The sequence below is a fragment of the Gimesia sp. genome (assembly GCF_048262075.1).
Classification (GTDB): domain Bacteria; phylum Planctomycetota; class Planctomycetia; order Planctomycetales; family Planctomycetaceae; genus Gimesia.
Genome location: NZ_JBLXFK010000013.1, coordinates 173,014 through 213,448, shown reverse-complemented (window position 1 = coordinate 213,448; position 40,435 = coordinate 173,014). Strand labels below are relative to the sequence as shown.

31 protein-coding genes (1 of these 31 cut by a window edge) are annotated in these 40,435 nt (G+C 52.5%); 17 read left to right on the top strand and 14 right to left on the bottom strand.

Going from position 1 to position 40,435, the window contains the following annotated elements; translation table 11 throughout:
• The first annotated feature begins 317 nt into the window (after positions 1 to 317).
• Positions 318 to 704: a hypothetical protein gene (locus ACN0YH_RS22345; RefSeq protein ID WP_417381814.1), complete on the top strand. Its 387-nt coding sequence runs from the start codon at positions 318 to 320 to the stop codon at positions 702 to 704.
• 99 nt (positions 705 to 803) lie between these two features.
• Here ACN0YH_RS22345 and ACN0YH_RS22340 read toward each other — a convergent pair whose 3' ends face one another.
• Positions 804 to 1,958: an alpha/beta hydrolase family protein gene (locus ACN0YH_RS22340; RefSeq protein ID WP_417381813.1), complete on the bottom strand. Its 1,155-nt coding sequence runs from the start codon at positions 1,956 to 1,958 to the stop codon at positions 804 to 806.
• Between the two features lie 303 nt (positions 1,959 to 2,261).
• On the opposite strand from ACN0YH_RS22340, the gene ACN0YH_RS22335 reads away from it, so the two are divergent.
• Both ACN0YH_RS22335 and ACN0YH_RS22330 read left to right on the top strand, forming a co-directional pair.
• On the top strand, positions 2,262 to 2,681 hold the full coding sequence (locus ACN0YH_RS22335; protein ID WP_417381812.1) for a hypothetical protein: 420 nt from the start codon (positions 2,262 to 2,264) through the stop codon (positions 2,679 to 2,681).
• Positions 2,682 to 2,862: 181 nt separating this feature from the next.
• On the top strand, positions 2,863 to 3,306 hold the full coding sequence (locus tag ACN0YH_RS22330) for a Fur family transcriptional regulator (protein WP_002646808.1): 444 nt from the start codon (positions 2,863 to 2,865) through the stop codon (positions 3,304 to 3,306).
• Positions 3,307 to 3,328: 22 nt separating this feature from the next.
• Here the strand turns inward: ACN0YH_RS22330 and ACN0YH_RS22325 are convergent, their stop codons facing one another.
• Positions 3,329 to 4,459, bottom strand: coding sequence for a ZIP family metal transporter (locus ACN0YH_RS22325; RefSeq protein ID WP_417381811.1), 1,131 nt, complete (start codon positions 4,457 to 4,459; stop codon positions 3,329 to 3,331).
• A 575-nt stretch (positions 4,460 to 5,034) separates the two neighbouring features.
• On the opposite strand from ACN0YH_RS22325, the gene ACN0YH_RS22320 reads away from it, so the two are divergent.
• From ACN0YH_RS22320 to ACN0YH_RS22310, 3 genes are all read left to right on the top strand, one after another.
• The gene (locus tag ACN0YH_RS22320) at positions 5,035 to 6,612 is read left to right on the top strand and encodes an OprO/OprP family phosphate-selective porin (protein WP_417381810.1); all 1,578 of its coding nucleotides are present in this window, start codon (positions 5,035 to 5,037) and stop codon (positions 6,610 to 6,612) included.
• Between the two features lie 64 nt (positions 6,613 to 6,676).
• Entirely contained in the window at positions 6,677 to 7,141 is a 465-nt protein-coding gene (locus ACN0YH_RS22315; RefSeq protein ID WP_417381809.1) for a hypothetical protein, read from the top strand.
• 259 nt (positions 7,142 to 7,400) lie between these two features.
• Positions 7,401 to 8,867, top strand: coding sequence for a type I 3-dehydroquinate dehydratase (locus tag ACN0YH_RS22310; RefSeq protein WP_417381808.1), 1,467 nt, complete (start codon positions 7,401 to 7,403; stop codon positions 8,865 to 8,867).
• A 10-nt stretch (positions 8,868 to 8,877) separates the two neighbouring features.
• Here ACN0YH_RS22310 and ACN0YH_RS22305 read toward each other — a convergent pair whose 3' ends face one another.
• Positions 8,878 to 11,079 (bottom strand): heavy metal translocating P-type ATPase, encoded by a 2,202-nt coding sequence (locus ACN0YH_RS22305; protein ID WP_417381807.1) that lies wholly within the window; start codon positions 11,077 to 11,079, stop codon positions 8,878 to 8,880.
• A gap of 242 nt (positions 11,080 to 11,321) precedes the next feature.
• Here ACN0YH_RS22305 and ACN0YH_RS22300 point away from each other — a divergent pair, with 242 nt between their 5' ends.
• The 8 genes from ACN0YH_RS22300 (at position 11,322) to ACN0YH_RS22265 (ending at position 22,723) form a co-directional block, all read left to right on the top strand.
• Entirely contained in the window at positions 11,322 to 12,419 is a 1,098-nt protein-coding gene (locus tag ACN0YH_RS22300; RefSeq protein WP_417381806.1) for a M24 family metallopeptidase, read from the top strand.
• A gap of 400 nt (positions 12,420 to 12,819) precedes the next feature.
• On the top strand, positions 12,820 to 13,317 hold the full coding sequence (accB, locus tag ACN0YH_RS22295; RefSeq protein ID WP_417381805.1) for an acetyl-CoA carboxylase biotin carboxyl carrier protein: 498 nt from the start codon (positions 12,820 to 12,822) through the stop codon (positions 13,315 to 13,317).
• 92 nt (positions 13,318 to 13,409) lie between these two features.
• On the top strand, positions 13,410 to 14,747 hold the full coding sequence (gene accC, locus ACN0YH_RS22290; RefSeq protein WP_417381804.1) for an acetyl-CoA carboxylase biotin carboxylase subunit: 1,338 nt from the start codon (positions 13,410 to 13,412) through the stop codon (positions 14,745 to 14,747).
• A 218-nt stretch (positions 14,748 to 14,965) separates the two neighbouring features.
• Positions 14,966 to 16,000, top strand: coding sequence for a 6-phosphofructokinase (locus ACN0YH_RS22285; protein WP_417381803.1), 1,035 nt, complete (start codon positions 14,966 to 14,968; stop codon positions 15,998 to 16,000).
• Positions 16,001 to 16,328: 328 nt separating this feature from the next.
• On the top strand, positions 16,329 to 17,945 hold the full coding sequence (locus tag ACN0YH_RS22280) for a family 16 glycoside hydrolase (protein ID WP_417381802.1): 1,617 nt from the start codon (positions 16,329 to 16,331) through the stop codon (positions 17,943 to 17,945).
• Positions 17,946 to 18,022: 77 nt separating this feature from the next.
• Positions 18,023 to 21,088, top strand: a complete 3,066-nt coding sequence (locus tag ACN0YH_RS22275) for a PVC-type heme-binding CxxCH protein (RefSeq protein WP_417381801.1) — start codon at positions 18,023 to 18,025, stop codon at positions 21,086 to 21,088.
• A 26-nt stretch (positions 21,089 to 21,114) separates the two neighbouring features.
• Entirely contained in the window at positions 21,115 to 22,170 is a 1,056-nt protein-coding gene (locus ACN0YH_RS22270) for a C45 family autoproteolytic acyltransferase/hydolase (RefSeq protein ID WP_417381800.1), read from the top strand.
• A 22-nt stretch (positions 22,171 to 22,192) separates the two neighbouring features.
• On the top strand, positions 22,193 to 22,723 hold the full coding sequence (locus ACN0YH_RS22265) for a hypothetical protein (protein WP_417381799.1): 531 nt from the start codon (positions 22,193 to 22,195) through the stop codon (positions 22,721 to 22,723).
• A gap of 85 nt (positions 22,724 to 22,808) precedes the next feature.
• On the opposite strand, the gene ACN0YH_RS22260 is transcribed toward ACN0YH_RS22265, so the two are convergent.
• From ACN0YH_RS22260 to ACN0YH_RS22235, 6 genes are all read right to left on the bottom strand, one after another.
• Positions 22,809 to 24,353: an FAD-binding oxidoreductase gene (locus ACN0YH_RS22260; RefSeq protein ID WP_417381798.1), complete on the bottom strand. Its 1,545-nt coding sequence runs from the start codon at positions 24,351 to 24,353 to the stop codon at positions 22,809 to 22,811.
• A gap of 121 nt (positions 24,354 to 24,474) precedes the next feature.
• The gene (locus ACN0YH_RS22255; protein ID WP_417381797.1) at positions 24,475 to 26,493 is read right to left on the bottom strand and encodes an ATP-binding protein; all 2,019 of its coding nucleotides are present in this window, start codon (positions 26,491 to 26,493) and stop codon (positions 24,475 to 24,477) included.
• Entirely contained in the window at positions 26,493 to 27,179 is a 687-nt protein-coding gene (locus tag ACN0YH_RS22250) for a hypothetical protein (RefSeq protein ID WP_417381796.1), read from the bottom strand. Before ACN0YH_RS22250 ends, ACN0YH_RS22255 begins: the two co-directional genes overlap by 1 nt.
• 374 nt (positions 27,180 to 27,553) lie before the next feature.
• A complete protein-coding gene (locus tag ACN0YH_RS22245) occupies positions 27,554 to 28,351 on the bottom strand; it encodes a transglutaminase domain-containing protein (protein WP_417381795.1) in 798 nt (265 codons plus the stop codon).
• Between the two features lie 254 nt (positions 28,352 to 28,605).
• On the bottom strand, positions 28,606 to 28,968 hold the full coding sequence (locus ACN0YH_RS22240; RefSeq protein ID WP_417381794.1) for a hypothetical protein: 363 nt from the start codon (positions 28,966 to 28,968) through the stop codon (positions 28,606 to 28,608).
• Positions 28,969 to 28,992: 24 nt separating this feature from the next.
• Positions 28,993 to 29,766: a kappa-carrageenase gene (locus tag ACN0YH_RS22235; protein ID WP_417381793.1), complete on the bottom strand. Its 774-nt coding sequence runs from the start codon at positions 29,764 to 29,766 to the stop codon at positions 28,993 to 28,995.
• Between the two features lie 386 nt (positions 29,767 to 30,152).
• Here ACN0YH_RS22235 and sbnA point away from each other — a divergent pair, with 386 nt between their 5' ends.
• Genes sbnA through ACN0YH_RS22220 form a run of 3 tightly spaced genes read left to right on the top strand, consistent with a single transcriptional unit; the run spans position 30,153 to position 34,485 of the window.
• The gene (gene sbnA / locus ACN0YH_RS22230; RefSeq protein ID WP_417381792.1) at positions 30,153 to 31,253 is read left to right on the top strand and encodes a 2,3-diaminopropionate biosynthesis protein SbnA; all 1,101 of its coding nucleotides are present in this window, start codon (positions 30,153 to 30,155) and stop codon (positions 31,251 to 31,253) included.
• Entirely contained in the window at positions 31,250 to 32,989 is a 1,740-nt protein-coding gene (locus ACN0YH_RS22225) for an FAD/NAD(P)-binding protein (protein WP_417381791.1), read from the top strand. The genes sbnA and ACN0YH_RS22225 overlap by 4 nt, the downstream gene beginning before the upstream one ends.
• Complete coding sequence (locus ACN0YH_RS22220) at positions 32,986 to 34,485, top strand: Y4yA family PLP-dependent enzyme (protein ID WP_417381790.1); 1,500 nt, start codon at positions 32,986 to 32,988, stop codon at positions 34,483 to 34,485. The genes ACN0YH_RS22225 and ACN0YH_RS22220 overlap by 4 nt, the downstream gene beginning before the upstream one ends.
• Before the next feature lie 54 nt (positions 34,486 to 34,539).
• Here ACN0YH_RS22220 and ACN0YH_RS22215 read toward each other — a convergent pair whose 3' ends face one another.
• The 5 genes from ACN0YH_RS22215 to ACN0YH_RS22195 form a co-directional block, all read right to left on the bottom strand.
• On the bottom strand, positions 34,540 to 35,508 hold the full coding sequence (locus ACN0YH_RS22215; protein WP_417381789.1) for a hypothetical protein: 969 nt from the start codon (positions 35,506 to 35,508) through the stop codon (positions 34,540 to 34,542).
• A gap of 66 nt (positions 35,509 to 35,574) precedes the next feature.
• Positions 35,575 to 36,627 carry a 6-bladed beta-propeller gene (locus ACN0YH_RS22210; RefSeq protein WP_417381788.1) on the bottom strand — a complete coding sequence of 351 codons (1,053 nt, stop codon included), beginning with the start codon at positions 36,625 to 36,627 and terminating at the stop codon, positions 35,575 to 35,577.
• 34 nt (positions 36,628 to 36,661) lie between these two features.
• Entirely contained in the window at positions 36,662 to 38,137 is a 1,476-nt protein-coding gene (locus ACN0YH_RS22205; protein WP_417381815.1) for a sulfatase, read from the bottom strand.
• 57 nt (positions 38,138 to 38,194) lie between these two features.
• A complete protein-coding gene (locus tag ACN0YH_RS22200; RefSeq protein WP_417381787.1) occupies positions 38,195 to 39,634 on the bottom strand; it encodes a sulfatase-like hydrolase/transferase in 1,440 nt (479 codons plus the stop codon).
• A protein-coding gene (locus ACN0YH_RS22195) for a sulfatase (RefSeq protein WP_417381786.1) crosses the window boundary here: on the bottom strand, positions 39,631 to 40,435 show its 3' portion. Its footprint extends 578 nt past the window's final position; 805 of the gene's 1,383 nt are visible here — the last part of the coding sequence; its start codon lies beyond the right edge, outside the window; its stop codon occupies positions 39,631 to 39,633. Before ACN0YH_RS22195 ends, ACN0YH_RS22200 begins: the two co-directional genes overlap by 4 nt.

The window sequence follows — 40,435 nt, the reverse complement described above, 5'->3', positions numbered from 1 at the left end:
AACCTGTCTGTCCGGTTCAATGCTGCTCGTACCCGAGATACTAGGAACCTTAAATTTAAGGTTCCTGACACCTTTTTAACTGGCTACAGTGAATAGTGATACCACCTTTTAATCTTTCAGTGGTTCGGGATTTTCATCTGCGGGAGTGGGGGCACCTCTTTTATAATGCTTTGTGAAACGGGTAGGGGACCTTGGCGTCAGCACTGTCGGGCAAGCCAACTGAGGCACCCGGTGGTTGATATTGCTACCACGAAAAGCACGAAATGACACGAAACGGGAGGAGTAATGCGCGGGGTTTTGGAAGCGGGTTTCATTTCATGTTCGAGGGAAATCTTAGAGAAGAGCGTGGGGAGGTCAAGGGAGATGAACGATCTAATGTGGCGATATTTGTCGATACGGGCACGATATTTGGCGGTGCTGAGGTGGTGCCGGGACGAAAGCCAACGAAGTGCGGCGACCCGCAGGCATACATCACGAACGGGTGTGGTTTCAGGCAGTGCAAATCTGGAAAAAACAGGCTGTTTTATGGTGAAGACCAGGAACAACTGTCGCGTGTTTCAGTGCACTGTAAACTGGGCACGCGCGCGACACAGTTTAGCGTTTATCGCTGGTGGCGCGCAGCGGTCAAGTTCATTTTATGCAGTGGGAGTGCGGGAATGTGCAGCAGCAGGTGTGGGAAGTTCAGTCCTGCAGGCGAATGCTGACGCTGGTGGAAGCGGGCACGTCGACTGGTCAATGATCGCAGGCAAGATCAGCGGCGGTTCCTGCAGATCCGAATATTTCAAAAGATGTGGAACAGGCTGTTACTCGCCGAAGTGTTGTTTGAGGAAGTCGAGGCTTTTGTTGTTGGACCAGCGGTGGCCGCCCTGAAAGAAGTCGGCGTCGATGTTTTCTTCTGCGTCCAGAACCTGGTAGACCTGCTGCAGTTTTTCGTATCCCTCGCGGGCGGCGTCGATCGGGAAGATTTTGTCTTCGATGCCGTTGATGAGCAGGACCGGGCGGGGGGCGTGCAGGGCGACGACGTCGGACATTTCGCCGAAACGCATCATCTCGGGCATGCACTGGCAGAGGCAGTGTGGCATTGCATAATAGGAGGCACGGTAGGTTGAGAAGGCACCGGCGATCATGGTGAGTTTGACGCGGTCATCGAGGACGGGGAGGTACATGGCGGTCGCGCCGCCGCCTGACAGACCGGCGGCTGCGATGCGGTTCGGGTCGACCTGGTCCTGGGTCTGCAGGAAGTCGATGACGCGCATGGCGTCCCAGCTGCGCTGGCCTTGGGGGGTGCTGCCGATGAGGAGCGCGTTCATCGTCATCTGCAGACAACTGCGTTTGGTGTGTGAGACGCCACGATCCTGGTCGCCGGCGGTTTCGTTCCAGCCTCGCATGACAATAGCGGCGGTGATGTAGCCATGCTTTGCGAAGTAGACGGCGTAGTCGAGTTCGCTCTGGCGGGTCTTCTCTTTGTCGGCCTTGGTTTTGCCTTCATCGATATAGGGAACGATGCCGCTGTGTCCATGCATGCAGACAATGGCGGGGACTTTTTTCTTTATGTTGTGAGGGACGAAATAATAGACGGGGGCCCAATAGGCGGCTTCGGTGCGGATAAAGACTTTGTGGCGGGTGAAGGTGTCGAACTCTTTCTTTTCCGCCCACTTGACTTCCAGGGGGACCGGTTCAGGCATTTTGCCCAGGATGCGGGTGACGGTGGGGTGAAACTTTTTCCGCCAGGCCTGGTGTTCGGATTTGTTGGTGGCGTGCCACGCCTGCAGCGGTTCCATCGCGTCGGCCAGTTGCTGATAGCTCTCGGTGACAGTGAACGGTTTTTCTGCGGGATCGCGTTCTGCTGCGGTCGCCGGGGTGATGAAGAGGCAGAAGAGTAGTGTGGCGATCAGGCTCCTGGTGTAAGTCTTTCGTCTGGCAGTACTGCAATCTGTAATGAAAGATAGTTGGTGCATCTTGAGTTACCATTTATAAGAACAGGGGTATTTCCGGTGATTGGGGAATCGCACTGACAGTTTCCTGCTCGCTGCGCTCACCCCGAATTGCATTCGGGGCTATCCGATGCTCTGAGACTCTATTACAGGGGAAACCCGAAGGAAGATCAAGGGGGAGAATGTGAGCGGGACTGATCTGGGGTTTTTATGAACCACGAAAAACACGAAAGTTATGTGTACGCAGTTGATGTCAGGGAATATGATGGAGGGAGTTGGTATTCTCTGTTTTAAATATTGATCCTGCGTGAAGAACCGGTAGCTGAAATGATCTCATCCGACAAAAGATCAAGGTTCAGGAAAAAGATACTCATTCTCGGTAATACCATCGCGATTCTGTTGATTTTGGGAATCCTCTATGTCCTCTGTATCCATGGTTTCCTGTTTGCGAATGCGGCCAATACGCAGTTGCTGGCGATCTATGAAGTCGCTGAAGTGGACGGCTCTTTGAGTGAACTGGATGAGAAAGTTGCGACGTTGTCTCAATCGTGGATTACGGCTTCTCCTTCTCAGGATTCAAGAATTTTTTCGGCCCCATTGCAATTTGGCGCTTCAGAATGGATCCTGAGAATCAAGGCTGAAGACGGTCTGATTACGTGTGTCAGAATTCATACGTCGGACTCGATTCGCTTTCATCCGCAGTCAGCACCTCCTGACAAGGGAAGCTGTTCATTAGAGTCGTACTGAAGTCTCTGTCCGGTATGCACCATATTGGGACTGTGTCGCTTTGTCGGAGTGGCGAGGGAAACGGGCGGCAATTCACAATTAATCACCGGTATCTCGTAATTCTTGTATATAATCGTTAATATGAGCTTTCGTCACTGAATAATAACTCACCGGCGCTGTGGGGTGCCTTGGATATAACGACATGAAAAATCTGTCCCAAGCAGAAGAGATTGATGAAATCCGTACGCTGGTTCGCAAGAGCGGCTTACGGAGTACGGCTGCCCGGATTACGGTGATCCAGTTTTTGCGGCAGGCGACGTCACCTCTGACCCATGCTGAGATTGCCGAAGAGCTGACGCCGATGGGCTTCGATAAAGCCACTGTGTACCGCAATCTGATCGATCTGGCGGAAGCGGGACTGGTCAAGCGAACCGAACTGGGGGATCACGCCTGGCGGTTTGAACTGCGGAATCCTGATGAGCCTGAAGACGCCGAGCATCCGCATTTTGTCTGTACCGAATGTGGCAGTGTTTCCTGCCTGCATGATGTCGAATTCAAGACACCAAAAAACAAGCAGTGGGCAGCAGTAGGCAAGGTGACCGAAATTCTACTCAAAGGGATCTGCAGCGAATGCGACGAAGAATAAGTCGCTTCGGTTGTCGCTTCACTCAGTGAGAATGTGAATGACCATGTTCCGTTTCGGTGGCTTCGGGTCCGTGTGAATGGCCGCCATGCTGGTGTGCGTGTTCCGGCTCGAGGAAGCCGATGCCGTACGCGAGCGCGATGCCCAGCAGCAGGACAAAGGAGAGCCGGAAGCGGTTATGTGAATGGAACTCCATTTCGGGCAGTAGGTCTCCCAGCGAGATGCAGAGGAAGACGCCTGCGGAAAAAGCGAGGGCACAGCCGATAATGATGTGCTGATTCTCAGAAAACTGCTGGACTCCCAGAAAAAACAGGAGGGCTCCCAGGGGGCACATCAGGGCAAAGCCGATATTCACCGCGTTCCGCCAGCCTGCAGACCAGCCACTGGCTGCCATCAGTGAAGTAATGGAAACGGCGTCTAGCGGTTTGTGTAAGGCAATCGCCAGAAAGGTTCCCAGCCCGAACAGGGAGAGGAAGACTTCGTGATGCTGTTCAGCGACGATGCTGGCACCGAGAGCCAGTCCGTCAATCAGGGTATGCAGGGCCAGTCCAAACGCGATGCCGACCCAGCTCAGATGATGCGAATGAGAATGGGAATGCACGGGGGCATGCGCATGATGGTGATCACAATCATGATCGTGGTCATGTGTGTGTCCCTCTTCTTCATCCAATTCCACGGTTCCATGCTGATGGAAATGAAAGGTACGCAGCAGAAAGAACAGGGTGACGATTCCGGCCATCATCCACCAGACGGCCCGGTCGATCGATCCCATTTCAGCCACGGCATGCGGCAGCAGATGAAAGACGCCGATCCCCAGCATGAGTCCGCCAACAAAACTGATCAGAGTTTCCATGCGGGTGTGTGTTAAACGGACCAGGGAAGGCAACCAGCCCCCCAGCAACGAAGAACCAACAATCACTGCACAGTACACGCCCAGCAGGGTATAGGACCAGGTATTGTCAGCCGGTTTGGTTGCTTCTGTTTCTGCGACAGCGGTTTTCTGATTTTCGTTCTCGGTGTGGACATGCTCATGTTCCGCCGCCATGGTGGGGCGCGTGAGAAAGAAGCCGGGGGCGACCAGAAAGACGAGAAGCGGAATCGTTAATAACAGGAGCGTGATTCTCACGTCGTTTTTAAAAGGAGAAAGCGGTTTCATCGAGTTAAAAAGCCACCTGTGATTGTCACTGTAAGCAGAAGAGGGTGCCGGGATGCTCACTACATCGGCACTCCTCGATTGTAATAGCAAACTAATTGCGATTGAATTTAGCTTTTAGTTGTGATCAGTACAAGACTCACCGGAATTCTTATGACGGAAGATTCTGAACTTTTGCACTCCGTTCTGTTGGAAGTTCATTTATGAATTCAACTTACGAACAAATGGTTCAGTTTATTTTAACAAACTGGATGGAGGCCTGATGCTTGAGATTATTCCGGGCAGAGTCGACTTTCAGAATGGTCAATTCTAAAGGGAATCCTGCATGAGATTCAAATAAGTTCAGGTTTATCCATGATTTACCGTGTTAAGCTGTTCCGGTTGGGTGTTCTGTCTGGCGTGTGCTTGATGTGAGTTTGAATGTGAAGGCCCTTCATCGTTTCTTAATATTATCTTTAAATTTGAACCGCCGATAAGCTTGTTAAGGATCAGATTGTTTCTGCAGGGTTGCAGCAACAGCGATAAAACCTCAAATACAGCCCGAAACGGATTCCGGGCCATTCACATCAGGGATGAAGATGCGCACATTCATAAAAATGGCAGGAATCCTCCTGCTGCTGGGGGCTATGTTCCATTCGTCAAGTGTATTGGCGGAAGATACGAAAATCAGTTCCGAACAACTTGATCGACTTTTGAATCGCCTGGAACAGGCTGAAAAACGGATTCAGGAACTGGAACAGACGAAGCCAGTGACTCCGCCTCCGGCACCAGTTCCTTCACTGCCGCCACAACTCGAACGTGCAGCAGGTGGACTGGATGACTCTGATGAGATGCTGATCAACAACTATAATGATGACTCAGACTCACCCGCCTTTGAGACACGCTTGTCGACTCTGGAAGAAGATTGGAAAAAATTCTCCGAGTCCGAGCAGGAAAAAAAGGCAAAAGATGCTTCCAAAGCAACGACATTGAAGGTCTTCGGGCGTATCCATCTGGACGGTTGGAACTTCTCCGACAGCACACCTGGGATTGACTCATTTAATGACCCGACTGATCCTACGGATCCGCAAAACCGTGTTGGCTTCCGTCGTGTTCGTATTGGGGTCTCTGGTGATATCAAAGATAACATGCTCTACAAATTTGAGTATGACTTTGCTGATCCTGGCGATCCGGCTTTCAAAGACGTTTACATGGGTTGGAAAGATCTGCCTGTCTTTCAGACGCTGTTGATTGGTAATCAGAAGCGTCCCCTGGGTATGGACCACCTTAACAGTAGTCGTTACAACTGGTTCATGGAACGTCCGCTGGTGATTGAAGCCTTCAACCAGGATGCACGTCGTCTGGGGATCTGTGCTTACGGCGTTTCGGAAGATGAGACCTGGAACTGGCGTTACGGTATCTTTAACCTGGAAGACGTTTCAAAAGATGGGGCGTACGTAGGTGATGCGGGACAGTATTCCATCAACGGTCGTTTTGCCGGGACTCCGTGGTACGATGAAACCTCAGACGGCCGCGGCTACCTGCACCTGGCGATTGCCGACATGTGGGCGAAGCCGGATGGAAGCCCGAGTGCCACCGCAACCAATGTCAACGAAGCCCGTTTCCGGACCCGTCCTGAAGCCCGTACCGGCAGCCGCTGGATTGATACAGGAGGGATTGCCGGAGCAGACTGGTTCAATACACTGGGCTTCGAAGCGATGTTGAACGTCGGATCTTTCGGGGTCGTCAGTGAATACCAGGTAACTCAAGTGGGCCGTGGTGCCTCGGGGTCGGACCTGACTTTCCAAGGTGCCTATGTTGAAGCCGGTTACTTCCTGACCGGGGAATATCAGCCGATCGACCGCAAGAGTGGTACGATTGGACGCGTCAAACCACTGGAAAACTTCTTCCTGGTAAAGACGTGTGACGGCGAAACCGGCGGTGGCTGGGGAGCCTGGCAGGTGGTTGCCCGTTATTCCTACCTGGACCTGTCTGACGGAAATATCACCGGTGGTGATGAGACAAACTTCACCTTTGGTATGAACTGGTGGTGGAACTCTCACTCGCGTGTGCAGTTTAACTACATTCATGCCCAGATTGATGACCGTGGACCCATCAATGGTTATACCGGAGGTCGATCCGACATCTTTGGTGCCCGGTTTATGGTGGACTTCTAAGCCAGATTCAATTTGAGCGACTATCAATATACTGAAAATCAAAAAATCTCAGGAAGTGAGAAATATGAAATATTTAGCTATCGTCCTGCTGGCTGTCACGGTCAGTTTCAGTGGAAGTACACAAAGTTCAGCCGAGACAGGAACTCCCTGCTGTGACAAGGCAAACGGAGCCTGTGGGAGTTGCAACAGCTGTAACAGTTGTTCTCATGGTTGTAAAACCTGTCGTCTGTATGTCGAGACGTTGAAACAGAAAAAGCACTGTTACTTTTTCGAATGTAAGGATATCTGTATCCCGCCGGTCCGTTTTCCCTGGCAGAAATGCTGCGAACTGAAGTGTGGGAAGATCAAGACAGTACGTGTGCTGAAGAAGCACAACTACACGTGCGAAAAATGTGGATACAAGTGGACCGTTGAAGATCTTTGCGGCAGCTGTAACAGCGGTGCCTGTGAGAGCATGCCTCCTGCACCAGCCAAGTCAGCCCAGGCGCAACCACCACTGGCACCTGCGACTTCAGTCAGAAAAAGGTAAACCTGATGCGGTCTGGTCTTTCGTAAACCTGATCGCGGACTTATTTCTGATTTCTCTTATTGAACACCCCCTCTGTTTAGCCAGAAGGGGTGTTTTTTTACAGCGGTGTGGTGCAGAAAAAAATCAAACGTAGTGTTTCACACTTTCAATGCAGACAGGATCTGGCATAATTAATGGATTCTGAATTACAACGTCTTGCTCAGGTTACACCGTTCGGACCGTAATCGCTCAACTCAGTTCTCATTGATTGTGTGACATCATGATTTGTATTTCTGTGACCCCGGAATCCCGAAGTTTTGCCAAGGTGGATATTCTGAATGCCGCCGCCCAGTCTGACCTGGTGGAACTCTGTCTGGATCGCTTGATTAAAACTCCCGATATTGGCGACCTGATTTCGGGCTTTGATACGCCGATCCTGGTTTCCTGTCGACGGCCGGAAGACGGGGGGCAGTTTAAGGGGACGGAAGCAGAACGGATCCAACTGCTCAAGCAGGCGATTATCGCCGAACCTGCTTATATTGAACTGGATCTGGAAACGGCCGGGCACATTCCCCGCTTCGGCAAAACCAAACGGGTCATCAGTTATACCAGCCTGAAAAAACCACTGTCGCATGTCGATGATATCTTTGACGAAATGGCGGAAGCGAAAGCCGACGTGATTAAATTCACGTGGCCGACTCCGACTCTGCAGACCGCGTGGCCTCTGCTGGCAGCGATCAGTCAGAAGCGGGACATCCCGGTTGTTGGTCTGGGGCTGGGGGCGGCCGGCATTACATTTTCCCTGCTGGGTGTGAAGTATGGCAGTCCCTGGATTTATGCGGCTCTGGAGAAGGGGATGGAAGCGTTTGAAGGACAGCCGACGGTAGCGGAACTGAACGAGGTCTTTCATTATCCGAAGATTTCCGCAAAAACCCGTATTATCGGCGTGGCGGGACTGGGGGTCGCAGAGCGGCGGACGATTGAAGTCTTCAATAAAGCTTCTGAGCAATTGGGTCTGGATTACGTCTGTCTGCCTCTGGTCATCAATGATTTCAAACAGGTGCACAAGATGCTGGGGATTCTGAAGATCCGTTCGCTGGTGGTGAGCCCGCGCATGGGCGAGTTCATCCTGCCGCTGGCGGAGCATCTGGAAGAGTCTTCTGAAAAGACCGGCTACGGTGATCTGCAGTTAAATCAACCCGATGGCTGGCACGCGTATGATACGGTCAGACGAAGTGCGATTAAGAGCCTCGAAGCGACGCTGGAGAAGAAATCGCCGGGATCCAGTTCGGCATTCCAGCGGAAAAATATTCTGGTTCTGGGGCAGAGCGGACTGACGAAAGCGGTGGTTCACAGCCTGGCTCAGCAGGGGGCTGTTGTGAGTGTCACTTCACAAAATGACAAAGCTGCCCAGGGAATTGCCCGTACTTTTGATGTGCGCTATGTGCCCTTTGCGAACCTGTATGATACGCTGGTTGACGTGGTGGTGCAGACTGACCCCGAATTGAAACTGGGACACAGTAAAGAGCAACTGAATCCATCCTATTTGCGGGAGAGCATGGCAGTTATGGATATCAGTCAGTTACCGGAGTCAACCGAACTGATGCGGGAGGCCGAGAACAGAGGCTGCGAAATCGTGTGTGTTGATGATGTGTATCGCAGGCAACTCAGCCAGATTTTCAAAGCGATCACTGCTGCAGAGATACCGGATGACGTGTTTGAGACTCGTAGTGAGTACACGCGTTAAAGTGCGAACTTCAGTTTTTCTCCGGCACACTGATTGCGGGGGACTGCAGCAGTCGCAGGCCGTTGAAAATGACCAGCAGTGAAGCACCCATGTCGGCAGCGATCGCAGCCCAGAGGGAGGCGTGGTTCATCAGCATCAGCAGCATGAACAGGACCTTGATGCTCAGAGCGAAGATGATGTTCTGGCGAATGATTTTCAAGGTGCGGCGTGAGTGATTAATCAGCCAGGGAATCTTGGTGAGGTCATCGGTCATCAAGGCGATGTCTGCTGATTCAATGGCGACATCACTGCCCGCAGCTCCCATGGCAATGCCCAGGTTGGCGCGACTCATGGCAGGGGCATCGTTCACGCCATCACCGACCATCGCCACGAATTCGTATTCTTCCACCAGCGCTTCGATGACTGCGACTTTATCCTCCGGCAATAATTCGGAATGCACCTGATCCATGCCTACCTCATCAGCGACCGCTTGCGCCGTGCCGGCATTATCGCCGGTGAGCATCACCAGCTGTTTGATACCCGCCTGATGCAGGTCTCTGACGACGGCTGCTGAAGTTGCGCGGACCTGATCGGCGAGCGCGATAAAGCCACAGACGTGGGATTCATTTCCGATCACCACGACGGTCTGGCCAGCGTTAGAGAGTGCTTCCAGCTGCTGATGGACTTCGGCCGTTTCTTCCTTACGTTCTTCCAGGTAGCGATGCGAGCCCAGCCAGAATTCTCTGCCGTTAATCGTTGCGGTCGCGCCTTTGCCCTGGATGATCTGGTAATCTTCTGCCGCCTGATAGGAAACCTGCTGTTGTTCTGCTGCATCCAGAATGGCGACCGCCAGGGGATGGTTACTGTGCGCTTCCAGGGCGGCTGCCCGTTCGAGTAACTCGGATTCGGTGTGTCCGTTCAGCGGGACGATTTTTGTCACGACTGGTCTGCCTCGTGTGAGTGTGCCGGTCTTATCCAGTGCCAGTGCATTCAGGTGGGAAGGAGTTTCGACAAAGACACCCCCCTTGATCAGCACGCCATTTCGCGCAGCCGCTGCCAGTGCTGCAACGATGCTGACGGGCGTGGAAATCACTAGCGCACACGGACAGGCGATAACCAGCAGTACCAGGGCCCGATAGACGGCATTGTCCCAGCTGACCTGGAACAGCAGGGGCAAAGTGACCAGGATGAGCAATGCAAGTGCCATGACAATGGGGGTATAGACTTTGGCAAACTTTTCGACCCAGAGTTCGGATGGGGCCCGCTTCGACTGGGCTTCTCCGACCATGCGAATGATCTGTGCCAGAATCGTATTTTCTGCCCGCTTCGTACTCTTCGCTTCCAGCAGGCCATCACCGTTAATCGTGCCGGCGTAAATTTCATCTGTTTCCCGTTTGCCAACCGGAATGGATTCCCCGGTGATGGGAGCCTGGTTGACTTCACTGATCCCTTTGATGACCTCTCCATCGAGGGGTATTTTTTCGCCGGGACGAATCATAAATGTGGTGCCGACTTCGACGGATTCGGCGTCCACGGTAATTTCATTGCCGTCAGCATCCCGAACGCGGGCGATGGGCGTGGATAAATCCATCAGTGCGGCGACAGCGCGGCGGGCCCGTCCCACACTCCAGGCTTCCAGCAGTTGTGAGAACGCAAACAGAAATGCGACGGCTGCCGCTTCGAACCATTCATCAATGCAGAGTGCACCGATGACGGCTGTAAACATCAGCAGGTTCATGTCGGGGCGCAAACGCTTGAGGGAAAACCAGGCTTTGGGTAACACAAACCAGATGCCGGTAATGATAGCGGCCAGGTATTGCAGGCGGACCGGTAGCGGCATCATGCCATGCGCCGCCTGTTCCGCGCCCAGGGCGGCACCGAAGCTGCCGGTCAAAAAAACGTGTGTCAGAAATGCGGTTCCCATGAATGTACCGCTGAGAGTGGTCAGTATGGTTCTGCCCTGACGGGACCAGAGGGTGCCTTTCTCCGACTGTTTTGCATTCTCATTCCAGAGCTCAGCGCTCATGCCAGTCTGGCTGATGGTTTGCATGATCGATTCTGCAGAGACGTCTTTCGGTTGCGAACGGACCGTCATTCTTCTGTTGAGCACATCAAAGAACAGGTGTTCTTCACCGCCGACCAGGGGAGAAAGTTCCCGTTTGAGTATGGTCACTTCTTCGACACAATCCATATCCTGAATTTTAAAAATCAGATCGTCGGTTTGTTCATTCATACAGAATCGATATTCAGAAAAGATTAAGTGTGGAAACAGATGAAAATTCAAAGCTCCGGTCTGTAAAATCATAGCACTTCAAATCGGGAAACTGAAACTTCGGTTTTTTTTCTTCGCAAAATTCTGCTAAAAGAGATAAGATCCGCCATGACCGTTTTAACCGGTAAACTGTGAGTCGCTGCAACCATACGGTCAGTTGTTTCCGGCAAGTAACTGACTGACACCATCTATAAAGGACCATCATGAGTAAAGATTATCTGGCTGCCCGCAGAAAGAAACTGATTTCACTGCTGAAACGCAGGGGAGCCGAGGCAATGCTGATTACCAGTGAAACGAACGTCACTTATCTGACCGGATTCAGCGGGGATTCGAGTTTTCTGCTGATCGGAAAAGGACAGACGGTGTTGATCAGTGACGGGCGCTACACGACCCAGCTGGAAGAAGAATGTCCGGATCTGGACGTCTACATTCGCAAAGCGACCGAGTCGATGATTACGGCAGTAGAGCATGTACTCAAGAAATCGCATCTGCCTAAACTGGGATTTGAAAGCCATATTGTGACCTGTGAACTGCTGGATGCGATGAGTGGCATTACCCCTGCTGCCCAGTGGATACCGCTGGCGGCGCTGGTGGAGGAGCTGCGGATGATCAAAGACGCCTCGGAAATCCAGGAGATCCGCGAAGCTGTTCAGCAGGCTCAGCGCGGTTATGATGTGTTTCGAGCGATGCTGACGCCTGAGATGACGGAACTGCAGGGAGCGCACGAACTGGAACACGCGATGCGACGATTTGGGGCCCGGCAGGCGGCCTTCGACCCGATTGTCGCTGTGGGAGAGCGGGCAGCTTTACCGCATGCGATGCCCACCGAAAAACTGCTTGCAGATTCTGCATTTTTGCTGGTGGACTGGGGAGCGATGACTCAGAAAGGCTACCGGAGTGATCTTACCCGGATGATTGTTCACGGTCGCCCACCGGCCAAGCTGGAAAAGGTATATCAAACTGTTCTGAAGGCACAGCTGGCGGCAATTAAAGCGATTCGCCCCGGGGTTCTGTGTCAGGATGTGGATCGGGTCGCTCGGGCTGTGATTGAAAAAGCCGGTTATGGCAAGCAGTTTACACATAGCCTCGGTCATGGGATCGGTCTGGATATCCATGAAGGACCTCGACTGGGAGGAAATGTAGCGACTGAACTCAAGCCGGGAATGATTGTGACTGTGGAACCGGGTATTTATTTGCCTGGCTGGGGAGGTGTGCGAATTGAAGATGATGTGCTGGTCACGCGGAATGGACATGAGGTTATGACCAGTGTTCCCAAGGAGTATGAATCGGCCCGGCTATGAGTTTCGACCTCAGAGTTGGTGATCGTATGTGTTGTGTACGCAGTCAGGTTCTAATTTGGATCAGGGGGTCGTCTTAATGATCGTTAAAGGCCTTATAACAGGAACTTACGGTGCAGAGGCTCAGACAGGGAAAGGTGCTGTGTTGTGCCCGAATTTATTAGAGAAACTCCCCTGTTTCACTTGGTTTTCTGATGTGATTTGGCTTAGAATCTGATTCTTAACATGTCAGGCGGGGTAGAGCGTGCGCGCAAGACGTAAGCGTTTGGTCCCTTTCCCAATATTGTCAGCTAAATAGAGTGAAAATCTGGAACGTGTTGCTGAGGGACGTTTATGTCAATCGGTCCTTATCTACAGCAGGCAATGCGAGTGCAGCTTGAGAATACGAAATTAAGGTAGGTCAATGGCAAAAAACGAGGTGCCGAAAGGCGAGCCCTTCGATTTGGAAAAACTTCAGACTCTGTTTGAAATGATGGAAAAGCACGGACTGACCGAGGTCAATCTGAAGCGCGGCGAGGAAACCTGGAAGTTGCGTCGTGGACCACAGGAGACGGTTTCGATGGTTCCGGCTTCAATGCCGCATGCAGTTCCTGCTCCCGTGGCAGCGCCTGCTCCAGCACCAGCGCCTCCGGCAGTGGAAGCGGCCCCTGCTGCTGACGCTGGCCCGGTGATCAAAAGTCCGACCGTGGGAACATTCTATGCTTCTCCAAGTCCTGATGATCCCCCGTTTGTCAGTGTCGGTTCCAAGGTTGGTTCTGACACCATAGTCTGTATCGTCGAAGCGATGAAAGTCTTCAATCAGATTCCCGCTGAGATGAATGGAACGATTACGGAGGTTCTGGTGAAAGATGGCGAAGCGGTCGAATTCGGCCAGCCTCTGTACCGAATCTCCCAGGGCTGAAGCCTGTTGTCGTAGAACGTTCGCGATGAGGCAGGAAATGCAGTTGCGATCAGAAACTCAGTTGTAGGGTCCTTTTACCAAGTCAAAGACACATGTTTCAAAGAATACTGGTTGCAAACCGAGGTGAGATCGCATTGCGGGTGATTCGTGCCTGCCGTGAAATGGGAATCGAAACCGTTGCGGTTTTCAGTGAAGCCGATCGAGGCGCGCATTATCTTTCACTTGCCGACGAGGCAATCTGTATTGGGCCGCCGGCTGCGACGGACAGCTACCTGATGATTAATCGAATTATCAGTGCTGCAGAAATCGGTAACGTGCAGGCCATTCACCCCGGTTATGGGTTTCTGGCTGAAAACGCACACTTTGCAGAAGTCTGCCGCAGTTGCAATATCGAGTTCATCGGGCCTCCCCATGAAGCGATGGCCCAGCTTGGTGATAAAGTTTCAGCCCGTGAAATTGCCAAGGCTGCTAACGTGCACGTTTCGCCGGGGACCGAAGGTCTGGTGACGAACGAGGCAGAGGCGATCAAGGTTGCCAAAGAGATTGGTTACCCCGTGCTGATCAAAGCGACCGCCGGTGGTGGCGGTAAAGGGATGCGGGTCGCCCGCAACGATATCTCTTTGAAAGCGGGCCTCAAGGCTGCTGCTGCGGAAGCGGAAGCCGCCTTCAAAAATTCCGGTGTCTACATTGAAAAATACATTGAAAATCCCCGGCACGTCGAAGTGCAGATTATGGCTGATAATCATGGCAATGTAGTTCACCTCTGGGAGCGTGACTGCAGTCTGCAACGGCGTCATCAGAAGCTGGTTGAAGAGAGCCCGGCTCCCAACCTGCCTCACTCGGTTCGCGAAGATATCTGTAAAGCCGCCTGTCGGCTTGTTTCCACAGCCGGCTATACCAACGCCGGTACGGTCGAATTTCTTGTCGGGCCTGACAACCAGTTCTACTTTATTGAAGTCAATGCGCGAATTCAGGTCGAACATCCGGTCAGCGAACTGGTGACCGGCATCGATTTAATCAAACAGCAGATTCGTATTGCTGCCGGCGAGAAGCTGGATCTGAAGCAGAAAAATATCCCCTGCCAGGGATCTGCCATCGAACTTCGTATCAACGCGGAAGATCCCGAAAATGATTTTCGCGGTTCACCCGGCAAAATTACAAAATTGCGGGTTCCTGCCGGGCCGGGAGTCCGCTTTGACTCGCATATTTACGAGGGGTACACCGTGGGCCCTTATTACGATTCTCTGATTGGCAAACTCATTGTACATCGGCCGACCCGTGAAGAGTCGCTCGCCTGTATGAGGCGTTGCCTGGATGAGTTCGTGATCGAAGGGATCAAAACTACGATTCCCCTGGCGAAGAAGATCTTTAATCACTCGGCGTTCATTGAGGGTAAGGTCGATACTACGTTTATCGAACGAACCTGGTAGATCGTTCCCAGAGATTAGTACGACGTACTTTCGGTCGTTTTGTATTGTAACAGACCTGCGGCATACACTTCGCTCATCCGCCAGGGGTCTTGTGTCGGCAAAACTTACCGGTCCCGGAAGCGAAGTTTCGCTCACTTCCTATTGTAAACTGATCATTTTTGAGTCTCTCAACCCAAGTCAGAGACATTCCTTTTTTTAAAACAGGTACAGGTAACATAATGAGAGTTGGTATTTTAACAGGTGGTGGAGATTGTCCTGGTTTGAATCCAGTGATTCGAGGTGCCGTACGTGTCATCTGCAATGCGGGCGGCGAAGTGTATGGACTGCTGGAAGGCTGGCGCGGTGCGATTGAAGGCAACTACATCGAACTGACTTCAGAAAACACAGACGATATCATCTTCAAAGGGGGTACCATTCTGGGGTCTTCCCGTACCAACCCTTATAAGAACGAAGCAGAAGATGTGCCCAAGGTACTGGCGACTCTGGAAAAACTGGGGTTGGACTGCCTGATCGCCATCGGCGGCGATGATACTCTGGGCGTCGCCAGCAAACTCTGGAACGATCACAAAGCACCCGTGATCGGCTGCCCTAAAACGATTGATAATGACTTGAGCTCTACCGATGTGACGTTCGGTTTCGATACATCTATTAACATCGTGATGGAAGCCGTTGACCGTCTGCGTACCACTGCCGAATCACATCGTCGTATCATGGTTGTCGAAACCATGGGGCGTCATGCGGGTTGGATCGCGTTGTTCTCCGGTCTGGCGACCGCCGCCGATTACACGCTGGTCCCCGAATTGCCGATCGAAATGGATCGCATGATTGACGTGCTGAAAAAGCGTCGTGCTAACGGCAAATTGTATGGCATTGTGATTGTCAGTGAAGGGGCTCAGTTCAGCGAAGAGTCCGGCTTGACAACTCAAGACGGCGAAGTCGATGACTTCGGTCACGTTAAGCTCGGGGGCATCGGGGAAACCGTGGCCCGCATGATTGAAGAACGGACCGGTTTCGAAACTCGTCACGTGACCCTCGGTCACCTGCAGCGTGGTGGTTCACCGAGTGCTGCAGACCGTGTACTGGGCACACGCTGTGGCGTGCATGCCGGCTGGCTTGCTCTGAAACATCACTTCGGTTACATGGTCGCGCTGCGGGGAACTCAGATTGTTCCCGTCGCTCTGGCAGATGCTGTCGGCGAAATGCGAGCCCTCGAAAAGAACTTCCTGGAAGAAGCAGAAGTCTTCCTGCAATAAGCGGATTGTTCACAATCAAACACATGAGACCAGGCGCTGGCAACAGCGCCTTTTTTTATGCGCAAGCCGACTCAAAACCAGATCCTTGCTGCATAACCATTCAGATGCATAGGTAACACGCGCGTAATGATAATTACTTAACAATCCTGTCTATTTGGTAATCTCGGCTTTCACGCTGGATTATCATGCGTGCGTCTGTTTAAGATAGTAGGACTGACTCAAACCAGCTCTTTTTAACTGTAGCCTGGATTCCATCAGAATCTGCTATTACCTGCCAGAGCGAATCACAACGGTTCTCAACGATTTGATATTCTTCCCGGAGGGACTAATGACACTACAGCGCTTCACTCGCATTTCCACCTCACTATTTTTGACTCTGTTCTGTGTCGCTCTGTTCTGCAATCCTCGTTCAGCTGATGCGGGTGATAAAGGTTTCAAATCGATCTTTAATGGTAAGACGCTCGACAACTGGGACGGAGATCCCCGTTTCTGGTCTGTGGAAGATGGCGCGATCACCGGTCGCACGACCAAAGACAACCCGACCAAAGGCAACACATTCATTATCTGGCGTGGCGGTACTCCCGCTGATTTTGTATTGAAGCTGCAGTACAAAATCATCGGCCATAACTCCGGCGTTCAATATCGCAGCTTTTCATTACCCAATGCGGCAGACAAGTGGCGCGTGGGTGGTTACCAGGCTGATATGGAAGCCGGCGATAAATACTCTGGAATTCTATATGAAGAACGGAAACGGGGCATTCTGGCTTTACGCGGACAGAAAACAGTGATTGAAAAAGGTAAAAAACCAGATGTGGTCGGTTACCTCGGCGACACCAACGAAATCCAGAAGAAGATCAAAAAAGAAGACTGGAATAATTATGAGATCATTGCCCGCGGGAATCATTTGATCCACAAAATCAATGGTGTGGTGACTGCCGATGTAACGGACAACGACCCCGAACAGCGTCGCGCTGATGGAATCATTGCATTGCAATTGCACCAGGGACCTCCGATGGTGGTGCAGTTTCGCGATATTGAACTGAAAGAACTGCCGGCTGGCGACCAGACTTCTTCCACGGGCGGCGCTAAAAAAAAAGTAGTGCTGATCGCCGGTAAGAAGAGTCACGGCTACGGTGCCCACGAGCATCGTGCTGGCTGTATGCTGCTGGCCGAAGCGTTGAACAGCAGTGGTCTGAATATTGAAACCACCGTTGTAACGGAAGGCTGGCCTGAAGATGCCAGCGTGCTGGACGATGCCGACTCGATCGTAATCTATTGCGATGGCGGCGGACGTCATCCTTACAACGATCATCTGGATGAACTCAGCAAGCTGGCAGAGCAGGGCGTAGGCATGGTGAATCTGCATTATGGTGTGGAAGTACCCAAGGGCGCATCGGGCGATGCCTTTCTTCGCTGGATTGGTGGATACTTTGAAGAGTGGTGGTCAGTCAATCCTCACTGGACCGCCGACTATAAAAATCTGCCCGAGCATCCGATCTCGCAGGGCGTGAAACCATTCAGTATTAATGATGAGTGGTACTATCACATGCGATTCCAACCTGAAATGAAAAATGTGCAACCGATCCTGACAGCGGTTCCTCCCAGGGAAACATTGAAACGTCCCGATGGTGCTCATAGTGGTAATCCCGATGTGCGGAAAACGATGGGGCAGCCTCAACATATGGCGTGGGCTTACGAACGTCCTGATGGTGGTCGTGGTTTTGGTTTTACCGGCGGTCACTATCACTGGAACTGGGGTCACAACGATTTTCGGAAACTCGTATTGAATGCGATTGCCTGGACAGCCCATGCTGAAGTGCCTTCGCAGGGAGTGGAATCGGCGTCGGTGACTGTTGAACAGCTGGAAGCCAATCAGGATTACGAACAGCCGGATAACTTTAATCCCGCCCGGATTAAAGCATTGCTGAAAGAGTGGAATCAATAAACAGACTTCGATTAAAATTGACTGATTGACACAAGACCCGGGACAGCAACTTGAATCCAAAAAAGGAAACTGACTCCATGAAGTACCGTTGGCTTGCCATCATTCCGGCCCTGCTGATTACCAGTGCTGCTACCTCGAATGTATCCGCTCAGACCGAACATGATTCGAAACAGGCCGTGCCCAACCTGACGGTTGCTCCCGGGTTGAAAGCGACGCTGTTTTCTTCCGAACCACAAATCAGCAGCCCGTCCAGTATGGACGTGGATTCAGAGGGACGTGTCTGGATCTGTGAAGTCGTCAACTATCGCGCCAACCTGCGTGATATTCCTACTCGTAAAGAGGGAGACCGGATTCTGATTCTGGAAGATACGAACGGTGACGGCAAAGCCGACAAGACAACCGTATTTTACCAGGGCAATGATGTGAACGGATCGCAGGGGATCTGTGTACTGGGCAATAAAGTCATTGTCGCTGCTTCCCCCAACGTGTTCCTCTTTACCGATGAGAACAACGATGGCAAAGCTGACAAGAAAGAACTGCTGTTCAAAATCGCTGGAGGCGAGCACGATCACTCTGCCCACACTTCCATTTTCGGACCGGACGGCAAACTCTACTGGAACTTCGGTAACAGCGGCAAACAGGTCTTCGACGCGGAGGGCAAACCGATTCTCGAAAGCAACGGAAAACCTGTGCTGGATAACGGCAAACCTTACTGGGGCGGGATGGTATTTCGCTGTAACCTGGATGGCAGCGACTTTGAAGTTCTCGGACATAATTTCCGGAATAATTATGAAATCACGGTCGATTCGTTCGGTACCCTCTGGCAATCGGACAATGATGATGACGGCAACCGCGGCGTGCGTATTAACTATGTCATGGAATTCGGGAACTATGGTTACCTGGATCAACTGACGGGTGCTCGCTGGAAAACGCCGCGGACAGGCATGCATGAAGAAATCCCGCTGCGCCACTGGCATTTACGCGATCCGGGAGTGATTCCCAACCTGCTGCAGACCGGAGCCGGCTCACCGACGGGCATTTGTGTTTACGAAGGATCTCTGCTACCCAAAAAATACCAGGGTGAAGTCATTCACTCCGACGCTGGCCCGAATGTGGTTCGTGCTTATCCCGTGAAAAAAGATGGTGCCGGCTATGAAGCTGAAATCGCGAATATCATTACCAGCGAACAGGACAAGTGGTTCCGTCCCTCCGACGTCTGTATTGCCCCTGATGGCTCGCTGTTCGTTGCCGACTGGTATGATCCGGGCGTCGGCGGTCACCGGATTGGGGATCAGGAGCGGGGCCGCATTTTCCGGATTGCTCCCGCAGATGCAAAATATGTATTTGACAAACTGGATCTCAGTACGACTGAAGGTGCGATTGCAGGGATCAAAAATCCGAACCTGGCGCGACGTTACCTGGCCTGGAACAAACTGCATGACTTGCAGGAACAGGCATTGCCACAGCTGGAAGAACTCTATCAGTCTGACAACCAGAGGAACCGCGCTCGCGCCCTCTGGCTGTTGGCTGGCATCAAAGGCAAAACCGGCGAGTATGTTTCCCGGGCGATTCAGGACAAGAATTCCGATATCCGCATTACCGGCCTGCGTGCGGCCCGTCGCTACAAACAGGATGTAATTCCGTATGTCAGCGAACTGGTGAAGGATCCTTCGCCTCAGGTACGTCGTGAATGTGCGATTGCCTTGCATCACAACAAGTCACCCGAAGCCCCCGCGCTGTGGGTCACGCTGGCAGATCAGTATGACGGAAAAGATCGCTGGTACCTGGAAGCATTGGGGATTGGCATGGATGAACAGGAACAGAAATTCCTGACCGCCTGGCTTAAACAGGCTGGCGACCACTGGAATTCTCCTGTCGGTCGTGACCTGATCTGGCGTTCCAAAATTCCCATGGCGGTTCCTTACCTGGTCAAGATCATTGAAGATCCGAACACAGAACTGGACACTCTGCCGCGCTACTTCCGCGCATTGGATTTCATTCCGGGCAAGGAGAAAAACACAGCCATCGCAGAACTGGCTTTACTGAAGGAACCGAACAATAAAAAACGTGAGACCTATATCATCGCGGAAGCAATATCCCGCATGCCTGCCAACACGGTTATGCAGGATTCAAAATACAAGCAGGCGCTCGCCCAGGTCATTGACAGCAGCCGGGGAACCCCGGAGTTCATCAAGCTGGTCGAAAAATTCAAAGCTACTGACTACTATCCCGAACTGGTCTCAATTGCCAGTCACGCGGGCAAATCCCAGACAGCCGTCGATGCGGTCCGTGCCGCATTGAGTCTGAAGCAGTATGCGTTGATTCGAAAGTCGCTGAACAACAAAGCCGATACGGAAAAAGAACAGAATCAGAAACTCGATCTGATCTGGGCACTGGGAACTGCAGGGCACAACGGTGCGAATGGGATCCTGCTGAAAATCATCACCGACAAAGAGGATCTGCTGGTAGATCGACGCGAAGCGGTTCGCGCGATTGCGAAATCACGTTCGGGCGCGCATGCGCTGCTGGATCTGGCTGAGAAAAAGGACTTCGATCCCCAGTTAAAACAGACGGTTGCCGCGGCGATGTCAGCCACGATCATGAAGGATGTCAAAGAGCGGGCGGCCAAGCTGTACCCGGCTCCCCCGACGAAAGACAACAAACCTCTGCCGCCCATCAATGTGCTGGCAAGTATGAAAGGGGATACGTTGGATGGTCGCGTGATGTTCAACACCAAGGGGACCTGTGCCAAGTGCCACGTGGTGAATGGCATGGGAAAAGAGGTGGGGCCGAACTTGTCTGAGATTGGCAAGAAACTGAGCCGCGAAGCGCTGTTCGAATCAATCCTGTTTCCCAGCGCGGGCATCAGCCACAACTACGAATCGTACACGGTAATCCTTGTCTCCGGAAACGTGGTCAACGGTCTGCTGGTCAACAAAACCGACGACGCGATCACGATCAGAGATGCAGAAGCCATTTCACGGACGTTCAAAATGGATGACGTCGATGAAATCATTCAGCAGAAGATTTCCCTGATGCCCGCCGACCTGCAGAAGGTGCTCACCCAGGAAGAACTCGTCAACATTGTCGAGTATCTGACGACACTCAAAAAAGCTGCAAAAAATGAGAAAGCCAGCCGGTAGGTTGAAGAAAAACACGTAGTGTAACTATGCCTGAATCTGCCCGTTATCGTGAGATTGATGTCGCTGGTTCGCCGCTGGAAATGGGGCGGCAGATCGGGGAGGCGGCGCGGGAGGAGATTGCCGGGTTCTGTGAGCTGGCTCTGGATCGGTTGCGGGAGATGCTGGATGTCAGTAGCGAGCAGGCACACGCTCATGCAGAGCACTGCCTGCCTTATGCCGAGCAATACAGTGCCGATTCGGTTGCAGAGCTGCATGGCATCGCAGAAGCGGCAGACATCCCCTTCTGGAAAATCATGCTGCTGCAGATTCGCAATCAGTTTACTCCCGATGCGGATGCCGGCTGCACATCGCTCAGTCTGCCGGCGACTTCCACGCGGGGGCCGATTGTTGCACAGAACTGGGACAATGATCCGGCCCTTGATCCGTTTACAATCGTGCTCACACGCCGACCCGTGGGAAAGCCGGCGCTGATGACGGTGACGCAGGCGGGGTTGATTTCATACGTCGGTTTCAATGATGCAGGCATCGGGGCCTGTCTGAACAGTCTGCCGGCTCCCAGCCGTCCGACTGGAGTGCCTCACTATTTCACATTGCGCGAGCTGTATGAGTCAACCAGTCTGGAGGCGGCGGTCCAGGCAATTCTCAGGGCGGAGCGGGCGATCCCGGCGAATATCATGCTGATGACCCCGGAAGGTCCCGCGGACCTGGAAGTGACTCTGGAAACCATACAGGTTTTGAGACCCACGGAAACAAGCTGGATCACGCATACCAATCATTGCCTGCATCCAGAACTGTGTGCATATAACGAACAGTTCCCCGAGCTGATCGGCTCGCATCCGCGCAAGGCACGCATCGATTCACTGTTGCAGGCGTATGGTGATGAAATCAGCGTCGACGACATTAAAGCGGCGCTCACCGATCACGAAGGATATCCGCGGTCGTTGTGTCGGCATGTGAATGCTGACGTGGACACCGGTTACTGGCAAACCGTCTTCTCCGTGATCATCGAACCGGAGCAGCGGCGAATGCTGGTTTCGCGGGGGACGCCCTGCAGTGCCGGTTATGAGTTGTACCAGCTTTGAAGTTTGAGAGTTCTTATCCAATATGAATCAAAACGCCGTCCTCAAGCGTGGCATCGAATTTCATACCCAGGGGCAGCTGGACCAGGCGCTCGCCGACTATAGCCAGGTGATCGACAGTGCCGCGGCTGAAGATGACGAACTGATGTGCCTGGCTTTGTATTACCGTGGGTCTGTCTATCAGCGACTCGGTGAGCATCAGCGGTTGACTGACGATATGAACCGGATCATTGAGAGTCGGGGTGAGGCTTCCGCTGAACTGGTGGCCCACGCGTATTCGATGCGGGGAGACTGTTATGTGGCTCAGGGATCGCTGGAGGCAGCAATCTCGGATTATACCGCGATTATCGAATCACTGGAGGGACTGCCGACGGGCATGGTACTCAGTGCAGTCTTGTGTCGTGGGGAGACCTGTTTTGCACAGGCAGACTACGCCCGCGCTGCGGAGGACCTCAAGCGGGTGCTTTCCAGTCAATGGCTGGAAGCGACAGGGGAGCAAAATGCACAGGAGTTACTGGCGGAGTGTGAAAGGCGGCTTCGTGAATCGTCGGGTTGAAACAGACGATTTTCTCCGTGAGCTGCGGATTGAATCAGAACGAATATCGGTCTCCTGAGAATTCTTTTAGCCTGCCAATCGAAGCTTACTCCTTGTTCAAAACTGCAGGAGATCCATATTTACGATAGAACTGATTCTGAAACAGTTCCTGAGGGTCATAAGTTCTCTTGAGTGCAAAGAACTGTTTCGCTTGCGGGTAGGCTCTATGAAACTGCTGTGGCGTCGCGTGCAGGCGGTAGGGCAGGTAATACCGTCCGCCTGCTTGAGTGGCTACATCAATGAGTTCCGCAGAGAGGACTTTCATCTGTTGGTCACCTTTCTCGGTTCGTGGCTGACAAAACAGCATGACAAATGAAAACAGCGGCTGGTCGGCATAGCGCAGGAATGTATCTTCATCCACATCGACCTGACGAATCGTGACGTTCAGTAAATCCTGGTGATGATGCGGAATTATTTCGCGGAGCGCGGTCGTGAACTCTGTGAGACCGGCTCTGGGGATGAAGTATTCATGCAGGATGTCTGTATAATCAGCAGAGCGGTTCTCGAAGATTTCTACTCCTTCATTGAGTAATTGATTGCGGGAATAGTGATTCTGCCTCACGTGTGGTTGCAGTATTGTTTCCGCCTGCCAGCGCAATTTTTTCCCGTAATCATTATTTATGGAGCCTCGAAAAACGGGACGTCTGATTGCCGCGAGAGGCAGGTCTGTCAGTTCGGGTACAGAGTCTGAGGGAGCCGGATCCCGGTAGAATACCGTGATGATAACATCATCCAGAAATTGATCGGGTGTGATATTCATGCGAGCAAACGTCATTGCGACACTGGGATTTTCGATCATTTCGTCGAAGGTGCTGAGCGCCTGCTCCACAGGTACGGTCGCCTGTTCCAGGCAATAGCGTTCATTCGGTACAACGCGTAAATCGACATCCAGAATCAGTCCAAACAGACCATAGCCTCCCAAAGCCAATGAAAATAATTCTGAATTTTCGGTCCGACTGCAGTATAGAATTCTTCCATCGGCCCGCATCAGGCGAAACGATTCCACAGACGAGGCAATGGGAGGGCAACCATACTGCCAGCCATGGCAGTTCACGCTGACGGACCCGCCAACGGTAAAGGAATTGTTCGATTGCATAATTGCGACCGATTTTCCCCGCTGGTCGAGCCAGGGAATGATCTGACTCCATTTTGCCCCCGCTTGAACGTGCAGCAGATTATTGGTTTCATCCAGTGTCATTTTATGAAAGGGTGTCATGTCGATCATGATCCCGCCGGGAACCAGGGTATGGCCACCCATGCTATGTCGTGCACCGGCGATGGAAATGGGTAAGCCTTCGCGCTGCGCTCGCGCAAATAATTTTGCGAGTTGTATTTCGGCTTCGCGGGTATCGAGGGGAACGGGCCAGACCTCGCTGATTTCCGTTAAGTTCATCCGGCTGGCATCATCAACAAAACCTTCCTTCAGCGGTTCTCTCTCTTCGGTATCTTGCCAGGCAGTTCGAGCTAAGTGCAGTACTGGTCGACCGATAATCGCTGCCACCGCTATGAATGACAGTAATGCAGTGACTGTGCAATTCCGCCTGACTCTGCGTGACTTAAGAAACCGAAATGGAGAGAAATTTCGTCGCATCGTATGATCCCCCTGGTAGAATTAACTACTACCAAGGCGAGATGGATCAGGAGATATCACGCTGAAAGTCTGTGATTTTCAAAAATAAATCAGAGAGGTAAGTGGGAGATGCCGGCGATTTTTATGTCTTGATGTCAGCAGAGCGTTTCAGCCGGTAGCTTGTCGCTGTTTGTTCTGGTTTCTGGACATAAGTGGCGAGTACTTCAATCAGTTTTCTGCGGTCAATGGGCTTGGTGAGATAATCGTCGCAGCCGGCATCCAGGCATTTTTGTCGATCACCGCGCATGGCATGAGCGGTTAAAGCGATGATGGGTTCGTGAAAGTTGGCAGCTCTCAATTTTTTCGTTGCCTGATATCCGTCCATCACGGGCATCTGCATATCCATCAGAACCGCGTCAAAAGGTTTTCCTGCTTCTTTGGCGGCCATGGCCAGATCAAATGAAGTTTGACCGTTTTCAGCAATCGTGGTCTCAGCTCCTGCTTTTTTCAGGATAAAACTGATCAATTTCTGATTGTCGAGTCCGTCTTCAGTCAGCAGGAAGCGGCAATTTTCCAGAGTAAGATCATCGGCTGCTTTGGTCTGAGGAATTTTTGTTTCTGAAACAAATTGGATCGGGGGGGAGTCGATCAGAGGAACATTTTCCAGTGAGCCGGTTTCGATGGTGATTGAAAAGGTACTGCCTTTTCCGGGTTCACTGGCAATCGTGATTTCACCACCCAACAGTTCAGTCAAGCGTTTACTGATTGTCAGTCCCAGACCCGTGCCCCCAAATTTGCGCGTCATGGATCCATCCGCCTGGGTGAACGGGTTGAACAGATAGTCAAGATTTTTACTTTCGATTCCAATCCCTGAATCGGTGACATCAAATTGCATGCGGGCTGGTTGACCAGGCAGATCGATCAGACGGGCGACGACAGTCACAGCGCCGCTTTCCGTGAATTTGATTGCGTTGCCGATGGTATTGATCAAAATCTGGCGCAAGCGGGTGGGATCTGAATTAATCGTTTCGGGGATCGGGCCATCGATCTGGAAATTTAGAGGTAGTCCCTTTTCGAGAGCGCGAACTTTCATCAGCGAATAGATATTATTGAGCAAGTAGTGAGGGGAGCATTTAACGTGCTCGACTTCCATTTTCTCCGCTTCGATTTTGGAGAGGTCCAGAATGTCATTGATGAGCTTGATCAGATACTGACCATTTTCTTTCACCGTGCGAGCGGCTTCAATATTTTCCGGATCGCTGACGCCCTCCAGTAGAATGTCATTGAATCCGAGGATCGCATTCATGGGGGTACGGATTTCGTGGCTCATGTTTGCCAGGAAAGCACTCTTGGACTGGTTTGCTGCCTCGGCGGATTCCTTTGCCGCCAGTAACTCTTGAGCCTGCTGTTTTAATTCCATTGTTATTTGTTCGAGAACGTCGTTTTTCTCGGAGATCATCTTGTTCGCAGTATGCAGTTCACGGGTCCGATGTTGTACCTCTGATTCCACATCGGCTTTTGTTTTCTCCAGTACGGCACGTTGCCGTGCCATCGCTTTCAATTCCCGTAAACTCTGGTGAATTGCGATGAACAGGAACAGATCCTCGAAAATGATCCAGGCTCCGTGTTCAACAATTTGCCATGGATTTGCCGTGAGCACTCCGAAGATTGTCTGAGGGTAAAACAGTCCCAGTATGGAATGGTCGATGATGACGACGGACGTTGCGGAGATCAGCACACGCCAGTCGCGGTAGAATGCCAGAAATGCCAGTGATCCGAAAATATGGAAGTGAGTTTCAATCCGACCCCCACTTAGATGGATGAGCAGGGAAGAAGTCAGCATCTGGCTGATGGCGATGACATGTCGACTTAAGATAGTACCGGGACGTAACAGGGTCAGCATGACGGGGAACAGGGTAATCAGTCCGCCCAACAGGCAGGCCGCCCAGACATGCAGATGGACTTCGCTATTGTTGCCGATCCAGGTACGCGGCGTAATCCAGAGAGCAGCGGCGATTGCTGCCAGCCACTGTACGATCATCAGGCAGGCAAACAGCCTGTCCGTTCTCTGATACAGATCATGCTGATTTTCCAGAAATAGTTCTTCTGCTCTCTGAGAGACTGTAGGCAGGCAGGGCTTTGTGAGAATAGACAACGACATCACTGGACCTCCTGTTGAGATACCGAATGTGCTTTCAGCAACGGACAACCAAAAGTGAAGGTTTCGTGTTGCTTTGCCGTTCCGTGTAACAGTAACGATTCAATGGCTGATTTGCCGGCATTATCACCGGCATGTCCTCTTGATCCTGTGATGCCTCCATGAAACAGCAGTTTGCCTTGCGTGTTATAGAGCAGTACGTATCCGGAGGTTGTTGCATTAAACAATCTGGCGAGGTTACCATCATTGTCACTGGAAACCGTGACGCCTGGAATCGCAGCGGCGGTTTTCCAGAGAGCCGTTTTTTCCCAGCCTTCTGGAAATGCCGAAGATTTGAAAAACACAAGCCGTGCATCAACCCGTTCCGGACCGAGTGTCATGATCTTCGCGAGTTCGTTCAGGCTGGCAGTGGTACACGGGCAGCGAGGATGTGCAAACATCACCAGTGTTGGTCGCATTGAATTGAAGGTCATCTGGCTCTCGTCAGGCCAGGCTGTGGCTGCCAGCGGTTCTTCACCGGGTGTTGACTGATACTGCCAGAGAAAAAACATCCCGTATACGACAGCGCTCAACCAGAATAGAGCCAAAGCCGGTAGCACCAGAGATTTCACATTCATCGGTGCAAACTGTGAACGCTGGCTACCGGACTGTTGCGATGGTGGTGAAAGATTGAGACTGCTGACGTTCATACTATTATTTTCTAAAGCTGGATTACACCAGTCCGTTTGATTTCAGCACGAGTGAAATCAGAATGCGGCTGATACTCAATCATATTTTGCAATATCCTGTGTGCCGGTAATTTCAATTTAATAACTGCGCTCATTTTCCAAACAGGCTTACTCAGAATAACAAGTCTTTATAACCCGCAAAAAGTGACTGAAATAAGGAGGAATCTCCATGTAGTCTGAAATGGATTACTGACCATGTGGATCAGGTGTCGAAGCGTTGCGTGCAGGGATAAGACTCAAATATTCCATCAAAAGGAGGGACTTACCGACCCTTATTCTGAGGTGTATCAAAGAATGAGATCGCAGAGATGAGTCTGCAGCAGGCTGGCTGAATCTTAATACTCGGGTGGAGAGATCTGCTCGACGCTGACATTCATATTCAACAGTTCGACCGGATCGCCGAACTGTGTGTAGACTGCGACGTCGGCTGCATCGCGACCATAGGCAATTGCTACCCGCCCGCCGTTCAAGTTGTCCTGTGTCGGATCGAAAGTATACCAGCGTCCGCCCACATAGGCTTCAAACCAGGCATGCAGGTCCATCGGCTGTAACGTTTCCAGGTATCCGACAACCAGCCGCGCGGGAATCGACAGGGCCCGACAGCACGCAATTCCGAGGTGCGCCATATCGCGGCAGACCGCCTGTGATCTTTCATTGACTTCGCAGGCGCTAATGATTTCCTGACCTTCGCCGGGCGCATATTTGATGTTCGTGCGAATGTACTCGACAATTTTATTACACTGATCGTAACCGGGGGCGACTCCTTCCACGAGGGTAGGGGCCATCTGTGTGAAGCGGTCTGATTCGCAGTAGCGGCTGGGCAGCAGGAAGGGGAGCGTATCTTCGGGTAACTCTTCAACGGGAATAAAGAAGGCACCGGGTGCAGCATCAGAGGAGTCGGCGACTTGAATATCAAACGAGGTCTGAACCGAAAATGAGCCGGCGGGGGCCACCAGTCGCTGGCAGAGGTTTCCGAATGGATCGGTGAATTCGACAGCAGAGACACTGGGTGTCAACACATATTGTTCACGAGCCACCCATTGCTGGTCCCCACTGCGAGGGCGCAGCATCAGCAGAAAGGGGGTCTCTACAGGAATATTGAAGTCGAGTAAGCAGGATGCGTGCAGCCACATAATGAGTGATTTCCAAAACGGATTCCAATGCTTCAGATTCCGCGGGCGCAGGATTCAGAAACAGACAGCGGTTGACTCAATCTGGGATCTGAACTGTAGACCCAATGAGTGTGGAATGCATTATCACCGGGTGTGGTGGAAAAGATAGCCCTGATTTCAGCTGAGATCAGATTACAGACAAAGTGACGGCCTTCGATTCACGGAAGCAGTTTCCAAGAGCGTTTTCACATCTCAATTTGAGACCTGTCCGTGCTTCACTTTTCAGGCGGCTTTCCGGTTTTAGCCTGCTTTGCATACCAGTCCTGTCGCTCCTTCCCGGAGGCCACGCCATCAAGGTTTGTGTCTATTTGATCGAAATTGGATTCCACTTTGCGCTGATCCCAACGCCAGTGATTCTTCTCCCATTGCACTTTTTCCCTCGCAATGTATTCGGCTTTCGTCCAGGAAGTGGTCGGTTTTTGGGGGGGATCACCGGGCTTTTGCCACACTCGGACATAATCTACTGACATGGTTGTGGGAAAACCTGCGTCAGTGGTTTTCTCCGGAACGGGCACGCGATCCCCGTTTTTGTAGGCGACAAATGGATAACGCAGTCCTAAGGAAAGAGTCACGTGCATCGGCAGATGCCAGTACAGGTTTGACTAGCGCGCGACTTCTTTCCCGTCGATGTACCACACGATCCAGTCTGGTGAATTCTCTACCGCGTAAACGTGGTAATCCTCGCGCGGATCCCAGGGAGAATCGAAATGGTTGCTGCAGAGTTCCGGGCGGTTATATGGCCTGACCCATTGGCGCTGGCCTTCTTTCAGTAGCGTTGTATGTAGATTGCAGTCGATCCGAGTCACGGGAAAGTGCTGCTTCGTCTTGAAATCAAATTCACATTGCTGTAACTCGACGACATCGATTTCTGAATAGGCGACTGTTTCACCGTCCTGGGCCATATATCGATTTTGAGGGCCGATACTATACAGCCAGAATGACGGACACGCACCAGGGTAACGCGAACAGCCTTTGATGCGGGCTTCAAAATATCCATAGGTGATCGTCTTGTCGTTACGCGCCATTCCTGAGGTGTAATAAAGCACCTGCTTTCCCCGCTGGTGTTCCTTCTGCAGCATACGAAGATGCATGGCACCGTTTTTTTGTATCACGTTCTGGGGTTCCCAACTCCAGGGACCAAAGTCTTTCGTATCAATATTCCATTTCGCGCGATCGACCTCAATCCCTTCGAACTCGTCTGATTGCCCGGCAACAAAATTCCATGCAACTGGTTCACGGTCGGGGCCCGTTCTGAGAGGAACAGGATCAGCGGCGGCAACCATGGCAAGGGGAAAGAGGGCCCCCAGAATTATTCCCCAGAACAGTCCTGCAAGATTAACAACGCATTTTGGTGTGTGATCTGAATTCGTTTCCACAGGACTTCCTCGCGACTTTGGAATAATGCTCTGTTCCCGTTCATGTGAAAGCAGGTGTCTATGAGCATCTTGTTGCTGACATTATATAGCGGTCTGATCAGAGGAGTAAGCAGATTCTACTGATCTGTGGCATCGATTCTAATCAGTGACTGGCTCGGGCAGTATGCCCCGCGGCATGCAGTAAAAAATGAATGAAATAGATGAAAGTCGAGCGATCAGGCTGGTTGCTCAGCTTTCAGCTACTTTCTTTGTTCTCGATCTATTATCGGAAAAATCCCTAGAATCAGACGAAAATACGATCTAACTCAAGTTGGCATACAATTCGCTTTTGTGCAGGGTGCCCACACTTGAGGGGCATCCATGAACAGTACTATCGGAGAAAAACGATGATCAATATAAATTTAAGTGACAGCATCAGTGAAGTTCCCTGCGAGGGGGTTCTGGATGCCATCGGCTCCACCCCTTTGATTCGTTTACGACGCTACCTGGAAACAGACGATGTTCAGCTATACGCCAAGGTCGAAGCCTTCAACCCGGGGGGGAGTGCCAAAGACCGTCCTGCCCGCACGATGATCGAAGATGCGCTCCACTCTGGAGCGATAAACAAAGATACTACGATCATTGAATCTACTTCCGGTAATATGGGGATCGGTCTGGCTCAGGCCTGCTGCTATTATGGTCTGCCTCTGATTTGTGTCGTAGATCCGTTTGCCCAGGAACAGAATATTGCCATCATGCAAGCGTACGGCGCGGTGATTGAACGGGTCACACGGCCTCTGCAAGGCGCTTATCTCAAAGCGCGGCTGGCTCGCGTGATGGAACTCATTAATGAGATTCCCGATTCTTACTGGCCTAACCAGTACAGTAATTTGAAAAACCCGCTCGCTCATGAACAGGGAACCATTCAGGAAATCGATGAAGCATTGAATGGTGAAATCGATTACCTGTTTGTGGCGACCAGTAGCACTGGTACGGCACGTGGCTGCCGGGACTACCTGAAAAAACGGGGACGTCGTACCAAAGTGATTGCCGTCGATGCGGAAGGGAGTGTGCTGTTTGGTGGTCTGGCAGGCCGCAGGCGGATCCCCGGAATGGGAGCAGGTCACGTCTCTGCGTTAGCGGCAGGACAGAAATTTGATGATGTCAAACGGGTCAGCGATCTGGATTGCGTGGTGGGTTGCCGACGCATGGTTAAATATGAGGCGATTCTCGCAGGGGGTTCAGCGGGCGGCGTTCTGGAAGCGATTCGTTCGATGATTCCTGAATTGAGAACCAAAGTCTGTGCTGCCATTCTGCATGATTCAGGCACGCGGTACCTCGATACTATTTATTCGGATGAATGGGTCGAGCGCGAACTGGGTTGTGCGGCAGAAGAACTGCAGGCACGAGTTGAGCAGCCCAGTCAAGTGGGAACGGTTTCTGTACAGAGAGGGTCTCGCTTCACCCCCCATCTGCGTGAATATATCAAGGAACGTGCAACGGTATGATGACAACACTCCAGACCACTCAGCGTACCGCTGATAAAATCCGTCCTCCTGCAAGGTCGCCTTTTAAGATCGCAGTGGTGGGCTGTGGCCCGAAGGGGATGTACTGCCTGGAACGGCTGGCTTACGAACTGGCTCGTTCCCGTCAACAGTCGGAAGTGCATATCACCATTTATGAGCCGGCCCCTTTTCCCGGGGCAGGGGCCGTCTATCATCCGCGACAGCCACACTATTTACGTATGAATTTTGCTTCCGAGTTCATCAATGTCTGGCCGGAAACCGTGCACAGGCGTGATCCCCAGTCTTTTCCTACACTCGTGGAATGGTTGCAAAACACATATCCTCACTATGCTGATCCGAGCGGTTTTGCGCCGCGGGCGATTGTCGGCGAATATCTATCGGCCTCATTTCAGAAAACACTGCAGTTGTTTCCTGATTTTGTGTCCGTGACCCGGGTTGCGGAGAAAGTGACTGGCATTCAGGGAACAAATGGCCGCTGGTTACTCGAAACCACGGCTGAAACTACAGGCAGCGAAACCGCGTTTGATGAAGTACTGCTGGCGCTGGGACATGAAGGCTGGCGGGCAGCTTCGTCTACAGGCTCACCGTCAGAACGGGTCATCGAAAAAGTATTTCCCGTCAAGCAGATGCTGACTCCGGCACGCGTACCCCGGCAATCCTCGGTAGGAGTTCGTGGATTTGCTTTAACTTTTATTGACGCCTGCCTCGCATTGACAGAAGGGCGGGGCGGAACATTTCAATGTGAAAACCGGCATTGGAAATACCTTCCGTCCGGGGATGAGGCGCAGACCATCGTGCCTTTTTCCCGGACGGGACACCCGATGCTGGCCAAACCAGACCGCCGGTATTTTCCAGGCAACCCGGAACTGGATCAGGTCTGGGAACAGGGACGCCTCCGGATTTTGAAACTTAAACAACCAGAGGCAGGTCTCGATTTTCAAACCTCACTCTGGCCTGTCATTTTAAAAACTGCAGAGGATGCACTGCTTTCACTGGTTCCCGATCACCCGATTGGAACTGATACGCCCATGGTCGGACTGAATAACTGGTTTCAGGACTGGAGCAACAGAACCTTTTCACCCGCTGAAACATTTCAGTGTTTGCAACAGTCTTGCCGTGTTGCCACAGGTCAGCAGACGCCGGACGAAGCCTGGGCATTGGGCGAAACTTTTCGGCAACTGTACTCGGCACTGGTGCGCAGAATCAGTTATGACGGACTGGCAGTGACCAGCTGGGCCGACTTTCAACGTTATGCACGGGAGATGGAGCGACTGGCGTTTGGTCCCCCCGCCGAAAATGCAGGACGACTGCTTGCACTCATTGACGCGGGAATTGTGAATTTAGATTATCTGCAGGCTGATCTCGTTCTACATCAGGACCAACTGATACTGGCATCCAAGGGGAAACAGACAACCGTGGATCGGCTGATCAATGCGGTCATCCCTGCCTGTGATCAATTCTCGGAAGACTCTCTCTTAGAAATATTGCTTTCCTCAGGCTGGATCAGACGGATGCTGGGCGCGGGGGGAATCGCCGTTGATGGCGCAGCCCGTCCGATCCAGCTGGAGGAGCAGAAAACAAAGGGGCTGGCCATCATCGGTCGTTCTACGGAAGGTTGTGTCCTGGGAAATGACACCCTCAGTCGCGAGCTTCATTCCTACCCCGATCAATGGGCGCGCAGCGTCTGTGAGCAAATCGCGATAAAGGATAAGAGATGAAAACGGTAGGATCTACGCTGGTACAATCTTCTTCAATAAAGCAAACGGGCAGAGACGTGCGCAGTTACTGCCGCGGAATGCTGCCGCTGACGGCGAAACTCGAATCCTGGATCACACAACTCTGTCAGAGTGATACTCTGCCTGCCCTCGTGCAGGAACATGGATCTCCTCTGAACGTAATCAACACAGAACCGTTTGAGCGGAACGTGACGGCTTTGTATGAAGTCGCTCACTCCCAAGGGCTCGACTTTGATGTGTATTTCGCCCGCAAAGCGAATAAGTGCCTGGCATTTGTTGAGGCAGCACATGACCTGGGATGTGGCATTGATACGGCCAGCATCCAGGAACTGCAGCAGGTACTTGATCATCAGGTTCCCGAAGAAAAAATCATTTGTACTGCCGCTGTAAAATCGGAGGCGCTGCTACGGCTATGTATCGAATCGGGTGTCACGATCGCCGTCGATCATCTCGATGAACTGATGCAGACTGTAATTCTGGCAGAACAAATGAATCGTCGGGCAGACATCGCGGTACGCCTCAGTGGTTTTCGACATCAGGGGACGAAACTGCCTTCCCGCTTCGGCTTTGATATCGATGAACTCCTGCCACTGCTTCAGGACCTGCAGGATGCTTCCCCCCATTGTTTACAATATTTGAATCTGATTGGCATCCATTTTCATCTGGACGGCTATTGCCAGGCACAACGTGTCTCAGCCATTCAACAGCTGCTGCCGTTGATCGATGAGTTACGGTCCCGTGATTTCCCTGTCCGGTTCCTGGATATTGGCGGCGGGTTTCCGATGAGCTATCTTGAATCGGAAACAGAGTGGGACCACTTCTGGCAGGCTCACCGACGGGCGCTGCTGGGGAAACACCGTTCACTCACCTATCGAAACCACGGATTGGGACTGACGCCGGTGGATGGTACGCTGATTGGTAAGCCCCACTGTTATCCTTATTATCAAAGTCTGGTTCAGGCGAACTGGTTTGAAGGTATACTCACATCAGAAAGCGAAGCAGGCACGATCGCGGATTCACTGCGTAAGCGGCAAATCCAACTGCGGTGTGAACCGGGCCGCAGTGTGCTGGATGGCTGTGGCTTCACGGCGGCACGCGTCGAGTTTCGGAAACAGCAGCCGACCGGCGACTGGCTGATCGGACTCTCGATGAATCGCACCCAGTGTCGCACGAGCAGTGATGATTTTCTCGTCGACCCCTTATTGATTCCTGCTACAGAAGAACCCCCGCTCCCGCGTACGCCGGCAGATATCTCAGGCTATCTCGTCGGTGCGTACTGTACCGAGTCGGAGTTATTGAGCTTGCGAAAGTTGCAGTTTCCCCAGGGGGTGGGGATCGGTGACCTGATTGTGTTCCCGAATACTGCGGGTTACTTCATGCATTTTCTGGAAAGTCGCTCGCATCAATTCCCATTGGCTCGAAATGTCGTTTATGATAATGACACAAATCAGGTTGAGCTTGACTCGGTTTATAATTAATTCTTACGGGGGAGAAAGGGCGATCAGTCATAGAGCTCTGCTCTTTCAAAAAATCTACTTTAACTCCGCCGGTTCCCCCAGCACCTGAATACTCAACAGATGATGCGACGGCATTTTGGTACCGCGCTCGACGACGGGGACTTTGCCGTCCTCTTCCAGGTCTGTTTTCTTCAGCGTCCAGAGCACACGTTTATCGCGGGTGATTTCAAATGCCTGTATGTCGTTATCCATCCCTTTGCGATGATGATAGTCGGAATTGATCACCACCAGGTTCCCGTTTTCGAGGACCTGCACGCCGACGGGATATAACAGTTCGAAACCCAGGTCGTCCTGCTTGTCCAGTTGCCAGGTGATTTTGCCTGCCGGGTCGACTTCGATGATCCGATATGACGTAATGCAGGGGATCAGCGTGCGACCGTTCGCCAGTCGAATCGCGGTGAACGCGCGATCGTTGTCATTCAGCTTATACCGCCAGATTTCTTTTCCTTCCGCGTTGAGTTCCAGAATCAGTTTGTTATCGCGATACGAAATCAGGTACGTCCCCTGTGGGGTCTTGCGGGCCTGCATATAGCGGTTATGAACGTTCTTGCCGCCATCAGGCAGATCGATGCTGTGTGTCACTGTCTGATTGCGGTCGACCTCCAGCAACTTCTGGTTACCGCAATCCAGAATCAGCACCTTGCCGTCGGGCAGAGGCTGACAGGAATTGATTTCCTGTTTGCCTGGTTCACGCGGTATTTTGTAGTCCCACACCGTCTCTTTGTCCGGGTTCACTTCCCGCACGCCATAGCGATGACAAAACAGCACGTTCCCGTTCTGCAGCTGCCATGCATCATAGACCGTTTCGATGTTCGGCTGCTGGTAATGCCAGACGATGTGATTCTGCTCGTCCAGTTGCATGACGCCTTCACCGTAACCGATCAGCAGTGGGTGTCCCGGGCTCTTGTCTGCTCCGTTTGCCGGGCTTCCCTGCAGAACAAAACAGGTCAGTAAGGTGATGCAGATTACATGGAAGTATTTCATGGTGTGCTTTCAATTGAGCTTTCTGTGGGGTAAGCATCGCGTCTGTTTATCATAGTGTCACAAAAATTATGTGGAAGTCTCGGGTACCAGTTTGACCGGGTAGGTATTGCCAGACGCGAACTGGGGGACATAGATCGCGCCGTCGGCTGCGACGACCAGATCGTGCGGATGTCGGAAGAAGCTGCCCTGCTGCTGCATAGGCTGTAACGTGTCGTCAATATAGCGGGGCGGGGTGCCTCCGATATTGGAGACGATTTTGTATTCGCGATCCAGCACGGAAATATAACCGCGACTGTCACGGTCTTTCGGCCAGTTATCCGCCAGGTGGGGGACGAACATGTGTTCGCCGACAATCTGGATCATCCGGGGATTCGAACCGGGCAGCGAGATTTCTTCAATCAGTTTGCCCTCCAGGGTGAGGCGCTTGATCGTCTGTTGATCGCTCATCGCGATGACCAGTTCGGGTTCGCCGGGACCGCGAGCATCAATCACACCCCCGTGTGGCCCCCAGTGGGCGATGCCTCCTTCCGGTCCGCCGAAGTAATTCAGGAGTTTGCCCACGCGGTTGTAGCGCATGATATAATCTTTGCCGTAGCCGTCCAGCACGAAGAAATCGCCATTGGGCAGATGCAGTGTCCAGGCGGGGCGAAACTCGTTCTCGCTGGCATACTTGCCGGTTGACTTCGGATATGTGACCTCCATCAGAATCTCGCCATCCAGCGTGGTCTTGAAGACGCGGTGCAGATTCAGATCGGTAATGAACAGTACTTCCCGATCGTCCTCTTTGACGATCTCCAGGCCATGGGCTCCGGGAAACCGTGTGCCCCATTTCTTCAACAGTTTTCCATCCTTGTCATACACAATAACATTATTCGCACAGTGATCGGTGAGCAGATAAATCCGCCCCTGCGCATCAACGACCATGGCGCTACAGTTCTTGACTGGCGTTTTGTCATCGAGGACACCCCAGCCGGCGACGGGACGATATCGAAACTGGTTCTGTCCCAACACAGGCAGTTTGTTTTCGCTGGCGCTTAACGGATTAGCTCCCAGTGCAAGGGCTCCCGACAGCAGGGTCTGAGCCAGGAAGTCGCGTCGATGCAGTCGGCGGTCAAGCATGGTTTACTCCTGTGAGAAAGTGAATCATCGTTTCTTATTTCCCCTCAGCACGCCAGCGTTTCATCAATTGAATATTCGCTTCCAGGATCGCGGCCTGATCGGGTTCTCGCTTATGGCTCTTGTCCAGGTACGGTTTCATATCACTGTCGTACATCGCCTCTGATTCCGGGAAGCGGCCGCGGTCGTCTGTGTCGAGTTCCCAGTTTGCGAGCAGGCAGCGGAATTCGGTGAGTTGTTCTTGATACGCGGCGTCATCGGCCAGGTTGTGGATCTCCCAGGGATCGTTGGTGAGATCGTAGAGTTCTTCTTCGGGTCGCGTTTCGGCGAGATGCAGTGACTGGACGTCGTTCAGTTTGCCGGCAGCGTAAAGTTCGCGTAGCACCGGCATGAATGGTTTTCCGTCTTTATATCGACAGGGCTGCAGATAGGGCCGCGCGGGCAGGTAATTGCGGATGTACTTGAAATTCCCTTTGCGAACGCTGCGTATGTGATCGACGGTTTCGTCACAGCGGTCGCGAGCCGATACCACGTATGTACGCGGCCTGGCATCCGGGCCAAACAGGGGGCGCCCCTGCATGGTTGCGGGAATGTCAATGCCCGCGAGTGCCAGGCTGGTCGCCGCCAGGTCAATGTGCGCGATCAGTTCATCGCGTAACGATTTTGTTCCCACGAATTGTGGTCCCCAGACAACGAAAGGTATCTTCAGTCCTTCTTCGTAGAGAAACTGTTTACCGCGTGCATGACTGATGCCGTGATCAGTCAGAAAAAAGATGATTGTATTGTCGAGTACGTTTTCGGATTTTAATTGAGCCAGAATGCGACCGACCTGCTTGTCGGTGTAAGAGACCGAGTTCAGGTAGGCGGCCCAGTCTTCACGAATCACGGGGTGATCCGGGTAATAAGGGGGCAGTGTGACTTCTGCTGCTGTGATCAGAGTGTCCAGGCTGGTTTTCACTTCGTCGTACCAGCGACCGACGTTGCGCAGTTTTCCCCCCTGCAGTTGATATTGCGCGAAGAAGGGCTGGCCTTTGGCACGTTTTTTCCAATCAATGCCGTCATAGAGACTGGCTCTTTGATAAGAGAAGTTGTAATCCTCTTTGCCGGGCCGGGTGCCTTCCGGGTTGGCGTTCGTCGTATAATAACCGGCTTTGCGGAACAGTTCCGGAACAGTCTGCATGTCTGCGGGTAAGTTGATTTTCAATGTGCCGCGGGAACTGCGATGATGGTGCGCCCCGATGGTGGTCTGATACATGCCTGTAATCAGGGCGGAACGAAATGTGGAGCAGACCGGCGCCGTTGCGTAGGCGTTGCGAAATACCGCGCCTTCCCGGGCGAGTTGGTCGACGTGAGGCGTCTCGACCAGGGGCTCCCCCTGGTAACCGAAGTGGCAAGACATATCGTCGACCAGAATCCAGACAATGTTCGGCCGTTGTTTTGTGTTCGCAGCTGTCTCCGCTGCGGAGGTCCGGGCTGACATAATCAATATCAGGACCAGGAGAACGATGGGCATGTTGAGCGGCTTGAAGTTCACAGGGTCTGCTTTCTGTTGGTATCTGCGTGCCGATAACTAATCATTGGGCTTTAAAATATTTCGCCACTCTGGATAGATGGGGCGAGTGGTGCTGTTCTTACCCCCCTTCACGGGTGGCGCGGGGGGCATACTGGTGAGGGCCTGCTGCAGCAACTGCCGAGACTGTTCTGCCTGTTTGCCTGCCTGACCTGCTGCGAGATTGTGACTTTCAGTGAGATCCTGGGGGACGTTGAAGAACCGGCCGTCGCGGTAGAGTTTGAAGTCAGAGCTCCGTACATATTGATCCCCGGTGAAACGCCCCCAGTAGGGCTGGTAGTGATTCAGCACCCAGTCGCGGGGTTGTCCTGTTTCGCCATTCAACTGCGGCAGAAAACTGCGGCCGTCGATGGGATCGTCTTTTCCGAGCTTAACATCCGCCATTGCGGCGAACGTGGGGTAGAAGTCGGTGAAGTCGATCAGGTCATTCAGTACTTCTCCCTGAGGCGTGTGTCCTTTCCAGTAGGCGACGAGTGGTACATGGGTGCCCATGTCGGTGGTCGAACCTTTGCCGCCATGAATAGTTCGACCGTTCCACTGGGAGGTGATTTGCACGTTCGTGCCATTATCGGCGGTAAACAGGATGAGCGTGTTGTCCAGCTGGCCGACGTCCTCCACCTGTTTGACAATCTTGCCGACAATTTTATCCAGGTAGTTGACCATCGCCACAAAGTTGGCTTTGCGGGCGGCTTTTCCTTTCGGCTGTTTGTTGGCGGCCTGCGTGCGGGGTGCGTCGCCAATGGTATCGGGTGTGGGGACAAACGGATTGTGGACCAGCGTCGTCGGATAATAGACGAAGAAGGGTTCATCTTTATTCTTTTTGATGAAGTCACACAGGAAATTCGACATGATGTCCGGGCCGTATTGGTCTGCATTGTCTTCGATCGTGAGGAATTTGCCGTTCTGCTCCAGTGGCGGACTCCAGAAACGCTCGCCGCCCCCCTCTTTGATCTTGGTTCTCGTCGTCACCTGCCAGAGACAAAATTCATCGAAGCCCGCTTTGAACGGCCGCGTATTGTCGGCGTGACCTTCCGCACCGTGATAAAGTCCGTTTAACTGCCACTTGCCGGCGATGGCGGTTTTGTAACCGGCTGACTGCAGCAGCTGGCCGAACGTTTTCTCTTTGGGATTCAGATAACCAAAGTGCGTATAGTTACGAAAATTGTATTTGCCCGTCATCAGCTTCACGCGGGACGGCGTGCAGAGGGGCGTCGAATAACAGTTCGTGAATCGGACTCCCTGTTTTGCGAGCGCATCGATGTGCGGCGTTTGGTAATCCTCCGCGCCGTAACTGCTGAAACATTCCCAGCTGACATCATCGGCCATGATCAGAATGATGTTCGGCTTGCGCGTTTTCGTCGTCGTTTGCTGCGCGACGGCATCGCTGGCAAAGAAGCCTGCTGTGATGATCAACAATAAACTGACAACGAGTTGTTTCATTTCTGCTTCCGTTTCTTTTTCCTGCTACCACCTTTGGTGTGCTGGTCGGCTTCGAGTTCGGTCTGCTGGCCTTTATCGCCGCAGTGTTTCATCCAGGCGTCCAGCTCTGCTTTCAGCTCGGCCTGCACGTTCGCGTATTCCGGTTTGCCGGCCAGGTTATGCCATTCGAACGGGTCTTTGTGAATGTCGTAGAGTTCAATCGCGGGGCGTTGTTTGTAGCGGCGGACTTTATCCGCAGCATCGGCATCGCCGGCGGCGGCTTTCGCTTCCCAGCTTTTGAACTCGGGCGATTTCATGGCGACGTTGCGAAATTCAATTTCCGGTGTGAAGTTCCAGATGTACTTGAAGTCTTTTGAACGGACGGAACGAATGCCGAACGTGGGGGAACCGTTGATGATGCCGCGTGTGGTCATTTCGCCAAACACATGGTCTTTATGCTCCTGCTTGCCGGAGAACACGGGCAGCAGACTTTTTCCATCCAGCACCGGAGCAGGCGTGCCTCCCGCGGCTGCTACATACGTGGGGACCAGGTCAACGTATTCGATCATGGCGTCGTTGACAGTGCCGGGTTGAATTTTACCGGGCCAGCGGGCAATCATCGCGGATTGCAGGCCGGCATCGTAACAGGTCCACTTGGCGAAGGGCATGCTGCTGCCTTGCTCGCTGACGACGATGACCAGTGTGTTGTCGCGGAGCCCATGTTGATCGAGTTGATTGAGGATGCCGCCTACTTCGTCATCAAACACGGTGATTTCCGCCAGGTAGCGGGTCATGGCTTCGCGCGTTTCCGGTGTGTCGACA

Bases quoted from the DNA above. Each gene is read 5' to 3' on its own strand.
- ACN0YH_RS22345 (WP_417381814.1), top strand. From the start codon at position 318: ATGTTCGAGGGAAATCTTAGAGAAGAGCGTGGGGAGGTCAAGGGAGAT.
- ACN0YH_RS22340 (WP_417381813.1), bottom strand. From the start codon at position 1,958: ATGCACCAACTATCTTTCATTACAGATTGCAGTACTGCCAGACGAAAG.
- ACN0YH_RS22335 (WP_417381812.1), top strand. From the start codon at position 2,262: ATGATCTCATCCGACAAAAGATCAAGGTTCAGGAAAAAGATACTCATT.
- ACN0YH_RS22330 (WP_002646808.1), top strand. From the start codon at position 2,863: ATGAAAAATCTGTCCCAAGCAGAAGAGATTGATGAAATCCGTACGCTG.
- ACN0YH_RS22325 (WP_417381811.1), bottom strand. From the start codon at position 4,459: ATGAAACCGCTTTCTCCTTTTAAAAACGACGTGAGAATCACGCTCCTG.
- ACN0YH_RS22320 (WP_417381810.1), top strand. From the start codon at position 5,035: ATGCGCACATTCATAAAAATGGCAGGAATCCTCCTGCTGCTGGGGGCT.
- ACN0YH_RS22315 (WP_417381809.1), top strand. From the start codon at position 6,677: ATGAAATATTTAGCTATCGTCCTGCTGGCTGTCACGGTCAGTTTCAGT.
- ACN0YH_RS22310 (WP_417381808.1), top strand. From the start codon at position 7,401: ATGATTTGTATTTCTGTGACCCCGGAATCCCGAAGTTTTGCCAAGGTG.
- ACN0YH_RS22305 (WP_417381807.1), bottom strand. From the start codon at position 11,079: ATGAATGAACAAACCGACGATCTGATTTTTAAAATTCAGGATATGGAT.
- ACN0YH_RS22300 (WP_417381806.1), top strand. From the start codon at position 11,322: ATGAGTAAAGATTATCTGGCTGCCCGCAGAAAGAAACTGATTTCACTG.
- accB (WP_417381805.1), top strand. From the start codon at position 12,820: ATGGCAAAAAACGAGGTGCCGAAAGGCGAGCCCTTCGATTTGGAAAAA.
- accC (WP_417381804.1), top strand. From the start codon at position 13,410: ATGTTTCAAAGAATACTGGTTGCAAACCGAGGTGAGATCGCATTGCGG.
- ACN0YH_RS22285 (WP_417381803.1), top strand. From the start codon at position 14,966: ATGAGAGTTGGTATTTTAACAGGTGGTGGAGATTGTCCTGGTTTGAAT.
- ACN0YH_RS22280 (WP_417381802.1), top strand. From the start codon at position 16,329: ATGACACTACAGCGCTTCACTCGCATTTCCACCTCACTATTTTTGACT.
- ACN0YH_RS22275 (WP_417381801.1), top strand. From the start codon at position 18,023: ATGAAGTACCGTTGGCTTGCCATCATTCCGGCCCTGCTGATTACCAGT.
- ACN0YH_RS22270 (WP_417381800.1), top strand. From the start codon at position 21,115: ATGCCTGAATCTGCCCGTTATCGTGAGATTGATGTCGCTGGTTCGCCG.
- ACN0YH_RS22265 (WP_417381799.1), top strand. From the start codon at position 22,193: ATGAATCAAAACGCCGTCCTCAAGCGTGGCATCGAATTTCATACCCAG.
- ACN0YH_RS22260 (WP_417381798.1), bottom strand. From the start codon at position 24,353: ATGCGACGAAATTTCTCTCCATTTCGGTTTCTTAAGTCACGCAGAGTC.
- ACN0YH_RS22255 (WP_417381797.1), bottom strand. From the start codon at position 26,493: ATGTCGTTGTCTATTCTCACAAAGCCCTGCCTGCCTACAGTCTCTCAG.
- ACN0YH_RS22250 (WP_417381796.1), bottom strand. From the start codon at position 27,179: ATGAACGTCAGCAGTCTCAATCTTTCACCACCATCGCAACAGTCCGGT.
- ACN0YH_RS22245 (WP_417381795.1), bottom strand. From the start codon at position 28,351: ATGTGGCTGCACGCATCCTGCTTACTCGACTTCAATATTCCTGTAGAG.
- ACN0YH_RS22240 (WP_417381794.1), bottom strand. From the start codon at position 28,968: ATGCACGTGACTCTTTCCTTAGGACTGCGTTATCCATTTGTCGCCTAC.
- sbnA (WP_417381792.1), top strand. From the start codon at position 30,153: ATGATCAATATAAATTTAAGTGACAGCATCAGTGAAGTTCCCTGCGAG.
- ACN0YH_RS22225 (WP_417381791.1), top strand. From the start codon at position 31,250: ATGATGACAACACTCCAGACCACTCAGCGTACCGCTGATAAAATCCGT.
- ACN0YH_RS22220 (WP_417381790.1), top strand. From the start codon at position 32,986: ATGAAAACGGTAGGATCTACGCTGGTACAATCTTCTTCAATAAAGCAA.
- ACN0YH_RS22215 (WP_417381789.1), bottom strand. From the start codon at position 35,508: ATGAAATACTTCCATGTAATCTGCATCACCTTACTGACCTGTTTTGTT.
- ACN0YH_RS22210 (WP_417381788.1), bottom strand. From the start codon at position 36,627: ATGCTTGACCGCCGACTGCATCGACGCGACTTCCTGGCTCAGACCCTG.
- ACN0YH_RS22205 (WP_417381815.1), bottom strand. From the start codon at position 38,137: ATGCCCATCGTTCTCCTGGTCCTGATATTGATTATGTCAGCCCGGACC.
- ACN0YH_RS22200 (WP_417381787.1), bottom strand. From the start codon at position 39,634: ATGAAACAACTCGTTGTCAGTTTATTGTTGATCATCACAGCAGGCTTC.